Annotated in this window: 44 protein-coding genes and 1 other RNA gene (2 of these 45 running past the window's edge); 16 read left to right on the top strand and 29 right to left on the bottom strand. The window is 58.4% G+C overall.

What is annotated here, in order from left to right; translation table 11 throughout:
* Together hrpA and R0125_RS06855 are read right to left on the bottom strand one after the other, a co-directional pair.
* Nucleotides 1-299, bottom strand: partial view of an ATP-dependent RNA helicase HrpA gene (gene hrpA, locus R0125_RS06860; RefSeq protein WP_317237637.1) — the beginning only. The gene continues 3628 nt to the left of window position 1, outside the view; 299 of the gene's 3927 nt are visible here — the first part of the coding sequence; the start codon lies at nucleotides 297-299; its stop codon lies beyond the left edge, outside the window.
* 142 nt (nucleotides 300-441) lie between these two features.
* Nucleotides 442-2118 carry a long-chain fatty acid--CoA ligase gene (locus R0125_RS06855; RefSeq protein ID WP_317237636.1) on the bottom strand — a complete coding sequence of 559 codons (1677 nt, stop codon included), beginning with the start codon at nucleotides 2116-2118 and terminating at the stop codon, nucleotides 442-444.
* A 189-nt stretch (nucleotides 2119-2307) separates the two neighbouring features.
* Between R0125_RS06855 and R0125_RS06850 the strand changes: the two genes are divergently transcribed.
* A complete protein-coding gene (locus R0125_RS06850) occupies nucleotides 2308-2793 on the top strand; it encodes a MaoC/PaaZ C-terminal domain-containing protein (protein WP_317237634.1) in 486 nt (161 codons plus the stop codon).
* Here the strand turns inward: R0125_RS06850 and R0125_RS06845 are convergent, their stop codons facing one another.
* The 21 genes from R0125_RS06845 to R0125_RS06745 form a co-directional block, all read right to left on the bottom strand.
* On the bottom strand, nucleotides 2794-3726 hold the full coding sequence (locus R0125_RS06845) for an AgmX/PglI C-terminal domain-containing protein (RefSeq protein WP_317237633.1): 933 nt from the start codon (nucleotides 3724-3726) through the stop codon (nucleotides 2794-2796).
* Nucleotides 3719-4213: a biopolymer transporter ExbD gene (locus tag R0125_RS06840; protein WP_317237632.1), complete on the bottom strand. Its 495-nt coding sequence runs from the start codon at nucleotides 4211-4213 to the stop codon at nucleotides 3719-3721. Before R0125_RS06840 ends, R0125_RS06845 begins: the two co-directional genes overlap by 8 nt.
* A complete protein-coding gene (locus R0125_RS06835; RefSeq protein ID WP_317237631.1) occupies nucleotides 4210-4749 on the bottom strand; it encodes an ExbD/TolR family protein in 540 nt (179 codons plus the stop codon). The genes R0125_RS06840 and R0125_RS06835 overlap by 4 nt, the downstream gene beginning before the upstream one ends.
* 15 nt (nucleotides 4750-4764) lie before the next feature.
* Nucleotides 4765-5412 carry a MotA/TolQ/ExbB proton channel family protein gene (locus tag R0125_RS06830; protein WP_317237630.1) on the bottom strand — a complete coding sequence of 216 codons (648 nt, stop codon included), beginning with the start codon at nucleotides 5410-5412 and terminating at the stop codon, nucleotides 4765-4767.
* A gap of 16 nt (nucleotides 5413-5428) precedes the next feature.
* On the bottom strand, nucleotides 5429-5704 hold the full coding sequence (locus R0125_RS06825) for a hypothetical protein (protein WP_282448240.1): 276 nt from the start codon (nucleotides 5702-5704) through the stop codon (nucleotides 5429-5431).
* Nucleotides 5705-5779: 75 nt separating this feature from the next.
* The gene (locus tag R0125_RS06820; protein ID WP_248181081.1) at nucleotides 5780-6163 is read right to left on the bottom strand and encodes a hypothetical protein; all 384 of its coding nucleotides are present in this window, start codon (nucleotides 6161-6163) and stop codon (nucleotides 5780-5782) included.
* Nucleotides 6153-8957, bottom strand: a complete 2805-nt coding sequence (locus tag R0125_RS06815; protein WP_317237629.1) for a tetratricopeptide repeat protein — start codon at nucleotides 8955-8957, stop codon at nucleotides 6153-6155. The genes R0125_RS06820 and R0125_RS06815 overlap by 11 nt, the downstream gene beginning before the upstream one ends.
* Nucleotides 8954-10609, bottom strand: a complete 1656-nt coding sequence (locus tag R0125_RS06810) for a hypothetical protein (RefSeq protein WP_317237627.1) — start codon at nucleotides 10607-10609, stop codon at nucleotides 8954-8956. The genes R0125_RS06815 and R0125_RS06810 overlap by 4 nt, the downstream gene beginning before the upstream one ends.
* Nucleotides 10610-10633: 24 nt before the next feature.
* Entirely contained in the window at nucleotides 10634-11194 is a 561-nt protein-coding gene (locus tag R0125_RS06805; protein WP_317237626.1) for an AraC family transcriptional regulator, read from the bottom strand.
* Nucleotides 11195-11499: 305 nt separating this feature from the next.
* Complete coding sequence (locus tag R0125_RS06800; protein WP_248181077.1) at nucleotides 11500-12678, bottom strand: vWA domain-containing protein; 1179 nt, start codon at nucleotides 12676-12678, stop codon at nucleotides 11500-11502.
* Between the two features lie 22 nt (nucleotides 12679-12700).
* Nucleotides 12701-13543 (bottom strand): AAA family ATPase, encoded by an 843-nt coding sequence (locus R0125_RS06795; RefSeq protein ID WP_248181076.1) that lies wholly within the window; start codon nucleotides 13541-13543, stop codon nucleotides 12701-12703.
* 78 nt (nucleotides 13544-13621) lie between these two features.
* Nucleotides 13622-15634, bottom strand: coding sequence for a VWA domain-containing protein (locus tag R0125_RS06790; protein ID WP_317237625.1), 2013 nt, complete (start codon nucleotides 15632-15634; stop codon nucleotides 13622-13624).
* 35 nt (nucleotides 15635-15669) lie between these two features.
* Entirely contained in the window at nucleotides 15670-16014 is a 345-nt protein-coding gene (locus R0125_RS06785; RefSeq protein WP_248181074.1) for a hypothetical protein, read from the bottom strand.
* Nucleotides 16014-16460, bottom strand: coding sequence for a YcgN family cysteine cluster protein (locus R0125_RS06780; protein WP_248181073.1), 447 nt, complete (start codon nucleotides 16458-16460; stop codon nucleotides 16014-16016). Before R0125_RS06780 ends, R0125_RS06785 begins: the two co-directional genes overlap by 1 nt.
* A complete protein-coding gene (locus R0125_RS06775; RefSeq protein ID WP_248181072.1) occupies nucleotides 16457-16750 on the bottom strand; it encodes a YcgL domain-containing protein in 294 nt (97 codons plus the stop codon). The genes R0125_RS06780 and R0125_RS06775 overlap by 4 nt, the downstream gene beginning before the upstream one ends.
* A complete protein-coding gene (locus R0125_RS06770) occupies nucleotides 16747-17898 on the bottom strand; it encodes a ribonuclease D (protein WP_317237624.1) in 1152 nt (383 codons plus the stop codon). Before R0125_RS06770 ends, R0125_RS06775 begins: the two co-directional genes overlap by 4 nt.
* Nucleotides 17899-17918: 20 nt before the next feature.
* Nucleotides 17919-18521 carry a recombination mediator RecR gene (gene recR / locus R0125_RS06765; protein ID WP_317237623.1) on the bottom strand — a complete coding sequence of 201 codons (603 nt, stop codon included), beginning with the start codon at nucleotides 18519-18521 and terminating at the stop codon, nucleotides 17919-17921.
* Nucleotides 18522-18568: 47 nt separating this feature from the next.
* Nucleotides 18569-18892 carry a YbaB/EbfC family nucleoid-associated protein gene (locus tag R0125_RS06760; protein WP_248181069.1) on the bottom strand — a complete coding sequence of 108 codons (324 nt, stop codon included), beginning with the start codon at nucleotides 18890-18892 and terminating at the stop codon, nucleotides 18569-18571.
* 13 nt (nucleotides 18893-18905) lie between these two features.
* Nucleotides 18906-20864 (bottom strand): DNA polymerase III subunit gamma/tau, encoded by a 1959-nt coding sequence (gene dnaX, locus R0125_RS06755; RefSeq protein WP_317237622.1) that lies wholly within the window; start codon nucleotides 20862-20864, stop codon nucleotides 18906-18908.
* Between the two features lie 141 nt (nucleotides 20865-21005).
* Nucleotides 21006-21102, bottom strand: an RNA gene (ffs, locus tag R0125_RS06750) — signal recognition particle sRNA small type.
* A 102-nt stretch (nucleotides 21103-21204) separates the two neighbouring features.
* Complete coding sequence (locus R0125_RS06745) at nucleotides 21205-21960, bottom strand: 2OG-Fe(II) oxygenase (protein WP_248181067.1); 756 nt, start codon at nucleotides 21958-21960, stop codon at nucleotides 21205-21207.
* A gap of 209 nt (nucleotides 21961-22169) precedes the next feature.
* Between R0125_RS06745 and R0125_RS06740 the strand changes: the two genes are divergently transcribed.
* The 7 genes from R0125_RS06740 (at nucleotide 22170) to xrtA (ending at nucleotide 32761) form a co-directional block, all read left to right on the top strand.
* Nucleotides 22170-23000 carry a D-hexose-6-phosphate mutarotase gene (locus tag R0125_RS06740; RefSeq protein ID WP_248181295.1) on the top strand — a complete coding sequence of 277 codons (831 nt, stop codon included), beginning with the start codon at nucleotides 22170-22172 and terminating at the stop codon, nucleotides 22998-23000.
* Between the two features lie 17 nt (nucleotides 23001-23017).
* Nucleotides 23018-23833, top strand: a complete 816-nt coding sequence (locus R0125_RS06735; protein WP_317237621.1) for a lysophospholipid acyltransferase family protein — start codon at nucleotides 23018-23020, stop codon at nucleotides 23831-23833.
* The gene (locus tag R0125_RS06730) at nucleotides 23833-24780 is read left to right on the top strand and encodes an SDR family oxidoreductase (RefSeq protein WP_248181065.1); all 948 of its coding nucleotides are present in this window, start codon (nucleotides 23833-23835) and stop codon (nucleotides 24778-24780) included. Before R0125_RS06735 ends, R0125_RS06730 begins: the two co-directional genes overlap by 1 nt.
* 66 nt (nucleotides 24781-24846) lie before the next feature.
* Nucleotides 24847-26979, top strand: a complete 2133-nt coding sequence (prsK, locus tag R0125_RS06725) for an XrtA/PEP-CTERM system histidine kinase PrsK (protein WP_317237620.1) — start codon at nucleotides 24847-24849, stop codon at nucleotides 26977-26979.
* A 128-nt stretch (nucleotides 26980-27107) separates the two neighbouring features.
* Entirely contained in the window at nucleotides 27108-28481 is a 1374-nt protein-coding gene (prsR, locus tag R0125_RS06720) for a PEP-CTERM-box response regulator transcription factor (protein ID WP_317237619.1), read from the top strand.
* Between the two features lie 55 nt (nucleotides 28482-28536).
* Nucleotides 28537-31236: a tetratricopeptide repeat protein gene (locus R0125_RS06715; protein WP_317237618.1), complete on the top strand. Its 2700-nt coding sequence runs from the start codon at nucleotides 28537-28539 to the stop codon at nucleotides 31234-31236.
* A 10-nt stretch (nucleotides 31237-31246) separates the two neighbouring features.
* A complete protein-coding gene (gene xrtA, locus R0125_RS06710; RefSeq protein WP_317237617.1) occupies nucleotides 31247-32761 on the top strand; it encodes an exosortase A in 1515 nt (504 codons plus the stop codon).
* Here xrtA and R0125_RS06705 read toward each other — a convergent pair.
* From R0125_RS06705 to R0125_RS06690, 4 genes are all read right to left on the bottom strand, one after another.
* Nucleotides 32758-33678 (bottom strand): formyl transferase, encoded by a 921-nt coding sequence (locus R0125_RS06705; protein WP_317237616.1) that lies wholly within the window; start codon nucleotides 33676-33678, stop codon nucleotides 32758-32760. The genes xrtA and R0125_RS06705 overlap by 4 nt on opposite strands.
* A 23-nt stretch (nucleotides 33679-33701) precedes the next feature.
* Nucleotides 33702-34895 carry a GNAT family N-acetyltransferase gene (locus R0125_RS06700; protein WP_317237615.1) on the bottom strand — a complete coding sequence of 398 codons (1194 nt, stop codon included), beginning with the start codon at nucleotides 34893-34895 and terminating at the stop codon, nucleotides 33702-33704.
* Nucleotides 34896-34903: 8 nt separating this feature from the next.
* Nucleotides 34904-35758 (bottom strand): cupin-like domain-containing protein, encoded by an 855-nt coding sequence (locus R0125_RS06695; RefSeq protein WP_317237614.1) that lies wholly within the window; start codon nucleotides 35756-35758, stop codon nucleotides 34904-34906.
* 202 nt (nucleotides 35759-35960) lie between these two features.
* Nucleotides 35961-36413, bottom strand: coding sequence for a hypothetical protein (locus R0125_RS06690; protein ID WP_317237613.1), 453 nt, complete (start codon nucleotides 36411-36413; stop codon nucleotides 35961-35963).
* A 196-nt stretch (nucleotides 36414-36609) separates the two neighbouring features.
* Here R0125_RS06690 and R0125_RS06685 point away from each other — a divergent pair, with 196 nt between their 5' ends.
* From R0125_RS06685 to R0125_RS06655, 7 genes are all read left to right on the top strand, one after another.
* Complete coding sequence (locus R0125_RS06685) at nucleotides 36610-37302, top strand: 4'-phosphopantetheinyl transferase (protein WP_317237612.1); 693 nt, start codon at nucleotides 36610-36612, stop codon at nucleotides 37300-37302.
* Nucleotides 37303-37370: 68 nt separating this feature from the next.
* Entirely contained in the window at nucleotides 37371-44000 is a 6630-nt protein-coding gene (locus R0125_RS06680) for a polyketide synthase (protein ID WP_317237611.1), read from the top strand.
* Between the two features lie 6 nt (nucleotides 44001-44006).
* Entirely contained in the window at nucleotides 44007-50465 is a 6459-nt protein-coding gene (locus R0125_RS06675) for a non-ribosomal peptide synthetase (protein ID WP_317237610.1), read from the top strand.
* Nucleotides 50466-50515: 50 nt separating this feature from the next.
* Nucleotides 50516-51337, top strand: coding sequence for an alpha/beta fold hydrolase (locus R0125_RS06670; protein ID WP_317237609.1), 822 nt, complete (start codon nucleotides 50516-50518; stop codon nucleotides 51335-51337).
* Nucleotides 51319-52173 carry a serine aminopeptidase domain-containing protein gene (locus tag R0125_RS06665; RefSeq protein ID WP_317237608.1) on the top strand — a complete coding sequence of 285 codons (855 nt, stop codon included), beginning with the start codon at nucleotides 51319-51321 and terminating at the stop codon, nucleotides 52171-52173. Before R0125_RS06670 ends, R0125_RS06665 begins: the two co-directional genes overlap by 19 nt.
* A complete protein-coding gene (locus tag R0125_RS06660; RefSeq protein ID WP_317237607.1) occupies nucleotides 52137-53288 on the top strand; it encodes an acyltransferase in 1152 nt (383 codons plus the stop codon). The genes R0125_RS06665 and R0125_RS06660 overlap by 37 nt, the downstream gene beginning before the upstream one ends.
* 174 nt (nucleotides 53289-53462) lie before the next feature.
* Complete coding sequence (locus R0125_RS06655) at nucleotides 53463-55016, top strand: hypothetical protein (RefSeq protein WP_317237606.1); 1554 nt, start codon at nucleotides 53463-53465, stop codon at nucleotides 55014-55016.
* Nucleotides 55017-55021: 5 nt separating this feature from the next.
* Here R0125_RS06655 and R0125_RS06650 read toward each other — a convergent pair whose 3' ends face one another.
* Nucleotides 55022-56134, bottom strand: a complete 1113-nt coding sequence (locus R0125_RS06650; RefSeq protein WP_317237605.1) for a DegT/DnrJ/EryC1/StrS family aminotransferase — start codon at nucleotides 56132-56134, stop codon at nucleotides 55022-55024.
* A 62-nt stretch (nucleotides 56135-56196) separates the two neighbouring features.
* Nucleotides 56197-57336, bottom strand: coding sequence for a glycosyltransferase family 2 protein (locus R0125_RS06645; RefSeq protein WP_317237604.1), 1140 nt, complete (start codon nucleotides 57334-57336; stop codon nucleotides 56197-56199).
* A 126-nt stretch (nucleotides 57337-57462) separates the two neighbouring features.
* Here R0125_RS06645 and R0125_RS06640 point away from each other — a divergent pair, with 126 nt between their 5' ends.
* Nucleotides 57463-57671 carry the 5' end (the start) of a polysaccharide deacetylase family protein gene (locus tag R0125_RS06640; protein WP_317237603.1) on the top strand. It continues 817 nt past the right edge of the window, so the window shows 209 of its 1026 coding nt (coding positions 1-209); it begins with the start codon at nucleotides 57463-57465; its stop codon lies beyond the right edge, outside the window.

Genomic DNA, 57671 nt, shown 5'->3' with positions numbered 1-57671 from the left:
TGGTGGTTCTCGATGGCGTCACGGATATCATCAACCCGTTCCGAAACCGGAAGGTCCGGCGGGAACGTCGCCGGCTTGTGCAGCGCCTGGCGTTGTTGCACCCGTGCCAGACCGCGATCCAGCCATCCCGCTATCTTCTCGAGGTCCTTCTGATCCGGCCTGCCCTTCTTGCGCGCCAGCAATTTGTGAATGCGGGCCGCTTCCTGCTGGTTGCAGGCATCCAGTTGTTCCTGAATGGCCTTCAATGCCGCGGCATTGTCAGGTGCGGGCGAGGATGCGTTTGTGGGAGTCCGAGTCATGAACGGAAGTTACCAGTGTCGTTTGCAATCAATGGAAAAGCGCCAGTCTAACGGCATTGGCTGGCCTGTTAAACGGGAAAACCCCGCCGTGGCGGGGTTTTCCTTACCGTAAGAGCCTGTCGGAACAGGCCCAGGCGGAATTTTACTTCTTATTCGCTTCGTCGCGCAGTTCACGACGCAGAATCTTGCCCACGTTGGTCTTGGGCAACTCATCGCGGAATTCGAAGTTCTTCGGCACTTTGTAAGCGGTCAGACGCTCACGGCAGAACTCTTTGAGTTCGTTCTCGGACACCCCTTCCGGAGTCGCCACCAGGAACACCTTGACGGCTTCACCGCTTTTCGCGTCTGGGATGCCGACGGCCGCACACTCGACAACCTTCGGATGGCTGCTCACCACGTCCTCGATCTCGTTCGGGAATACGTTAAAGCCGGACACAATGATCATGTCCTTTTTACGATCGACAATGCGGATGTAGCCGTCTTCCTGAATCAGCGCGATATCGCCGGTTTGCAGGAAACCGTCGTCGGTAAAGGACTTCTGGGTATCTTCCGGTCGCTGCCAGTAGCCGCGCATGACCTGGGGGCCTTTGACGCAGAGTTCACCCGGCTCGCCCAGCGGCGTCTCATTGCCGTCGTCATCGATGGTCTTCACCACGGTAGACGGAATCGGGAGACCGATGGTGCCCAGCTGAATGGCACTGTGTGGGTTGAAGGTAACAACCGGAGAGGTTTCGGTCATGCCGTAACCTTCGGTGATGTCGCAGCCGGTTACCCGCTGCCACATCTTGGCGGTGTCGCTGGTCAGCGCCATACCGCCAGAAGACGTCAGTTTGAGCGCGCTGAAATCGAGCGCCTGGAAGTCTTCGTTGTTGCACAGGGCGACAAACAGGGTGTTCAGGCCCAGGAACGCAGTGAATTTGTGGTTCTTGAGCTCCTTAACGAACCCGGGAATATCCCGCGGGTTCGGGATCAGCACGTTGTGCGCGCCGGCTTCCAGCATTATTCCGCAGTTCAGAGTAAAGGAGTAGATGTGATACAGCGGCAGCGGCGCAATGACCACTTCCTGGCCTTCCACTATGATGTCTTCCATCATCGGGCGGGTCTGCAGCAGGTTAGCCACCAGGTTGCCATGGGTCAGCATGGCGCCTTTGGCGACGCCCGTGGTTCCACCGGTGTACTGAAGAACGGCAATGTCGTCCGGTTTGCTTTCAACCGGCGAAAACTTCTCTCGCGCGCCGGCACTCAGCACGGCCGGCAGTTTGTGCGCCTGCGGCAGGTTGAACGGCGGTACCATTTTCTTGACGTGCTTGATCACGGCGTTCAGCAGCGTGCGCTTGATCGGCGAATGCATGTCGGCGATCTCGGTCACGATCACGTGCTCGATACCGGTGTGAGGCAGGACCTTCTCCGCGTTCTCGGCCATGTTGGCCAGAACCACCAGGGCCTTGGCGCCGGAATCGTTGAACTGGTGCTCCATTTCCCGCGTGGTGTAAAGCGGGTTAGTGTTGACCACAATCAGGCCGGCGCGCATGGCACCGAACACAACCACCGGGTATTGGCTGACGTTCGGCATCTGTACCGCGATACGGTCGCCCGGCTTGAGGTCGGTCTTGTTCTGAAGCCAGGCAGCAAAATTGCGGCTCTGGGTGTCGAGGTCACGGTATGTCAGGGTGGCGCCAACGGCGCTGAATGCGGGACGGTCTGCGTATTTCTGAACGGCCTGATCAAACACATCTACCATGCTTTTATATTTGTTCAGGTCGACCTCTCGGGGCACACCAGCGGGGTACTTGTCCTGATAGAACTGCTCGAAATCCATCACCATCTCCTGTAGGGCGCTTGTGTTTATATTGTTCTACCGCTGTCGGGGTGGTTAAAAAATCAACCCGACAAAAGTATCAGCCTAAAAATGAGTGGCAGAGAATAGCAGTTTTGTGACCGATGAGGTAGTTTTCAGAGCACACCTGTTCCGTGCCTTTACAAACCTCACCCAATCGTGGAGAAGCCCATGAGCGACACGCCTGACACCCTGGAAAACATCACCTATAACGAGTTGCATGAGGGCGATTCGGCGACCTTTACCCGCACCCTGACGGAAGATGAGCTCGTGCTGTTCGCGGCTGTTTCCGGAGACGTCAACCCGGTGCATCTGGATGCAGATTTCGCGGCCGGCTCGATGTTCAAGGAGCGTATTGCCCACGGCATGTGGAGCGGTTCGCTGATCTCAGCCGCACTGGCCACCGTCATGCCCGGCCCCGGAACCATCTATCTGGAGCAGAGCCTGGCGTTCAAACGTCCCGTAAAGCTCGACGACACCCTCACCGTCACCCTGACCGTGCAGACGAAAGAGGCAAAAAACCGGGTGGCGTTCCAGTGCGTTGTTCACAATCAGAACAGTGAAGAAGTCGTCAGCGGGCAGGCCCGGGTTATTGCGCCGACCCAAAAGCTGACACTCAACAAGCCCCGCCTGCCAAGAATCACGATCGAATACTGATTATCCCGGCAGGAAATCAATCGGAAACTTGACCCTTCGCACCGCAACGTCCGCGGAGCCGAAGTTGAACAGTCGGACCCGGGTTGCGATCCGGGTTTCCAGTTCCGGGTTGTCCAGATCGGAACTGACCACCTCGCAATGGGACACGGTCCCATCGGGCTCAATGACCAGCTCGAGCAGCACCTTGCCTTCAAGGGTCGGATCCTGCCTCAGTTCACGGCGATACATGGAATACAGTGCGGTTTTCTGGGCGTCGAACACTTTGCGGATATTGCTCATGCCTCGTTCAGCGGCTCCGGGTCCGGTTTCAGCCGCTGCTGCCTTCACCGGTTCACGATGTGGAGTGGCCACCACCTCACGAACCTGATGACCACTGACCTCTGCCACTCGTGCTGGCGCCTGTTCGTCCACAACACCGCCGCTGCCTTTGAGAGCGTCGTCACGGGTGCGGCGGTTGGCCGGCTCGTTCGGGTTTCCTGACGGGACATTAGCGGCAAGGGCCTGGACCGGCTCGGCGTCTGTCCCATGCAGCGCGGCCATCTGCTCTTTCATTGCGAACAGACCCGAACGGGACGCCGTCGCCCTGGCTTGCTCGGTGGTCTGGCGGTCAGGGTCAGGTGGTCGCCGGCTAACGTCCGTTCGTTCTGGTTCTGGTTCTGCTTCGGGCTCGGATCGATCTGCCTGCGGCTCTGGTTGCGGTTCAGGCATTGCCACAGGCTCGGGTGGCTGACGCTGCTCCACCAGTTTTGCCAGCGTTGGCGGCACTTTTTCCGTTTCGCTGCGTTCAGGCGCGGGGACGTCCAGCATGGGAATGACCACCGCAGGCGGCAAAAACACCAGCAGCGTCACCAACAGGATTCGTACAAAACGTCGGTTTTCACCTTTTTCAGGGGTCCAGGGCAAGCCGCGCTGGGCATTGGAAGGGTCAACCATTGCGGACCTCCCCAACCGACTCGACTGCCAGCTTCACCTGACGATACTGCTGGTCGACACAGGTCTGCATGATTTTCCGTAGTAGCCGGTAGTCGGTGTCGCGGCCGGCCATGATGGTCACCTCAAAGCCGTTCTCCGGCGGCTCGCCGCGACGATCCCGCCGCCAGCTCAGCTCATTCGCCAAACCCCCCACCGTCGAATCCCCGGCCTGAATGGTGTCGAGGCGAGCGACTTCCCGGCCCTGCACCAGTATCGACTGCCCACTCACCTGCACCGTGAGGGTGTCCTCTGCGGCCTGCTGCGCTGTCGATTGGGGCAACGGCACGTCCGCCGTGTTCTGCATGACTTTGACGTCGGATGAATTCACCATCAGAAAGAACACCAGAATGGTGAAAATATCCATCAGAGACACCAGATTCAGCCCGCCTGCACGGTGCATGCGAGCGTAATGGCGCTTCATTCGCTGGGAGCGACGGGATGTTTTCATGCCCCCTCCCCGGTGTCAGCCGTCCCGGCACTGGCGGTGCCCGCCAGCTCACGGTCATCCGGCGCATCAGCCAGTGAAACGTCCGGAAAAAGCTCCGCCTCCACCTGACTGGCCGCTACCACCGCAGCATAGGAGCGAACCGTATCCAGGGTGGTCACCAGCGTCTGGTAGTCAATATCTGCACCGACCTCCAGTACCAGATCGGTTTTTTCGGGCACCCTTGCCTTGATCTGCTGCAGAACCGCTCGCAACCCGTCAAAGTCCTGAGTGCTTTCAATCAACGGCAGAGTCCGTATCACACCACGTTCACTGTCAGACACTTCGATGCCGCTCGGGATCACGGTGACCACCAGTCGCAATTCCTCCACCGAGGGTGCCTCGCCGGGGGCCATGCCGGGAAAACTCAGTTCGATGGTGCGGATCTGGCTGAACACCATGCCCAGCAACAGCACCGGCACCAGAACAATCATCAGGTTGAGAAAAGCGGTAATGTCCAGTTCCGGGTTGCTCACCGCCCTGCGATGTCTGCGTCTCATACAGTGTCCTCCGGCTCAGCCCGCAGACTGGCCGGGAAACTGGTCTGAGATGATGTTCAACAGCTTCACCCCGGCCATTTCGAAACTGTCTACGATTTCGTTAGTTCGAGTCTGTAACAGGGCATGAAACATCAACAGGGGTATCGCTGACATCAACCCGAACGCCGTGGTATTCATGGCCACCGAAATACTCTCCGACAACAATGTGGCCTTCTGCGCCGGATCCGCTGCGGCAACGGCGGTAAACGCCGCAATCAGTCCGATAATGGTGCCCAGCAGCCCCATCAGTGTTGCAATATTCGCCAGGGTCGCCAGGTACTGAGTGCGCTTCTCGAGACGCGGCAGCACTTCCATCAGCCCCTCTTCCATGGCGCACTCGATGTCCTCACGGCGGTGGTTATTGAGCAAACGGCCGATTCCGGCACCCATGATCGAGGCAATGGCGCTGTCGGAACCGTTGGCGGCTTTCATCGCACGCTGATAATCCCGCTTGCGCAGCAACGGCAGAATACCCTTCTCGAAAGCGAGGCGGTTACGCCGTCGCACGCTCCCCAGATAGATAAAGCGCTCTAGGGTGATGGCCAGACCTATCATCAGCACAACCGCTATCGGGTACATGAAGGGACCACCTTCCTGAAAAAAACGAATCACAGTTTCCAGCATTCTCAGACTCCCGCAGTTACTGCAAAGACAGGGATGAATCCAGCGATGGATTCAGGGTTTCACGAAACACCCGGTGGCGCTCAAGCGCGACCGGATCCTTGGGTTCCAGCAGGTCCGGCGCGCCCTCATCCAGCCGCGCCCGAGGCCTTCGGGGTAAGGTGGGGGGCTGCCAGGGCAGAATGTACAGAACACCGGGATCGTCGTCGGCAGCATGGTTGGAAATTCCCTCCACCCTGAGCGCCCCGGACACTTCCGTTTGTGGATCGGCCGCAACCGGCACAGTGCTGATCATTGCCAATACAAGGGATACGGTTAACAGCCAACCCACCCTGCCCCATCCTGACCATGGTTTTATCCGTTGAACCATTTACTGCAGCCTCCGTTCCAGATCAGCCATCCAGCCAGCCACCTGTCGGTCGTCGTCACCGGTCAGCTCACGGTAGCGTCGGTAGTGAGCCAGAGCGGTTTCAAGATCCAGCAGGTACAGCTCAGTAATCACCGCAAGGTTGTAGTGCAACTCGGGTGTTGCAGGAGACGCCTCAACACCGGTGCGGAGCAGTCTGGCCGCTTCACGAAACTCGCCTTCGTCCTTCAGAGAAAGGGCTCGATTGTTGAGGGCCACCACTGCCTGCGGGTCCAGAGTGGCGGGTTGGGCCGGCGGCTTTTCAGACATGGGCTGAGGCTGAGAGGCGCATCCCACCAACATCAGCATCCATACCAGCAATCCGCTCAATACGCGTTCAGGCGTCATCGTTCGTCTCTCCAGTCCAGGTCATCCATCGAACGTCGCGGTCGTAGCGGCCCGGGAACAGTTCCGCCAGAGCGTTCAGGCTTTTCTCCACCCATTCGTTGTAGCCATGCTCGGGTAATAACTGGTGGTTTCGCGCATGCAGGTTGATCGCTTTTTCCTCGAAGGGATACGCCTCCTCCTCCAGGAGCATCCGGTAATGGGCCCGCTCAAGATCGTTCAGCTCATCGGGAACGGCCGAGTTCATCAGGTCATGGGCAAGGGTCCGGTAAAGCTCCGCGCGTCGGTAAAGAGTTTCAGATCTGACACCTTGCTGATCGAACTGTTCTGCTTCCGAAAAACGCTGGGTGGCCAGCGCCAGCGCTTGCTGCTTGTGGCTCAGGGATTGTTGAAGGGGATGGTTCAGAGGAATGGCCCCGAATGCCTCCGCAGCCGATATTCCCAATGCCAGGGCCGAGTTGGCAGACCAGCGCAGTGTGTCCTCAGAATGCCACTGGCTGGCCAGTTCTGCGCTCACCATGTCTTGACGGTAGTGCGGGACCGACACTCCGGAATTAATCAGACGTTGACGCATACGTTGCAGACGCAGATGCTCGGGAGCGCCGGAAGGCTCCGATGCGATTGCCAGGTAATCCTGATATATGGCATTACGCCGTCCCGTGGCCTGCCCACGATGAAAATACTCGGCGGCCTGCAGAGTGTTCGGCCAGGGATCGGCGGCCGTCCGGGCCGCTTCCATCAGCTCCAAAGCCGCCCGAACCGGCTGGTCAGAGGATTCGTAAGCCAGCACCAGCTTATCGCTGATGTGGCGGCTCAGTTGATGTTCGGGAAAATCGCCGCGGAACCGGATGAATTCGTTGACGGCACTCTGCCAGCGCTCCGCCAGAAGCAGGCTGTTTGCGGCATCGTAGCGGCCCTTGATTGCAATATCTGAGCCCGGAAACACGGAATCAACGCGCTGGAAGTGGGCCACAGCCAGATCGGTCTCACCGGAACTCTGGGCGGCCTCGCCCTGACGGTATATGGCGGCAGCCAGTTGGCGCTTCACAGCCCGGGTTTCCTCGGAATCGATATCCTTCAGGACACCGGATTGAATCAGGCTGTCAGCCTTGCGCCAGGCATTTTCCGCGGCTCGATGGTCGTCCGAATCTGTGTGAATTTCGCCCAAAACCAGCCAGGCAATGTATTGATCTGCAGGTTGTGATCCGTGCAGCTGATGCACGCGTTCGGCAAATCGCCGGGCTTGAGTCAGCTCTCCTTGTTCAAGCCACCGATTGGCAAGATCGGCATACAAGGCGGGTAGCCTCGCGTCATTTTGAAAGATGGCTTCGAAACGCTCTGCCTCGTCAGAGAGCGCCTCGAGCGTGACCGGGTGGTCAATGCGCTGGACCGCGCCGTCACGCTGGATGACGACCGCCGCCCAGGCGGCATCGGCAGAGTCCTGATAACCGGGCGTGTCATAAGCGGCCTGCCGATAATTGGTCAGCGCCCGAGCAAAGTCACCGGACTGGAGGCGCGCGTCCCCTGCCAGCCTGAAAATGTCTCCCGGCGCTGCGTCATGCATACCGAGGCGCTCGTAATACCCAGCGGCGCGGGCAAACTGCTCCGGATCGGAACTGTTCTGACCCCGGCTGTAGTGATAGTCCGCAAGCTCGCGGCCGAACGTCCGCCACAATGCCTGATCCTTCGCATCCAGCCGCTGGTATGCTTCCGCCTCCTCGAACGCCGCGACGAATGCTGCCTGGCCGCGCCGCGCTTGCCCCTGCTCGCCAGACTGACGCCACACTTCCACCACCTGCGCCATAAACGCCGGCACAGCCATGTGTCCGGGCTGCAATTCCACGAACCGCTGATTCACCGCCACGCTGTCGGCATGCCGGCCCTTGCTTGCGTAATAGTCCGCGAGTCGATCAAACAACAGGTAGTCATAGGGTTTTGAGCCAGCCTCACTGAGCCAGGCTAACAACGCATCTGCCCCGTCGGTCTCAGCGGCCATCAGCGCCAGCATACGGAGCGTATCATCCACCAGCTCCAGATCACTGTCGGAAACGTGCGCGATACTGGCCTGATCCGGCATGCGCTGATCCAGCACTTCAAGAAACGAGGCGGCCGACCGGCCCCAGGCTCCGGCGCCCTGTTTGAACTGACTCCAGCCCTGCATGTAGCGGGCTTTGATTTTCAAACCGCCCCCCTCATCACCGGCGATCAAGCGGCCGTATTCTGCCTCCGCTTCGACGTAGCGGCCGGCCGAAAACGCCGATTCGGCAATGCGGAAGCGTGCTTCCGCCACCAGTGCTGATTCTGGATACAGCCCAACCAGCTGTTTGAGCCGCTGCATGGACTCGCCTCCCTGCCCCACATAGGCATGAGCCTTGGCCATCTGATACAGCAGTTCATCCAGCTTGCCCTGAAAGGCACCCCGCTCAACGATCGCCTCATAACTCCCCAGAGCTTCGCGGTAAAGCCGCTGTTCCTCTTCGACATCAGGCTGCACCACGTGCCCGGTAGCGTGCTGGATATTGGCCAACCGGTTCAGCGCGTCGATTCGCACCTCCGGCTTGTCGGTGGAGTCAAAAAGCCGCTGATAACGGCGAGCTACTTCCTCCGGCGATATCGCCGGCATGGGGCGGGCTTCGAACGTCAGGAATACCGGACGCATATCGCCGATGGTTTCACCGTCACGGCCCAATTCGACACGGAAGGATTCCTGGGCCAGCACCGGCGTTGCCGTCAGCAACAGGACGACGCCAACCCAGTCACGACAGCGACGCGACATGCCGTAAATCAGGTGACTCATTGTCCACCCCGCTCAAGCGCTTCCAGGGCGAGGTATTCGTAAAGGTGGGCAATCTGTTGCTCGGTTTTGTCCAGAGCGAACGCCATCCGCTTGTCCTGATCTGAAACATAGGTCAGCGCTACACGGTCGAGACTGGATTCGGCCCGTTCCTGCAGCTTCGCCACCTGTGAGCTGAGCGATTGAATGTTAGTCAGGGCGGCATCCGCACGGCGCACCAGAGCAGCAATCTGGGCGTCTCTTTTCGCCAACCGCTGCTCCAATGCGTTCAGCGCGTTTTCCACGGCGCTCAGTGTCTCAGCCGTGTTCGATAGCTCATCCGGGACTGACTTGGCACCCTGGCGTTGTGCCAGCGCCTGAACCTGTTCCCTCAGCGTTTCCGCCCTGTCAGCCAGACCTGCCCAGCGCATCCCGGCTGAACCGGGATCTGTAGCCAGCCGTTCGCGCAATGAGGTCTTCCACACGATAAGGTTTTGTTGCTTTTCCGCCAGATAAAGCTTGAGGTCAACCAGTTCAGAGACCCGGCTGACCGCCTCCTGGGCCACCGAACTCTCCATGAATTGCAGCAGATAGGCCATGCGCGGCTGGGTCAGAGTTCGGCTGTCGGCGAGGAACCACTGGGCATCCGATCCCCTGGCGTCTAGGATCAACGCCTTCCAGGCCCCGTCAGCCTCTATTCGAGCGGCCAGCTTTTTCAGAGTGACCCGCTCGCTCTCATAGGAGGCATTGGCAGCAAGATACGCCTCACCCGCCTGTCCCAGGTAACCGGACAGGTCGTACCCCCGGCCCATTCCGAGCCAGGCATCCTCAACACCCGGGTAAGCCAGCGGGTATTTCCTGGCGCGATGCCAGGACTGCATGGCTGCCCGATGGTTATCACGAGCGGCAAGAGCAAGGCCGTGCAGGTACAGAGCCCGTGGCATGTGATAGCTATTGAGGGGAACCTGTTCAAAGAACCCGATGGCCTTTTCATGATCTTCCTGCAGATAGGACAGGTACCCCGCCCTGACCAGTAATTGGCTGCGCAATGAAGCGCTCCGCTCACCCATGGCATCCTGCTCTGACATCGCCAGGGCAACTCGCAACGCGACCAGCGGACGAGCCGCGTTGAGATCCCTGATGCTGTAAACGCCCGCCAGATTCATATAGCCCAGTGCAGCCCAATACCCCGGCTCCATCTTAGCAAGCAACTGTCCTGCGGCGTCCGGATCATCTGCTCCGAGCTTCAAAGCCGCCAGCTCATACAGGGCTTGTTGTCGCGTTTCCCCGAAACCCAGCCTAGCGGCCGTGTCGAAATAGCGGGATGCGCCGGCGGCATCACCCTCACTGTTAGCGATTCGCCCCAATATCAACGCAGCGTCACCACGATGGGTCTGACCTTGCAGCTGGCGTTCAAGCAGGTCGCGGGCCCTGACCACTTGCCCGGTTCCCATAAGCGCCCGGGCCCTCTGCCAGGCCACACTCTCGCCTTGTGAGCCCTCCGTCCGCGCAAGCGCCAACCGGGGCTTACCGGCAGCAAGGTCGAATTGCGCCAGCGCAGCCATACGCGCGACTTCTGTGGCATTGCCCGCAAACGCAACATTTTGCCCACAGACCGTCAGGACGCCCACGGCAACCAGAGCGAACCGGACGTTACGAACGAAAGAGCGACTCATCCTGACGTCAGCATCCATGCCAAACTACTTCCATTCCGAGAACAGGAACCGGGGTTCGTAATCCGGAGCCCGTGCGTCCAGCGACAACTGGATACGTGATTCCCCGGGACGCTTTTGAAAGCGGTGTTCGGCTTCTCGACGAATGTAACGGTCATTGCCCGTTCGTGCTGTCAGCACCGCCCTGAGCTCATGTTCCCCGTGAGGCACATTGCCCAGATACAGCTGCTGCACCCCACCCTGTTGCAACGACTGGCGTTCCCGGTCGGTGTACAGATGCGAAGACACCGGAGTGTCATTGACGAACAGCTCAATAGAATCAAGTTCCAGGACATCTTTGCGGGCAAGTGTCAGGAATACTGCCACTTGGGTATCGGCGGGATGCAAAATGGATTCTTCAAGCGCGTAGAGCTCGCCGGCCAGATCGGCGACCTGGGCTTTCAGGCGATTGATATCAGAGTTGAGATCGTCAGCGGTGGTCAGTGCCGGGGTCATTGCGATCAGCAGAGCGACTGCTGCTGCCAGCGCATTCTGCGCCGCCCGGGCCACTCTCGCGGTAGCTACCCTTGCCTGTTCTGTGGCGACCATACGCTTCCTGCCTTTTGTAATGTTCCGTTACAAACTGACAGGGAGGGTAACATCAGGTAATCGGCAAGAACGGTATCCAGATCACCAATTGGACAACTCGACGTGTCGACTTTTTTGACGGGTGTTGCACAAATGATACACCCGGACAGGCTGATGCGACCCGGACAGTCCACTTGCGCACTGTTTTCAAAGAAGAAATTTCAGGTGGCCCCGTAATTGCTCAGGCTCAGGGGACGGGGGAGCCTTGACCGCCACCCCGTTTGAAATGCCGAGCTTTGCCGATGCACTCAACCGCATCGGCTTTTTTATTTGCTCAGTTGCTTCATCGCCGACTCGAGACCATCCATCGTCAGTGGGTACATGTGATCTTCCACCAGCTGACGGGTCATGCCCAGAGAGCCACCGCTTCCCCAGTAACTTTCCGGTAGCGGATTCAACCAGACCACCTTGCGGAAATGATCGGTTATCCGCTGAAACCACGTGGCCCCGGCTTCCTCGTTCCAGTGCTCAATGGAACCGCCAGGGTGGGAAATTTCATAGGGTGCCATGGTGGCATCACCCACGAAAATGACTTTGTAGTCCGGTGTGTACTTGTTGAGGATATCCCAGGTGTTGGTGGTCTCGTTCATGCGGCGAATGTTGTTCTTCCACACACTCTCATACACAAAGTTATGAAAGTAGAAGTACTCCATGTGCTTGAACTCCATACGGGCAGCCGAGAACAACTCCTCACACACCCGCACGTGGGGGTCCATGGAACCACCAACGTCGAAAAAAATCAGCACTTTGACCGCATTGTGACGCTCGGGGACCATTTTCAGGTCGAGGTAACCGGCGTTACGGGCGGTGGACCGTATGGTGTCGTCCATGTCCAGCTGATCGGCGGCACCCTGGCGGGCAAACTTACGCAACCGACGCATGGCCACTTTGATGTTGCGGATACCAAGGGTAATGCTGTCATCAAGGTCCTTGTATTCCCGCTTTTCCCATACTTTGACAGCGCGGCCCTGACGGCCGTTTTTCTGGCCGATCCGGAAACCCTCGGGATTGTAGCCGTTGGCCCCGAAAGGCGACGTGCCCCCGGTGCCCACCCACTTGTTACCACCGGCATGCCGCTCCTGCTGCTCTTCCATGCGCTTTTTGAAGGTTTCGATCAATTCTTCAAGGCCGCCCAGGGAATCGATCTTGGCCTTGTCTTCCTCGCTGAGATGCTTCTCGAACTCGGCACGGAGCCAATCGTCCGGAATCAGCATTTCCATCAGGTCTTCAAGGTTTTCAATACCTTCGAAATAGGCCTTGAACGCTCGATCAAACTTGTCGAAGTGGCGCTCATCTTTCACCAGGCACAACCTTGACAGGTAATAGAACTCTTCCATATCGGCAAAGGCCAGGCGATGCTGCAGGGCCTCCAGCAGGTCGAGAAATTCGCGCAGGCTGGCAGGCACTTTCGCCCGCCGTACTTCGAGAAAAAAATCGATCAACATAAAGTATAGCTCTTGCTGAATGTCAGCTGCGACGACGCGCCATAAATGCTAGTTTCTGCAACAGGTGAACGTCCTGTTCGTTTTTCACCAACGCCCCGTAGAGCGGTGGCAGAGCCGAGCTGGTGTCTTTTTCCTGAAGCATTTTGGCAGACAGTTCATCGGCCATCAGCAGCTTGAGCCAATCGATCAGTTCCGAGGTGGACGGTTTCTTTTTCAGCCCGGGTACCTTGCGCACATCGAAAAAGACTTCGAGAGCATCACGTACAATGGCCTGCTGCAGGCCGGGGAAATGCACATCGACGATATCTTTCATCGTATCGTGATCGGGAAAACTGATGTAGTGGAAGAAACAGCGACGCAGAAAGGCATCCGGCAGTTCCTTCTCGTTGTTACTGGTAATGACGATGATGGGACGTTGCTTGGCCTTCACGAACTGCTGGGTTTCATAGACAAAAAACTCCATGCGATCCAGCTCGAGCAGCAAATCGTTTGGAAACTCAATGTCTGCCTTGTCGATCTCGTCGATCAGCAGTACCACCTGTTCGTCGGCTTCAAAGGCTTCCCAGAGCTTGCCTTTGACAATGTAGTTGCTGATGTCCTTGACCTTTTCATCACCAAGCTGAGAGTCGCGAAGGCGTGATACCGCATCGTACTCGTAAAGCCCCTGCTGAGCCTTGGTCGTGGACTTGATGTGCCAGGGGATCAGCCGCATTCCCAGGGAAGACGCCATTTCCTCTGCCAGCAGGGTTTTGCCGGTGCCGGGCTCACCTTTAATGAGCAGCGGGCGTTGCAGCGAGATGGCCGCATTCACCGCCATTTGCAAGTCATCAGTGGCTACGTATTTTTCGGTACCGGTAAACTTCATGCTGTTGGTTCCTGTTCGGTTATCAAATCATCCGGGCGAGGAGTATAAAGGCCTGAGCCACCACCTTAACACCCCGGACTATTTTTTCGGTTCTGTTTCATCGGGCTCATCGTTATCGAGCCGGCCCTTCTTTTGGTCATCGAAATCCGGGAGATCGTCAAACTCTGACAGATCGAAGTCTTCGAGGCCGAACTCATCCACAGGCTCGTCTTCGCCTTCTGCCAAAACCGGCAGTTCCTCCTCAGGCTCGTTCAACGGCTCGGCAACGGGAATGCCATCATCGCTGTCATCGGTTGCCCCGGCATCAGTGGCTTCAGCCGCTGTCGCTGGTTCCGGTCCGGGCTCCGGTTCCTGCTTCGATTCTTGCACTGGCTCGGATTCTGGCTCCAGCTCGGGAACTTCGTCGGATATCCCCTCAGGCTCGACAACCGGCACCGTCTCTTCGTGACTGTCGATGTTATCAACAGCGCCACTGTCCGGGTCCCCGGACGGCTCCGACGCTGTTTTACGGCGATAAAGCAGAAACAGGCCACCTCCCGCCACCACAACCGCACCCAAAGCCGCGGCCACCAACAGCCACGCCGGGGAGCCCGGCTCCTCGCTTTCAGCAGGTGCAGGCCGGGGCGGCGCTTCCTCGATGTTGGTCGGTTCTTCCACTTTGCTGATATCGATAGGCCCACCGCCCGCAGGCTCGGCTTCGGACTCGGCTTTTTGCCCTGAAGCCGGTTCACCTGCGAGTTCACGGTTCTCGGTCGCTGGAGCATCCTCGCCGGCGGCCAGCAGGCTATCGTCAGGCGGGGATAGAACCGCTTCCTCCGGCATCTCGAAACGACTGAAACCGTTGAATTTCCGGGAGAAGGTCTGGCCATCAGCGATCACCTCGATGGTGTACCGGCCGGCCGCAGGGAGCGCGCTGATGGTATCGCCGTATAGCCCGTTGGCCGGCGGTTGACCGGAAGACAAAACCTTGGTGCCGCTTCGGTTGTCTTCCGACGTCACCGTCACCCTAACCTCCAGCACCCCAAGAAAGTCCGGATCGGTCAGCTTTTTCTCGTCCTCGAAAAAGGCAATCTGCAGAGCCAGAGGCTGCGCTTCGCTGAACGATGACGGCACCGGCGACACGACCATGCGCAGGTCACTGACAACGGTGACACGACTGCCCTCGCCCAGCTCACCGTTTATCCGCCATTTGCCCGGTCGCGGTTCAGTGACGGTGATCAGGTCGTAACCGGGCTCGCGCGCCCACCGCATGCCTTCTCCCGTGTCACCAACCACCGCCCCACTGCCCTCGGGGTCGGTCAGTTCCAGCTTCCGCGTTGCACTGGTTTCATCTTCTCCCCAGAAAATCAGCGCGGTGAATTCCTGCACCCCGCTGTCTACGACAAAGCCGTCTCCCTCAATGGGCAACTGTTCCTGTGGAACCGCCGCATTGAGGGCGTCCAAAAAGGCCAGGTTCAGCGCGTTCGCCGAGGGCGCCACGTTATAGCTCCCACCGGTGCGATCGGCCAGAGTTTCGAGAAACTCGCGGTCAGCCTCGTCGGACAGCGCCACAGTATGGAACGTTGCCCCCTTGCGAACCAGCCGGTCAAGGACCGGACCAAGAATACGCTCGCGCTCTTGCCGGTTAGCGTCGGCGCTCGCCGATACGTCCACTTTGCCGTCGGTCAGCAGAATGAAGTCGGTGCCGCTAAGGTCGCCCTTCGTGAAGTAGTCATCGCTGGCCACTTTGATGGCTTCGCCCAGATTGGTTCGCAGGGCCACGGAGTTGATGCCTGCAGACCGGTTGATGGCGAGCTCGCGCCAGGCGTCGTCAACAGAGTCGTAGGGCACCAGCATGTTGACGTACTGCCCGAAGGTCCACACACCGGCGCTTGCGCGTTCCGGAAGCAAACGCGCCAGAAGCCGGACGGCAGGTTGGCGAAGGTTATCGGGGTCGTTGTCTTTCATGGAGCCGGATATATCGACGATGATGCGCACGTCAGCACTGTCGGCCAGCTCAGGCGCAGGCGGTGCCTGGGCGACAACCGAGGCGGGCAGGAATAGGCCAGCCAGGAATGAGGCCAGAAAAATCTTGCTCAGTATCCGTCGCATCTCGGCTCCGTTTTCTTGTTCTTACAGTTGTCAGCCTAGCGTTTCACCAGGCGGTAGCGAACCAGATCCAGCACCCACACCAACAACATGGCCAACGCCGCTACCCCCAGGTTGAAAATCGCCCTGCCGGACGCTTCCGCATCACCGAGAATGAGCTCATACCCACCGTAGAGCCAGGCGGGCACCCACCAACTGCTGACTTCCGCAGACTCCACGGGGGTCAGTAACAGCACGATAAGCGCGGACTGCAACAAGGTTCGGAGCCCATAAAGCGGCAAAATCCTGAATAAACGGGACATGGTGTAGAAAAAAACCACAAATGACACGGCATAGATGACCCAGAAAATGCCGTAAGCGAGTTGAGCGTCAGTATCAATCATTACAGAACCCAGTGAATTATATGTTCTTCCCAGTCTTCTTCAGCGACGCCGGCTTCGGACGCAACCCGGTGCTGAACCGAAACGCCTGCCTCATGCACGCTATCCGGATCGCCTGAGCGAAGCGGATGCCAGTCAGGCAAGGGTCGACCATCCGCCAGCGTCCGATAGGCGCAGGTGAATGGCAACCAGTGATAGTCTGCCAACGAGTCCGGCGTCAGCACGGTGCAGGCCGGCACTTTGTCTAGCCGCTCAGGATAGACGGTACAACGACAGCTGTCCGTATCCATGTAACGACAAACCAGATCGGTGTAATACACCTCTCCGGTGTCTTCATCCTCCAGTTTGGCGAGGCAGCATTTGCCGCAGCCGTCACACAGGGATTCCCACTCCGCAGACGTCATTTCGTCGAGACGTTTGCGCTGCCAGAACGGGATCTGCGCGATCATGACTGGCGTTGCTCCGGCTTTCTCCGGAAGTCCACCACGTAGGAATCCTGCTCTTCCGGCATCTGCAGAAAAAAATCCTTGTCTGCGATGGCATCCAGAACCTGCCTTCCGCTGGTGCGGGCAAGTTTCCGCTCCGGCGTAAGAATCAGATCCATGGCATGAACCGGCGTCCCGAAGATACCGCGCAGGCTTTCGGGAAGCTCCTCCCAGATTTGCCCGCGACGGACATAAAGATAGGTGTCCGCTTTTTTACTGCTGCGGAACACCGACACAAACTGTTTGTCACTCATGATTTCAATAAATCCTCAAGCTGCTCACGAACCGGCGCGATAATCTGACTGCGCCACCCGCTGTTGAAAAGACCAGCAGCAAGATCCCGGCGATGAACCACCGCCTCAAGCCGTTTCCGGGGTGCCAGCAATTCCACGGGCACATCTGCCCTCTCGGCGGCAGCGACAAGTACCCGTTTGACCTGCTTGTAGAATGCCTGCTCGTCGCGAGTCAGCGGGGCCTGTATTGGCTCGAAATCTGCCGTGGGCGCATCAAGGCCCTCATCCAGCAGCTCCAGTATCTTATCACCATAACGACGGATGACCGGCTGCGGTAGCCCCTGGATATTGGATAACACCTTGAGCGAACCGGGCATGCGCTCGGCGATTGCGATCAACAGTGGATCCCCTACCACCCGATTACGCGGGCGGTCGCGACGACGGGATTCCTGCTCCCGCCAGAGGACCAGCCTTTTGAGCGCAGTCTGCTGCTGCAGAGGCAGCGCCCAGCCGCCACGGAGTTTCAAATAATGATTCTCGGGATCGTCCTGGCTGGCGAGCTCCGACGCAAACCGGTCGGACTCCTCTGCCAGAGCTGCCTCAAAACCACGAACCGACAGATTGGACATCACCCAATCGTACACAGGCGCCAGAAACCGGATATCGTCCAGCGCGTAACGCTGCTGCGCTTCGCTGAGCGGCCGCGAAACCCAGTCCGAGCGGGTAGCGGACTTGTCGAGGGTAGCACCGAACAACGTTTCCACCAGGCGAGCATAACCCACCGAGAATCCCGCTCCGGCAAGCGCCGCGCCAATCTGAAGATCGATAACGCCGGCGGGCTCCAGTTGAAGCCAATGGCGAAACAGCTCCAGATCTTCACTCATGGCATAAAGCAGTTTTGGCTGACGGTTGTCCGCGAGAACCCGGCGAAATTCAACGGATTGCTCTGCGACCGCTGGGTCCACCAGACGATACTGTTCGCCCAGCCCCAACTGCACAAGGCCAGGAATCGGAAAGAACGTGCTTACCCGCTCAAATTCCGTATCCAGCGCCAGTGGCTCGTTCTTAACCGCCAGCAACCATTGGTCGAGTGATTCGGGCTCGGTGATCCATTCAATAGTTGTTGGCGCCGGGGGCGCGGTTGCGACCGGAGTGGTTGGTGGGGCCATAGGAAATGCTCGATCCGTCGTTATTCAGAGAGGGGTTTGCGGCCCCGGAATGCGTGGGTCAACGTGAAGCCGTCCACGTAGCCAAGTTCGCCACCCACAGGAATGCCGTGAGCCAGACGGGTAATCAGTACGCCCCGGCCATCGAGACGGTCTGCGATGTAATGGGCGGTGGCTTCGCCCTCCACCGTGGGATTGGTGGCGAGAATCAGCTCGGTCACATTTTCCTGCGCGATGCGATTCAGCAGGCGCTCGATACCAATCTCTTCCGGGCCCACGCCGTCGATGGGCGAAAGGTGCCCCATCAGCACGAAATAGCTGCCGCGATAGTCACCCGCCTGCTCGATCGCTAGCAGATCCGACGGACTCTCGACCACACAGAGCGTACCGTTGTGCCGCTCCGGATTCTCACAGATGCCGCACCGTGACGAATCGGCGAAGTTCTGGCAGCTGTCGCAGCGGCGCACGTCAGCCATGGCGGTACCCAATGCTTCAGACAGACGAACACCGCCCGAACGACCGCGCTCCAACAAATGAAACGCCATACGCTGCGCGGTTTTCTGGCCTACTCCGGGAAGACACCGAAGGGACTCCACCAGTTCATCTACCAGCGGGCTGAACGCCATGAAAATTCCTCTTACTTCACATTAAAAGATACGCTTAGGCCATTGAACTAAAACGGCATCTTGAAGCCCGGCGGCATCCCCATGCCGGACATCATACCGGACATCTTTTCTTTCTGATTGGCCTCGACCCGCCGAACCGCGTCATTGACAGCCGCCGCCAGCAAGTCTTCCAGAATCTCTTTCTCTTCACTCATCAGCGAAGGGTCAATCTCGACCTTGCGGACGTCGTGGCGACCGTTCATGGTGACTTTCACCAGTCCCGCTCCGGACTCGCCTGTGACCTCGGCCTTGGCAATTTCTTCCTGGGCTTTCTGCATGTCTTCCTGCATTTTTTGGGCTTTTTTCATTAAATCGCCCATGCCGTTCATCATAGCGTGTTCTCCTTCAACCTGAATTCTGAGCGGGCCGGATACTCTCTTCAACGACCCGTGCCTCGAAACGTTCAACGATGGACCTGACCAGCGGATCGCTCTGAATCGAACTCACGGCCGCCTTCTGCCGCGCCACCCGCTGGTGTTCTTCCCAGGCTGCCGGAGTATGGCCGCCCGTATTCCCCTGCTCGATACGCACAGTAATGGCGTCGCCAAACCGGTTTCTCAAGGCAGCCAGTATTTTGTCCTCATGCCTTGCGTTCAACAGCCGCGCGTGGCCTTCCTCCATGGTGAGGAGAATCTGATTACCTTCCCGGACCATCGCCGTATGGCTGGCCAGGTTGCCAGGCATGCCCACGATGCCCAGACTGCGGAAATCACGCTGCCAGTTGAAATCGCCGCTGTGCGCGGGCTCTGAAGCAGGTTCGGGCTCTGGCATTGGCATCGCCGCTGTCTCGTCAACTTCCTCCACTGAGGGCTTTTCAAGATCCGCCGTTGAGGGCGCTTCAGGATTTGCAGCGGTTAGCTCTGCATCAGCTTCCGCCAAAGGCGCTTCAGACTCCATCCCGGAAGGTCGCTGCAACGCAGCGGACCCAGGCTCAACCGGCTGCGGCTCGTTATCACTGAGGTAATCGGGCACCGGGCCGGGATCGAAGTCGTCAGTGGCGCCAACATCGTTTACCGAAGCGGGTGGTGACTCGACTGCGGGCTCGCGCCGCGCCTCAGGTGCCTCAGTATTCGGCACCTCCGGCACCTGTTCGGCCGCCTGCTCAGGTCGAACCGCAGGCGCTGATGCCGGGGCGGAGACAGGGTCAGGCTCGTCGCGAGGTTCCTGAGCGTCCGCGCCGGTACGCGAGGAACCGGTTGCCGGCGGCTCCCGGCGGTCCGTTCCCGGACGAAACGCCAGCATGCGCAGCAGAGTCATTTCGAATCCCATGCGGGCGTCGGGCGTGACCGCGAGATCTTTACGGCCCATTAACGCTGCCTGGTAAAACAGTTGCGCATCCTCGGCACTGAGCTTGCGGGCGAGGGCCTGCACCTGAGCGGCGTCGCCCAGGGCATTGTCGGCACTTCCGGGTACCACCTGCTCCATGGTGACCCGATGAAACAGCGACAACAGGTCCGCCAGGATCACACTGTAGTCTGGCGCGAAATCGGAAATACGCTGAATTTCAGCCAGCAGTGAGGGCCCATCATTTTCCACCAAGGCATGGACCAGTCGTTCGATATCACGCTGATCAATGGTACCCAGCATGTTGCTGACATCACTGGCCGCCAGTTTCTGATTGCCAAAGGCAATGGCCTGATCGGTCAGGCTCAGGGCGTCCCGCATGCTGCCATCGGCGGCGCGAGCCAGCAGCCACAACGCGGGGTCTTCGAATGGAATATGCTCTTCACCAAGCACATGTTTAAGATGACCGGCAATGTGCTCAGGCGTCATGCGCTTCAGATTGAATTGCAGGCACCGGGACAGCACCGTTACCGGAAGCTTCTGGGGGTCGGTGGTTGCCAGCAGAAACTTCACATGCTCCGGCGGTTCCTCCAGTGTTTTCAGAAAGGCATTGAAGGACTGGTTTGTCAGCATGTGCACCTCGTCAATGAGATACACCTTGAAGCGGCCACGAGTCGGCGCGTACTGCACGTTGTCTGTCAGTTCGCGCATATCGTCGACACCGGTGCGGGACGCGGCGTCGATCTCGATGAGGTCTACAAACCGGCCATCCTGAATCTCGCGGCAACTGCTGCACTCGCCACAGGGCGTCGGGCTAACACCGGTTTCACAATTCAGACATCGCGCCAGCAGCCGGCCGATGGTGGTTTTACCCACACCTCGGGTCCCCGTGAACAGGTAAGCATGGTGAAGACGCTGGTTTTTCAAAGCGTGGATCAGTGCCTGCAGCACATGCTCCTGGCCGACCATGTCTTCAAATGTGCGGGGGCGCCATTTACGGGCAAGTACCTGGTAGCTCATGTTTCGCCAACTGCTGTGAAAATGACCTTAACCTTAGCACGGTCCCAGCGTGAGAAGAAGACGGACAGCGCCGGGTCGGAACTGGAAAAAGCGATGATTTCAGCCAGATAAAAACGAGAAGAGGAGGAGGTCTGGGGGTGACTCCACCAGCGACACTCCGGCACACAATTCCACCGCTTCGGCTGCTCCCTTCCGGGCCTGACCGGGTTCACGGTTTCATGCTGCGGAGGCACCAATGGAGCCACCATAACGGCGTTCCGGGACAATTCCCCGAAAGCGGCGCGCATAGTAGCAAATGGGGTGCCCCACTACAACGACTTAAAACGGAAAGCAGCGCTTCCTACAACGGAAGAGGCACTTCGTCCTGCCGGAACCAGCAGGCAAGACTGTAGCGGGTGCGGTTGGCCGGTAGCACCTCATGGGGAATATCCTCGCTCATGAACAGCGCGATTCTCCCCATCTCTGGCAGGACCGTTCCACAGACCTTGTTCTGACTGTCGCGGCTGTAGATCTGCAGCGCCCCACCATCGGTGCTGGCCCACTCGTCATTCAGGTAAAGAACCAGACTGACCACCCTCGAAGCACGGCCGGCAAAGCTGTCCACATGCCGGCGGTAAAAATCCCCCGAGTGGTAGGTCGCATAGTGGGATTCAATGCGCTTCAGGCCAAGAAACAGCCGGCGGTTCAGGCCCATGCGCACTTCATCCAGAAAGCGGAGCAGGAGCTGCTGGGGAACCGTGGCGCCCTGCAGCCACGCAATCTTGTCGCGCCGTACCGATCGGTCGCGGATCAGATCGGCGCCGCGGCCGATGCCCGCATCCTTCATTGACTCGGTCACGTCGAGGATGCGCACCTCATCCAGCAGCCCCTGCAACAGACTTCGGCCCAGCTTTTCGCGCACGTCCAGGCTCATCCAGCCGGAGTCCGTCAGGCCTGCGGCCAGGGTGTCGAGCCACGCTTCGCTGACCGGGACATCGATCGCCGGCGCTTCACGCGCCGGGACACAAAGATCCACGTCGCCAGATACCGCTCCGAGTGCCGGTCGGGCTCCTCCGGGAAGACGCCCACGAATGGGTCTGATGACGCTGGATTTCATGCATTGCCTCCTGTGACAGGCCGATATTTTAGGCCGGAATCTCGCGACAGCGTCAGTTTTAATTTACTCTGTGGCTACGCAAATACACGTAATCCCCGGCGCAGGGCCGGCGAATTAAAGAAACTTTCTGCGGTATGAGGCACCTAGTGACGACGAAACCCGGGCATTGGTCGTTTACCCGCTGGAAAACCCACGGGGAACTGGAGGCCATGGAAGTGCACCACCCGCTTTTCCGCGCCCAACTGTTTCTACAGGGTGCTCACCTGACCCACTTTGCCACCCATGACAAGCCCGACTGGCTGTGGCTGAGCGATACAGCCCGCTTCGCAACCGGGCGGGCAATCCGTGGCGGCATTCCTGTCTGCTGGCCGTGGTTTGGCGCACCGGAGCGGAATCCTCCGGAGGTCCGCAAGCGAATCCATACCAATTCCGCCCATGGCTTTGCGCGAACCGCCCTGTGGAAACTCGAAGACGTCCGGGAGTCCGCCCACGAGGTGGAAATCTGCCTGTCTCTCGATGCCAATGATGATTTTGCAGACACGTGGGAGGGGCATGCGTTGCTCCTCGCCACCTTCAGTTTTTCGGTCAAGGGCTGCCAGATTGCGCTGACCACCACCAATCTGGGCGCCGCACCTCTGGCGTTTACCCAGGCTCTGCACACTTACCTGCCAACACCGGATATACACCGAACCCGCATTGAAGGCCTTGCCGGTGCGGATTATGTCGACACGCTGCTTGACTGGAGCTACCACCCCCAGCATGGCGATGTCACGTTTGACGGAGAAACGGACAGGATCTACGAATCCGGGGCGCCAATGGTAGTAGCCTCACCAGCGTCGCGGCGAACACTGAACGCCATCGGCAGCGACTCAACCGTAGTCTGGAACCCCGGCCCCGCCAAAGCCAGAGCGCTCAGCGACTTTCCGGACAGTGGCTGGAAATCCATGCTGTGTGTCGAAACCGCCAATGCGTTAAGTGATTATCGGGTATTGAATGAAGGCCAAAGCCATACCCTTGGCGTGTTGATCGGACGAATTTAAACCATCAGGGAGTCGCCATGAGTCTGGCATCCATTCTGAAATCGAAACTGGTTCCGGCGGAACTGAGCGAACAGATCAACCGGATCCGCAAGCCTATCGGCAGCCTGGGATACGACCCCTGGGGCTACAACAACGAGGCCATCAAATACGGGCTCTCGCTGACCCGCCACGTGTATGAGAAGTACTTCCGGGTGGAGGCCAGCGGCGTTGAACACATCCCCGCCGAGGGACCGGTGCTGATTATCGCCAACCACAGCGGACAGCTTCCGATTGACGGGCTGCTAATCGGGTACGCCCTGGCCTCACGGAAAGAAAAACCACGAATTCCGCGAGCTATGATTGAACGTTTCTTTCCCACGGTCCCCTATCTTGGCAACCTGCTGAACGAAGTCGGCGCCGTGCTGGGCGACCCGACCAATTGCGCCAAAATGCTGGCCAACAACGAAGCGGTTATTGTGTTTCCTGAAGGGGTGCGAGGATCGGGCAAGCTCTACCAGGACCGGTACCAGCTCAAGCGATTCGGCAACGGCTTCATGCACCTGGCCATGAAATACAAGGCGACGATCGTGCCGGTGGGCGTGGTCGGCTGCGAGGAAACCATACCGGCCATTGCCAACATCAAGCCGTTGGCCAAGGCCCTGGGCGTACCCTATGCACCGGTGGCTTTGCCGGTCATCCTGCCGGCCAAGGTGCACCTCAACTTCGGTCCACCGATGTTCTTTGATGACCGGGAAATCCCCGAAGAGCAGGTGACCGACCGGGTAGAACAGGTCAAAGGCGAAATCAGCAAGCTGATTGACAAGGGGCTGAGCGAAAGGAAAAGGCTGTTCTGATGAGCAAGCAACAAAGACCACGCATTCTGGTAACCGGCGTCGCCGGTGCTTTGGCACAACAGGTGATTGATCGCCTGCGGGATCACTGCGATCTGGTCGCGGTGGATTTCCGGGAACAGGTCTATCTGGGCGATGACATCCCGAGCTACTGCATTGACTTCAACAAACGGGTTTTCGAGGATCTTTTCCGGCGATACAAGTTCGACGGCGTGATTCATCTTGGCCGCATCATGTCCAGCCAGCTGACCCGGATGCGCCGCTACAACGCCAATGTGCTGGGCACTCAGAAGCTACTGGACCTGAGCCACAAATACGGTATTCGACGGGTTGTGGTGCTGTCGACCTTTCACGTCTACGGCGCCGTTGCCTACAATCCGGCGCTGATCGACGAAGAGGCGCCCCTCAAGAGTGTCGGGCTGAGCGCCGATCTGGTTGATTCGGTTGAGCTGGAGAACCTGGCCAATATTTACCTCTGGCGCTATCCGGAACTGAATATCACCATTCTGCGGCCCTGCAACATTGTCGGTCCCGGGGTCAGGAACTCTATCAGCACCCTGCTGGCCAGTGAGCGGGCGCCGGTTCTGGCGGGCTTTTCCCCGATGATGCAGTTCATCCACATCGACGACATGGCCGACGCCATTGTACTTGCCTACAACAAAACCCAGCGGGGCGTCTTCAATGTGGCGCCCGAAGACTGGGTGGCCTATCAGCATGCTCTGAAGCTTTGTGGCTGCCAGCGCCTGCCGATTCCGTCGGTGCCTCCGATTGTGCCGAGACTGATATTACGGACACTGAATCTGAGAAGTTTTCCGTCGTATCTGATGCACTTTTTCAAGTATCCTGTCGTCATTGACGGCAGAGCCTTTGGCAAGGAATTCGGATTTACCCCAAGAAGGCCGCTGAAAGAGATCTTCCGCTTTTACCGGGAGAACAAGAAGCCCGTGTGACAGCCCTTGCCTGTCGGCCGGCAGGGCAAGTCAGGGATCGAATGAGGACGACGCAGGACGCGCGGCATGTTGAATGATTTCAGCTTTATCAGTCACTTTGTGGCAGCGCTTGCATTCGCGCTGCTGGGCCTGCTTGTTTCCTCCCGCTACTTGCGCCGGGATGTTGATCGCGTGCTCCTGCTGGCATGCGTTGTCTCGGTTACCTGGGCAGTCGCGCTGGCAGCCCAGAGCCTCTGGGGTCAGCCTTCGTTTTTCGTCCGCTACCTGCTTGAACTCCTGAGAGACGGGGCCTGGATCGCACTCCTGTTTGCCCTTCTCCGCGACTCTTTCCGCTCGACGCCCATCGTGGGTCGGCTGAGGCGCATGCTAGGCGCCGCTACCATCACCTTACTGTTGCTGTTACTGGGGTTTGGGGTACTGGAGTACGCCTTTGACCTCGACCTGCTGAATGGTAAAACCAAAGTAGTGGGTCAGATGGCGCTCTCTCTGATGGGCCTGTCACTGGTGGAACAGATCTGGCGCAACGCCGTTTCATTCGGTCGTTCCAGCATGAAGTACATCTGCATCGGCGTTGCCGCCATGTTCGTGTTCGACTTCTTCATGTACGCCGATGCGCTCCTGTTCGGCCAGGTCTCAGACTCCTTCTGGAACGCCCGAGGCCTGGTCAACGCGGCCCTCGTGCCGCTGTTCGCCATCAACACCATCAATACCCGCAAACAACCGGTCGAATTCCAGCTGTCACGCTCCGCGGTGTTTCACGCCGGCACCTTCATGTTTGCCGGTGCCTACCTGCTTTTCCTCGCCGTCGGCGGCTACTACGTTCGCGCGCTTGGCGGCGCATGGGGTGAAGCCCTGCAGGTGCTATTCCTGACGGTGGCACTGACCTTCCTGGTCACCCTGCTGATGTCGCGCCGGGTACGATCACGCCTGATGGTCTTCATCAGCCAGAACTTTTTCGACTATAAGTACGATTACCGCGAACAGTGGCTGAACATGACCCGGGAACTGGCCAACCTTGGTGATGAACCTCCGCTACCGGAGCGTGTGATACGGATTCTTGCTGGTCTGGTCGAAAGCAATGCAGGTGCCCTGTGGATTCGCGACGAACAGAACGCCTATGTGCTGAAAACCGCAGTTAACCTTGCCGCCCCACGGTTTACCAGCATTGACGCAGACAGCGAGATCGGTCGCTTTTTCAGTGACCGGGAGTGGATTATTGATCTTCATGAGTACCGATCAGATCCCGTGCGCTACAACCTGTTGGAGATCCCCGACTCCATCACCCGGATTGCCGACGGCTGGTTGATCATTCCACTCTACCTTGGAAACGAGCTATACGGCATTGCACTGATCGGTAACCCCTACGCGCCGGTTGAACTTAACTGGGAAAATTTTGACCTGATCAAGGTGGTTGCGCGGCAGACCTGCAACCTGCTCGCCCAGGCGGACGCCCAGAGCCGGCTATCCCGCGCCATGCAGTTTGAAGCGGTCAGTAAGGCATCCGCCTTCATGGTTCATGACCTCAAAACTCTGATCGCCCAACTATCGCTGCTGGTGAAGAACGCCCCCCGACACCGCAACAACCCGGCATTCATCGACGACATGATCCAGACAACCGATCACGCTGTGCGCAAGATGGCCAATCTGGTTAACCACATTCGCAAGCCGTTTGAGGACAACGACAGCACCGATGTGCTGGATTTGCGCGATGTGGTGAAGGATCTTGTAGAGCACTACAACCGTCAGAAGCCGGCCCCACACCTGGTCGGGACACCCTCACCCGCCCTTATAGAAGCGGACTCTGAGCAATTGCGCAGCATTCTCGGTCATCTCATCCAGAACGCCCAGGATGCAACCCCTCCCAGCGGCGAGATCACTCTGACCCTGAAGAAGGCCCGTGACCATGTGGTCTTGTTCATCCAGGACACCGGCACGGGCATGACCCCGAACTTCATCAGCTCCCAATTGTTCAAGCCCTTCGAGAGCACAAAAGGCCTGACCGGAATGGGCATCGGTGCCTACCAGGCCAGAGAGTACGTGCGCAAAGTGGGCGGCAATATTGATGTAACCAGCGAACCGGGTGTTGGCTCGTGTTTCTCAGTGCGCTTTCCACTGGCCGCTATCGGTTCGACCGAAAGGCCCGCCGTACAGGAAAAACCGGTTTGTGAACATCCACAGCCTAAACAAAGTGCCAAATAACCGTCGTTTTCAAAATTCAGATCACACAATCATTGCAAAGCGTCAATCTTCGGTTAAGAATCACTGTAGGGAAGAGTTGAGCCATTAGGCATCAATGCAGTCACAGACAGAAAGGGATTTAAGCTGTTGTGAGCAGACGACTGTTAATCGTAGAGGACGACCCGGGCCTGCAAAGCCAGATGCGATGGTGTTTCAGTGACGATCTTGACGTCACTGTCGCCGCCGACCGCGAGTCTGCGCTGACGACATTGCGACGCACGGAACCGGACGTGGTCACCCTGGATCTCGGATTACCACCGGATGCGGGCGGCGCCTCCGAAGGATTCCGCCTGCTTGAGGAAATACTCCGGCTGTCGCCCCAGACCAAGGTCATCGTGGTGACTGGCCGCGAAGACAAGGACAACGCCGTCAAAGCCATTGGCATGGGGGCTTGCGACTTTTATCAGAAACCCCTGGATGCGGAAATACTCACCTTCGTGGTGCATCGGGCCTTCCGCCTCGCGGAACTCGAGAAAGAAAACCGCGAGCTTTCGCAACATCGCAACGGTACCAACATTAAGGGCATTGTAGCGGCCAGCCCGCAAATGCTCGGTATTTGCCGCACCCTCGAAAAAGTAGCACCGACGGATGTAACCACCCTGATCACCGGGGAGACCGGCACCGGTAAGGAGTTGCTGGCCCGCGCCCTTCATGATCTTAGCCATCGTGCCGCCAAGCCTTTTGCCGCCATTAACTGCGCAGCGATTCCCGAAAACCTCCTGGAGAGCGAACTGTTCGGATTCGAAAAGGGTTCATTCACCGGCGCGACCCAGAGCAAGAAAGGCAAGATCGAACACGCCAACGGCGGCACCCTGTTTCTGGACGAGATCGGTGACATGCCGATGGCGCTTCAGGCCAAATTACTGCGTTTTCTGCAGGAACGCGTGGTCGATCGTGTCGGTTCGGTGAACCCCATTCCGGTGGATGTGCGGGTGGTGTGCGCCACCCATAGGGATGTGCGCCAACTCATCGATAGCACTGAATTTCGGGAGGATCTCTACTACCGGATCAGCGAAATCACACTGGACGTGCCAGCCCTGCGAGATCGCGACGGCGATGCCCTGGTGATCGCCCAGTCGCTGCTGAAAACCCTCGGGAAACAGCTGGACCGCCCCAACCTCTCCTTTACCGAAGATGCCATCTGCGCTATCAGCCAATACCCTTGGCCGGGTAACGTGCGGGAGATGATCAACAAAGTGAAGCGGGCGACGATCATGGCAGACGGTAAGCGAGTCACCGCATCGGATCTGGAGTTGCAACAGGGTGAGGAACTGCATGAAAGCCAGCTGAACCTCCGTCAGGTTCGGGAAACTGCAGAAAGCCAGGCCATCATGCAAGCGCTGCAAAGTTGCAATTTCAATATGGCACGGGCGTCGCGGCTGTTGGGCGTCACCCGCCCCACGCTCTACAACCTGACAGACAAGTATCGAATTGAGACGTCACACGCGGCAAGCGGCGCCTGACGTAGTGAAGGGAAACTCCTCAAAAGCCTGAAGGAAAAGGAATAGGTACAGGGCCATGAAATCAGCTTCAGCAGTACGCGCAACCCTAATTTCTGTTGCAATCGGCCTGGCGGTCGCCGGGTGCGATAGCAGTGATAACGAGATGAGCCAGAAAGACATCCAGTATCTCAGCCATCTGGACCAATCCCGTTTTCTGCAACGCCAGGGGGAACTGAAAGCGAGCACAGTAGAAGCCCGCAGTGCCATTGACCTGCAGCCGGAAAATCCCGAACCCTACTTCCTGATCATCAATAACCTGCTGAAAGCCGGTGACGCCCGAAATGCCGAGCGGCAACTCGACTGGCTGATCGACGCGATACCTGAGACGTCCATGGATGCCACCGTCAGACATCAGGCGGCGCTGATCCGTGCCGAAGCCAGACTCATGCAGGGGCTTACCACCGACGCCCTGGCAACCCTGGATCGCATCGAGACCGAAGACCGTAACCTGCTGATCCGCCGCAGTTTGCTGAAAGCACGTGCCCTGCTCGCAGCAGGCCGTGCCGCTGATGCGGAGCGGGTTTACGAAGAGGCCCGTTCACTGGACGCTAACTCTGCGTTACCTCTCGTTGGACTGTCCCGGGTTGCTCACGCAAGCGGCGACCCCGAGCAGGCGAAAAAGATGATTGAGGAAGCCCAGACGGTCGACCCTCAAAACGCGGAACTCTGGCTGTGGAAAGCCCAGCTCGCTCATGAGGCCGATAACTGGCCGGTGGCGGAAGAAGCGTACATTCGGGCCCTTGAGGACATTGGCCAGTACGACATCATGACCTATCGCAAATACGAGACTATCTCGTCACTGATCCGAGTTCTCAGGGCGCAGGGGAAATCGGCTGAAGCTTTTGTTTACGAGGAAATTCTGGCGAAATCCGGGCCCGGCACGATCAAGAGCAACATCATCGCAGCCCGGGAAGCCTATGATGCGGGTAATGTCGAGACGGCCGCCGGTCACCTTGAGGAAGTGCTCAAGCAAGTACCTAATCATGAACAGAGTTCATTGATGCTCGGCATGATCCGCTTTCGCCAGGGTCGGGTCGAGGAAGCTGAAAAGTTGCTCCGCCCCGTGGCGGAAATGGGCGATTCCGAGGCCGCCAGTAAACTGCTTGCTGCCGCACGGATTCAGATGCAGGATCCGGAAGAAGCCCGCGCAATTCTCGACAAGCTGTCGGACAAGAACACGGACCCGGAAACCCTGGCTCTGGTTGGCATTGCATCTCTTAGCGCCGGCGACCTCGAAACCGGCGAGCCATTGATCGAGAAGGCCCTTGCCCTGGCACCGGACAATCACGCTTTGCGACTGAGGTTCGCCGGCTACCTGGCCCAGCGCGGAGAGCACGAGAAGGCGATTCAACAGGCATCACAGGTTCCCGAAGACGCTGCCCTCAGCGAGCAGGCCCACATGATAACCATCGAAGCCCAGCTGGCGGCGGGAGCCAGCGAGAAGGCCATCTCGACAGCCCAGGCCTGGATCAAGGCAAAACCTGACAGCGCAGCCGCCCTCATTGCACGAGGCAATATCGCAGCTCGAACCGGTAATCCACAACAGGCAAGAAACTTCTTTCTGGGCGCGCGGGAGAGGGCTCCGGAACATCCGGCACCCGAAATCGCGCTGGGCAATCTTGCCAGAACACAACAGAACACAGCGGAGGCGCTTACCCATTTTCGCAGGGCTGTCGAGCTGGCCCCGGACAACCGCCAGGCGCTTCAGGGATTGACGGAAGTTTCCGATGCAGGGGCTGTACGCAAAACCATGCGCGACATTCTGGCTAAGCAACCGGATGCCACTGGCCCGAAACTGGTGCTGCTTGAGGGGGCCCTGTTTGCCGGGAACCAGCAGGAAGCCGATGAGTTGACCGCGGCGCTCCTCGAACGCAGCGAGGAGGACGCGCCTGCGGAGGCCGAACCCCTGGTTGCCACGCTGTACAACACGGTAGCGGCAATGCTCCGCCAGAATGAGAATCGCGGCCGCGCAGCCAGCGTTCTGCAGCGCGCGCAGGTGCTGTTTCCCGGTTATGAAAAGATTGCCCTTCAGGCAGCGGCGGTGGCGTTTGCCGACAACGATACAACGACAGCACGCGAGCTGCTGCAGGATGCGAAAAAACAACATCCTGACTCAGCTGCACCGTATCTGGTCGAGGCGCGGTATTTCGAGCAGCGCGGTGAGCACCGTCAAGCCGCAGAGCTGTATCAGCTGGCAATCGGCAAAGAGTCGAGCGCAGAGATCGCTAACGGTTACGCTCGCAACCTCCAGCGTTCCGGTCAGGATGCTGAGGCTCTGTCGTTCCTTGAATCCGTTATCGACCGTTTTCCGGATAATGCCCAAATGCGATTGGGCCTCGCCGTACTTCAGCAATCCCAGGGTAAAGAAGACAGCGCCAGGTACCACTATGAGCAACTGCTTAACGTGATGCCCGACAACACGGTGGTGCTCAACAATCTGGCCTGGCTCTATCATGAAACCGGTGACGATCGCGCCATCTCGCTGGCTCAGAAAGCCTATCAGCTCAGCCCGGAGAGCGCTGCGGTCGCGGATACCTACGGCTGGATCATGCTGCAATCAGGAAACCATCAGGAAGGTGTGTCGATCCTCGAAAAAGCCCACGAATTACAACCGGATTCCGAGGAAATCGCGCTGCACCTTGTCGAGGCTTATCGAACCGTTGGCAAGGGCTCAGACGCACAACGGCTGCTGGAGAAATTCAGTGATCAGGGCTGATTGAACCGGTATGACGACAGCCGTTACCAGAATCCCATACCCGTATTTCTGGCTTCTCTCCATTCCACTGCTCATTCTTGGGCTGTGGCCAGAGTGGAGAGATTTTGTTCATTTGTGGTTCGGCTCCATCATCTACAACCACGGATTTCTCGTGCTCGGTGGCATTGGGTACCTACTCTATGTCAGGCGCCAACAAGTGGATCAGCTCGCCGTCACCGGGTCGATAGCCGGGCTTACGCTCCTGCTTGGCGCCACCACCCTTCTGCTTTTCGCTCAGGCGGCCGATATCCGCTTTGTTCGCCTTGCACTGGTCCCTTTCGTCATCATTTTCTGGGGTTGGTCAATCTGGGGGCAGGCGTTTTTCAGAATTGCCGGCGGCCCGATTCTACTTCTGTTGTTTGCGGTGCCCTTCTGGGATGACCTGTCGCCGTTGCTTCAGCACATCACGGTCTTCTTCAACGACATTTTTCTTCAGCTTGCGGACATCAAAGCCACTATCAATGAGTTCTTTATCGTTCTGGAGGTAGGCACCTTCCTTGTGGAAGGAGGCTGCAGCGGCGTCCGTTACCTGATGGTGGCCCTCTTCCTCGGCAGCTTCTATGGCCAGCTTTATTACCGCTCGGCTACCCGAACCGCCATGCTAATGGTAATGGCCGGTTTGCTGTCCATGTTGGCGAACTGGATTCGGGTTTTCGGCATCATCGCAGCAGGCCACTACAGCAACATGGAAACCTCGCTGGTGGACGACCATGAGCTCTTTGGCTGGGTCGTTTTTCTTGTCATTACGTTGGTGCCCCTGTTTTTTATCGCCGGCAAACTGGAACTCGAAGCACCGGTGGGTTCAACGGCAAAGGGACCGATAAATATGGACGCCATGACCGGCAACAGAGCGAAACGCCGCCTGGCCTGGCCGGTCGCAGCGTCTGTACTGGTGGTCTTGCCAGCACTGGCCACCCTCGCCGTTGCGGGTCGCACCGAGCGCATGGCGCAGTCCTGGAATCCGTCATTGCCAGCCACGGGTTCCGACTGGCGAGGTCCACTGAAACATGCGGATATCTGGCAGCCTGACTACCAGAACCCGGATATTGATCTCAGTGGCGTCTATGTTTCCGACGACCTTGAACAGGTGCAGTTGCAGATTACGGGGTATCGCCGACAAAGCCAGAACAAGGAACTGATTTTCTACGGAAACGAACTGTTCAGCAAAGAGGACTGGCGACTTGTCTCTTCTGCGAAACGGGACATTCCGACCGCTTCTGCTGTCAGCCCTGAACGGGTCAACGAAACCATCATCAAGCACCGTGCAGATGAAGCCATCGTCATCCTGTGGACCTGGTATGAGATTGGAGGCGCGCTGACCGATTCCAGAATCGAGGCAAAGATTACCGGGGCCTTTAAAAAAATCACCGGTAACAACCGGGGGGCGCTCTGGGCGCTTGCGAGTTACTGCAATAAGGACACCCGTCCGGACTGCCAGAGACAACGGGCAACGTTCATCCGCTTCCTGACAAATGCCGGAAGCTAACCGTTGTTCTTACATGCGGTCCCTGTAACCGGCGCACGGTCTGTAGCGTCATCAACGTTATTGATCAGTTTCGACAGAACTCTGCTGTCACGCTCAGCTTTATTGGCCAGGTAGGCGGGTATTACCCCTCGGCGGACCTGGCCCCAGGTGCGCCGCTTCGCACGCACATGGAACATATCATTCAGATAAAGCTGGCCTCTGGTGGTCAGTTTGACTGGATGACATCTGCCCTGTTCCAGGTCTGAAATGGCGCGAACCATCATCCGTGCGCCGAGGCGAACCACTTTTTCATAGAGGCTGTTCGGCTGGTCGCTCTCCTCGACCAATGGCCGCCCCTGATACACCACGTCGCCATCGTCCACACCCGCCGCCACAAAGTGAACCGTGGCTCCGACACATTCTGGCTCGGCGTTATGGATGGCCCAATCGGTCGTGAAAAGGCCCCTGTAAAACTGGGACAGTCCACCGTGGAGGTTGAGTACGCCGTATTCCGGTATGGCCAGAAGCTCAGACCGCAGTATGGAGGCGCCGCAGACCGCGATGACGTCAGGGCGTTGATCCTGTATCCAGTCGCGATATTCCGGCTCATTGATGGCATTCACCCCTTGCGTGTATAGCACGGGAACGCCCTCCCCGATATTCAATGAACGCCCTTCCTCGCCGAAGTCCAGGCTGTTCTCCGCCCGGTTATAGTCCTGCCGCGGCTCCAACAGGCGCCTGTCCAGAACCTCAACAACCTTGCGCAGAAACACTCGGGGCCGGGACAGGTACTTCAGAGATTTTCTGGCCAGTGTTGAACGATCCCGCTCCGGCGTCTGGTTTTCCACAACGACGCCGACCACATTCAGTGACCTCGCCAACTGATTGGCAAAATAAACGTCCGATTTATCCCGGCTGACGATGATCACGGTGCGCATGTGTAACCTCTGTGTTGATAGGGTCAGGTCGTTCCGGGTTTGTGCCGATGCTTGCCAAGCAGCCGCTTTATGACGGGAATAACCGAGTACTCCAGATAAAAGAGCGCTCTCAGCTTGAGACTGCTGCCAAACACTTCAATCGTGCAAAATTCACGATACTCGTGGGTCCAGTTGCTCAGGTACCAGTAATCGTCCGCACAGGTGTAATACTGACGCGCAGACCGGGAGTCAAAGAGATGCTTGAGGGCGGTGTATTCCAGAATGGAACCCGGTGAGAAGGATTTGAACGCCTGGTGATAGTCCGCACGAATGGGGTAGACCACTCCGTCATCAGAGAGATGCAGTTCGTAGGCAACCGGCGTATCACCTCGCCTCATGATCCATGCCGTCAGGCAGCCACTCGCACCAAACGCGTTAATGAGGTTGAAGAAAAACTGACGGCTCCTGAGGTTGGAATCGAGATCGTTGCCAATGGCTGATTTCCAGCTGTTGGCAGAAATTGAAATCAACTCGTCGACGATTGGCTGATCATCACGGCGAATCGCTTCCACATCAATCACGAAGTCACCCGCACGGTTGTACCGGTTGAGCTTGTGATTCAGGCTCTTTTTGAGCTTTCGGGGGCGCGCGGCAAAAAAGGTTTTCCAGTCGCCCTTGACCGGGATAACAGGCGTCAGAAGACCGGGCTTCTCACCGACATATTCGTGCCCTACCCCGCTCTGATCCAGTAAAAAAGATCGCAAGTGATCAAGCTTCGGTATTTTGAAGAACAGACCGACTTCATCGGGCTCAACCCGCGTGAGAAGCTCCAGAGCGGCGCGTTTTTGCACCTCGGTAAGCTCCGGATGAACGATCACCATGGAATAAGGACTATGGCCATTGGCGGCAAGCTTTAAAATGGACACCGGCACCCCACGGTAGCGCTCTCGCTCTCTCAGGAAAGGCCCTACGCCGACCAACCGGCCATCCAGGTACACGCAGCGGAATTCCATGTGGTCTTCGTTGGCAAAGGCTGTGAGCCACGAGCATAGCCACCCGTGGGAGAGCGGGAGCGGAATCGGGTCAAGCGTGCCGATCAATGCATCCCATGCCACCCGGACGCTGGAGAACTCATCCAGATTTTTGATGACTCTGAGTTCCACTGTACTCGAGGTTCCCGGGTTCAATCTGACCGTGGCTTCAAATCCGGCTGGCAGGAACTGGCCGAGCGTTTCCATACCGGGACCTACGCGGGTGATAATTTGTGCTTCACTTTGCGGATCCGGTCCAGCATGTCAATCGCCCGACGCTTGATCCAGAAATTGAGCAAAGGCTGCTGCATCCAGTCGGATAACCGGTTCTGCAACCAGAAATAGTTCACCGACACATTTCGCCCCTCGGCTTCGATAAAGTGCCAGGTGCCGGCGGGGATAAACAACGCCTGGCCCTCTTCAAGCCACCCCACCACACCCTGGGCACTGCGCAACTTCGGATGCTGGCTGAAGTCCGGGTTCTGGCAATCCACGCGGCTGTCGACCACGCGGTTTTCAAGTAATGCCCGCAAACTGAACGGACTGTAGGGGTACATGCACCCACTTTGATCCGGAGAAAACAGAATGAACCGCTTACGCCCTTCCAGCATCATCAGTAGGCTGTGTGTTTCATCGTAATGCAGCAGGGACTTGTTCTTGCCCGGCCCAATGTAAAGATTGGAGACACGGAATCCCGACTCGGGCACAAAAGCAGGCAGGCTGACCGAAATGGACGGCGGCAGATCGTCCGACACGCCACGGCCCTTGAGCGGCTCAAGGGCATAACCGTCATGGGTGGTTTCCATCACCTGATTGAAATCCATCATGGGAATGCGCTCGAAACCCAGGTAATGAAAAACCCCGTCAGCGGATTTGCGCTGGATACGGATGGATTTCAGGGCGTTTCTGAAAAAGTCGTAGTTCCAGTTCCGGGTGAAGGGCAGAGCCTCCCTCACACCGCTGAGCAGGACCGGCTGACGACGGTGCAGGTAGCGGGCAAGACCTTCTTTATCAGTGGGAAAGGGAACCGTTTCGATAGTTTCCGGGCCGGAAAGATCAAATAAACTCATCGTGAATTCCTTTTTCAACGATCTGTTGCATCCGACAGTTCTTCTTACCCTGCCGAATCTGCCCGGGCAAAAGCGCACTCCTGCTTTTACAAAAAGGGGCAGATTCACGTTAACAATATGTCATGACCGGGAAAGCTGCAAGCACCACCGGCGCCCGTAGAAAAAGAGTTTCAGGACTGTGACAGAGCTGATGTCAGGCGCATTATACAAGGTGCTCGAGACGATCAAATTCCCGTTGTGCCGCCACCAATCGTCCATCACGGAGTGCGAAGTTGAACAGAGGCCGTTTAGCCAAACGGGCGCTGACATAGCTGAACATCGGTCGGAAACCTGCCCGCGCCAACACCCGGCGGGAGGCACCGTTGCCGGTATCGACCGCGACCAACGCCAGCGTTGCCGACGGGTAGGCCCCATGGTTGATGCCTTGTAGCAGGGCAAAAAAGTACCCCTTGCCGCGGAATGCCGTGCGGGTGGCGCAATCCCAGACGTAAAACCCACGCTCCGGCACGACCAGATTCAGATCATGCAGCACCCCCACCCGGGCACCCGCCTCCGCAACCCAGCCGTAACAGACCGGCTGCCCCTCAATGAAGAGTTCATAGAGAACATTACCGGCGCCGGTACGGCGCAGGAACTCAGCCTCTGACCAGGGCAAACCTTCCCGGTACTTCCGGGTGCTTTTGATCTCAGATGCCGTATCAGACTCGGGGCAAGACTCAGCTGTCGCTACGCCCACCGGCCGGGAGAGCATAATACCGACTTTGATCTCGCATAAGCCCCTTACACGACGCTTGATTACACCTGACCATCGCCGTAGAGTTTTCAAGGTTTCCATACCTCCTGGGAAAATGATGACGCCACCAGCAACGCCCAGCGCCCGCTTTTACGTTAGAACGATTGAACAGCGTTTGCGAGCGTTTACCGGCGACCCGGTCTGTTTCGCAGCCGGTCCCCTCGACCAACTGGACTCGGATTATCCGGCCGAGCGACAACTTGTGGCCCGGGCCGGAGACAAACGGCAGCGAGAGTTCTTTTCCGGCCGCCACGTCGCTCGGCAAGCAATGCACCGGGCCGGTGTGGCTCCGGCGGCGGTGCTGCGCGGCCCCCTCGGGAACCCGGTTTGGCCGGCACCGGTGATCGGCTCCATTTCCCACGACCACACCCTGGCTGCCGCAGCCGTATGCACGGGCAGCGGCATTCAGGGGTTGGGGCTCGACCTCATCGAGCATCCGGAGGAGGTCACGGATGACCTGGCCAAACTGATCATGAACCCCGGCGAACTTGAGTTGCTGAGCGAACTCTTTCCCGATCTTCCTGCCCTGGGCGTTGGCTTCAGCGTCAAAGAATCGGTGGTCAAAGCCGTTTCTGTTCACCTGAACCGATACATGGATCTGACCGAAATCCAACTGGTGCCGGATAAACAGGCATTATCCGCGCAACTTGACGGATTCCCCTCACCCCTTCCCTGCCTGGTATCAGCCACCGGAATCGGGCTGCTGACGGCCTGTTTACACCGTTCCGAAAGCGTCTGGAAAACCTGTTAACCAGATGTCACATCTACCTAGCACAACTCAAGGCCCTATGCTAATTTACATAATGTAACAACTGCGACATGTATGAATCTCTAACTAAGGAAGGCAAAGAGATGAATGCAAGAACGTCTTCCCATGCAGTGCCCAGTTTTCTAGCCAGGTTCCAGCAAACCGTAATTTCCTTTCCAGACGCGACCGCCCTTTATGCGATGGTCAGTTCAGGAGGCGGCACTGAGTCCGGAAGGACGCTGAGTTATAAAACGCTGGATGGCAATGCAAGGGTTATACAGTGCCGCCTGGCTCAGCTGGACATTGAGGCTGGCGCGCCCATTGCGATTCACACTCGGGATCGGGTGCTGGCCATCACTGCCATGCTTGCCATTCTCAGGCATGGCTGCCCTTATCTGCCGCTGGACCCGCTCTATCCCCGGGACCGGCTGGATTATATGGTCAGCCACGCGGGCACAGTGCTGACCCTCACCGACAACGATGAGTTCCGTTCCCCGGTCGGGCAGCACCTCGATCTGCGGGATCTGTCCTTCGACGAACCTGTTGCACCGCCTCCAGTCCGCGAGATAACACCGCAAAGCAGTGCTTACATTATTTACACCTCTGGCTCCACCGGTAAGCCCAAGGGTGTGTTGATGAACCACGGCACCCTGGACAATCTGATCCACTGGCAGAATCGTCGATATCCTGCGGACACCCGCTACCGGACCCTGCAATTTTCGGCGCTGGGCTTCGATGTTTCCTTTCAGGAGATCTTTTCCACCCTGACCCAGGGCGGAACCCTGTATCTGATTGACAACGAGATCAAACAGGATTTTCGGCAGCTGCTGCAGTACATCGATCAACATCAGATCGAGCGCATTTTTCTGCCCTATATCGCGCTGCTGCAATTGGTCATGTGGGCAAACCGGCTGCGGCAATACCCTCCGTCATTACGTGAAATCATAACGGCGGGCGAGCAGTTGGTGGTCAGCAAGGAACTGCGAACCGCGTTCAATGCGCTTAAACCGGCTACGCTCTGCAACCAGTATGGCCCCTGCGAAACCCATGTGGTGAGCGAGCATATCTTACGCTGGCCTCCCGAAGGCTGGCCCTCGTTGCCACCTATCGGCAAAGCCATTGACCAGGCCAGGCTGTTGATCCTGAACGAGGCGCAGCAGCCAGTGGCCGCGGGCGACGTTGGTGAACTCTACATTGCTGGACCCGTGCTGGCTCACGGATACATCAATAGTCCGGAACAGACCGCCCAGCGCTTTGTTACCCTGCCCGAGATGCCCGGCGGGCAGCCGACCAGAGCCTACCGCACCGGCGATCTCGTGAGCTGCGATGGGGAAGGCGAACTGCTCTACCACGGGCGCATCGACAATCAGGTCAAGATCAACGGCTACCGGGTGGAACTCAGTGAGGTTGAGGCTCACCTCCTGGACACCGGCCTGGTGGATGAGGCGGCGGTTGCCGTCCAGGACCTCCGGGGACAAAAAAAGCTGGTGGCGTTCGTGACCGGCAAAGCCGGGCTCGACGATAACCACGCTGCCCTTCGTGCAGGACTGGCCAGGTTAGTACCCGACTACATGGTGCCCTCCCGGTTTCACACCGTCAGCGCACTCACCAAGACACCGTCTGGCAAAATCGATCGGAAGTCCATGATTGAGGGCCTCGACAGCACGCCTGTGCCGAAGTCTCCCGACAAAACAAGGTCTACAGAGGCCCTGCTGGCAATCATCCGAACGGAAATGGCCCAACCCGATCTGGCGCCGGAGGACAATCTCCAGGATCGGGGGATGGACTCCCTGACTGCGAACCGGGTCGCCGCTGCATGCTTTGACCAGCTCGGCGTCAGCGTGCCTGTGTACACCCTGTTTCAGTACCGCACGCTGGGCCAGTTTGTCGACTATGCGCTCTCCCGCGCGGCGGTCGTCGTGCCGGCGCAACGCTCCGGGATCGAACCCGGCAACGGCAGCGCCAGCCGCGATGTGGCGATCATTGGCCTGGCGGTGCGCGTGCCCGGTGCAAGCTCTATTGAATCGTTCTGGCAGAATTTGGTGGAGGGTCGCGAGAGCATCACCTTTTTTTCGCCAACTGACCAAAAAGACGGCGAAGTCAATGCCCGGGGCGTTCTGGACGACCCTCTCGGCTTTGATGATCGTTTCTTCGGTATCAGCCCCATTGAGGCCGAGTTCGTTGACCCCCAGCAACGGCTGTTACTGGAGCTCGCATGGCACGCGCTGGAGAACGCCGGCTACGATCCGGAGGTGTTTGCCGGCCGCATCGGCGTCTATTGCGGCGTGGGTAATAACAGCTATTACCTGAACAATGTCCTCAGAAACGAGGAGAAACTGGACGATTACGGCCCGTTGCAGGCCATGGTCGCCAATGAAAAAGACTATGCCGCCACGCGGCTCGCCCACAAACTGAATCTGGTGGGCCCGGCACTGAGCATACACACAGCCTGCTCCACCTCATTGGTGGCGGTTGCCGAAGCCGTCGAAGCCATTCGCCACGGCCGCTGTGACATGGCAATCGCCGGCGGCGCCTCGATCACGTTCCCCCAGCAACAACCCCATACCCACCAGGAAGGAAGTATTTATACCCGGGACGGACACACTCGTCCGTTCGACCAGAACAGCTCTGGCACCGTGTTCAGCGATGGTGGCGGTCTGTTGGTATTGAAACGTCTGGAGGATGCACAGCGAGACGGTGACCACATCTATGCGGCCATCAGCGGTGTCGCGGTCAACAACGATGGCGCGGAGAAAGGCAGCTTCTCCGCCCCCAGCGTGCAGGGCCAGAAATCGGTGATCCTCGGCGCCCTGCGGGACGCGCAACTCGACGTGAACCGCATTGGCTACGTGGAGGCTCACGGCACGGCAACGCCCATTGGCGACCCCATTGAAGTCGCGGCCCTGAGCGCCGCTTTTGCCGAATACACACCGGCCAAACAGTTCTGCAAGCTCGGTTCGGTAAAAAGCAACTTCGGCCATTTGACCGCCGGGGCCGGCGTTATTGGCCTGATCAAATGCGCCCTTGCGGTGGAGCGGGGCATCGTTCCCCAGTCCATCAACTTCGAATCGGCAAACCCGGAACTGAGCTTGCCCAACACCCCGTTCACCATCGCGGATTGCACCAGTGAGTGGTCTGCACCGGTGTCCCAACGCATTGCCGGCGTCAGCTCTTTTGGTATCGGAGGCACCAACGCCCACGCCGTTCTTCGGGGTGTGGCGCCGGTGGAGCGTCCGCAGGCCGAGCCAACACCGGCATGGGTTCCGCTCTGTTTCAGCGCCCGGTCCCCCGAAGCCCTTGCCGCGGTGATGAGCGCCTATGAGCCGGCGCTGGCATCCGCCAGCCCGATTTTTTCAGATCGCGCGGCGCTGGCCGCCGCATTGATTCAACATCGTCGCGCTTTTTCCTATCGCTATGCCCTGCCACAGACAGCCACCGTGGAAGACCTCATAGTGGCAACAGATGAGGCCTCAGATGCCGAACCGATGCTGAAGTCGCCTTCCGTCGTCTTTGCGTTCCCCGGCCAGGGTTGCCAGGTGCCCGGTATGGGAAAATCACTTTATCGGGACCTCCCGGGCTTCCGTCAGGCTATGGATGCCTGCGCGACGATCCTGCAAACACAGCATGGACTGGATATCAAGAGCCTGATGTTCGAATCGGCCGATCCATTGAAAGACACGAGCAAAACCCAGATCAGCCTGTTTTGTCTGGGCTATGCACTGGCCTCCGCGCTGACCGGGTTGGGCATTCGCCCGGCGGCCGCCATTGGTCACAGCATCGGTGAACTGGCCGCGGCGACTCTTGCCGGGGTGTTTGATCTGTCAACGGCCCTTCGCGTGGTCATGACCCGCGGCCAGGTCATGCAGGCGCAGCCCTCAGGCGCCATGCTGGCTGTCCGTGCCAGCGCCGAAACCGTGGCCCCGCTGTTGACTGGCGGCGTGGTAATTGCAGCAGAAAATACCGGAGATTCCTGCACGCTGGCCGGCGACCACGGCGCCATCACGGCGCTGGGCAAAACCCTTGAGCAAAACAGCATCAACTTCAAGGCACTCAACACATCCCACGCCTTTCATTCACCGGCCATGGATGACGCCTGCCGCCAGTTTGCGGAGGCCCTCAGTGATGTCACGCTTCACTCGCCCCATATGCCGTTTATCTCCTGTATCACCGGCGACTGGATCACCGAGCAGCAAGCCACCGATATCCATTACTGGGCCAGCCAGATCCGCCAGCCTGTGCAATTTCGTGCCGGAGTGCAAACTCTCGGGACGCTGAACAACCTGGTGCTACTGGAGTGCGGGCCACAGGCCACGGTCACCGGCATGGTGATGCAGACGCTGGAGAACAAGTCCGATCTGGCGCTGATTCCCCTGCTCACGCAGGCGGGGCAATCCGATGTTGAGGTTGCCTCCTTCAGTCGTGGTCTGGGGCAGGCGTGGAGCAAAGGCGTGACGGTCAACTGGCCCTGCGGTCAGCAGAACCCTGTGCTGAACGCCCGCTTACCGGGCTATCCGTTCCAGCACCGGACCCATGGTATCGAACCCAGCGTTCAAGCTGCGACTGCACAGCCAAAGACCGAATCGATCATACCCAATCCGTCGCTTATGCAGCCTGCAGAAGCCTTACAGACACCATTGGCAGGGCCAGCCATGAAAGACGCTGTTATGGAACAATTGCGCACACTATTTACCGACATCTCCGGCATAGACCTCAGCCAGGCGGAGAACAACGCAACCTTCTTCGAACTGGGTCTGGATTCGTTGCTGTTGACCCAGTCCACACTGAAGCTGAAGAAAAAGTTCAGGGTAAGCATTACGTTCCGCCAGCTTCTCAATGATTGTGGCAACCTGGAAAAACTGGCTGATTACCTGATCAAAGAGGGCGTGACTCTGGAAGGCACTGCACCTTCTCAACCTCCCGCGGCGTCCGTTGGCGAACCGGTGAGTGCTCAGGCTCCGGCTCCGACTCTTGCTACAGCTTTCACGGCGCAATCCGCTGGCGAAATTCAGACTCTGCTGCAGCAACAGATGCAGCTGATGCAAGGGCAGCTGGCGTTACTGTCGTCGCTTACGGGCCAGGCTCAACGGGCCGAGCCGACACACAGCAACGACCAGCGCGCCCCTGCTGCCCCGGTTCCGCCTGGCAAAGATAGCACCATACCCATCAAACCCTTCGGGGCTGGCACCCGCATCAACGTCAAACGCAGCAATGACATGACCGCCAGCCAAAAGGCGAATTTCACAACGCTGGCGGAGCGCTATAACCGCCGGTTCGCCAAGTCGAGGCAGTTCGCTCAGGACAACCGCAAGCACCTGGCGGACCCCCGTGTTGTGTCCGGATTCCGCAACGTGATCAAAGAAGTGATTTACCCCATTGTGGTCGAACGCTCGGAGGGTCCCTATCTCTGGGATATCGACGGTGGCAAACTGATTGACGTCACCTGCGGCTTCGGCAGTAACTTTTTCGGCAATTCGGCGCCCTTTATCCGGGACGCGATTGCCCGGCAACTGGCCACCGGCTATGAAATCGGGCCGCAACATCCGTTGGTGGCTGAGGCCTCTCGACTGTTCTGCACCATCACAGGCAATGAACGGGTTGCCTTCTGCAACACCGGTTCGGAAGCGGTCGTCGGCGCCATGCGCCTGGCAAGGACCGTGACGGCCAAAGAGAAAGTCGTCATCTTCGAAAACGACTATCATGGCATTCATGACGACGTGATCGTCACTCGCGGCGCTAATGGCTACGCCGTGCCCGTCGCCGCAGGCATACCGGAGTCTGCGGCGGCTAACATGATCGTGCTGGATTATGGCAGCGATGCCTCACTGGACTATATCCGGGACCACGCTGACGACATCGCGGCCGTGCTGGTGGAGCCCGTCCAGAGCCGCAATCCGGACCTTCAGCCCAAAGCCTTCCTGCACAAAGCCCGTGCGCTGTGCACCGACAAGCAGATTGCCCTGATCTTCGACGAGGTCATTACCGGCTTCCGCATTCATCCCCGGGGTGCTCAGGGCTATTACGGCGTTAATGCCGATATTTGCACCTACGGCAAGATTGTCGGCGGTGGCATGCCCATCGGGGTGATATCCGGCAAGGCCCGGTTCATGGATGCCTTGGACGGCGGCCAATGGCAGTTCGGTGACGACTCCTCCCCGGAAGTGGGCGTGACCTATTTCGCCGGGACCTTTGTGCGTCATCCGTTAACCATGGCGGCGGCTGTGGCCGTGCTGAAGCGCCTGGAAGCCGAGCCGGACCTGCAAAATGACCTCAATCGCCGGGCCGATGGGATGGTCAGAGACATCAATCAATATGCCCAACTGGTCGGTGCACCGCTGAAGATCGAGCATTGCGGGTCCATGTGCAAACTCAAGATTCCGCAAGACATTGCGTTCGAGGAACTGATCTACATCCTCCTGCGTGAGAAAGGCATCCACATCTGGGATGCCCGCCCGATGTTCATCACCACGGCTCACAGCGATGAAGATCTCGCCGCCATTACCACAGCGTTCAAGGAAGCCATGGATGCCATGATTGCCATGGAGTTCTTCCCGGTAACCCGGTTGCCAGCGGACGACGTTCCCGATGCCAGCCCGCAGCCACCAGTGGCAGGCGCAAGGCTCGGGCGTGACGAAGCCGGAAAAGCCGCCTGGTACATTCCCTCGAAAACCCATAAAAACCAGTTCGAAAAGTGGGCAGGTTGAGCGCTTATGAACACAGCTGTTTTGACTCACGTCAGCCGTCACGACCCTTTCAGGTTTGGTGAACTTGAGGGAACCATTGAGAGCACTGAATCCCAGCGGGAGGTCTGGCTTGCGGCCCAGTTTGGCGACGACGCCAGTGCCTCATTCAACGAATCGGTCTTCCTGAGACTTGAAGGGCGCATTAACGAGCCGGCCCTGATCGCGGCCCTGAACGGCCTGTGGCAGAGGCATCAGGCCATCCGTGGCTGTTTCAGTGAGGATGGCGAAGACATGGTGATCTATCGGGACCGGCCCACACCGGTTCAAGAGCACGATCTCCTTGGTCTTTCTCCGGCCACCAAACAGCAGGCGCTCGAGCGGTTGGCTCGTGAGGCGGTCACCGAGCCATTTGATCTGTTTGACGGCCCCCTGGCGCGATTCGACGTCATCCGGTTCGATGAGGCCGACACCCGCATTCTGCTCACGCTGCATCACTCGGTGTGCGATGGTTGGTCGCTGTATGTCCTGGCCAGTGAACTGGGGAATCTTTACTCGCGGGAGTGCGACTCTTCTCAGGCCATAGAACCTGAACCGGCACCACTGTTCAGTGACTACGCCCAGTGGGAACGGAGTGACGAGACACGCATTTTGCGCGAGCAAAGCATCGCCTACTGGACACGACGATTCGCTGGCGGCATTCCCAGCCTTGAGCTGCCCTGCGACCGATCCCGGGGTATGAGCCGCAGCTTTGCCGCCTATCGGCTCGACAAGCCGATGCCGATGGATCTGCTGAGCGAATTGAAACAACTGGCAGCCCGGCACAGCAGTACGATCACCACCACCCTGCTGGCCACGTTTGCCGCCTACCTGAACCGGATCTCCGGCAGTGAAGACATTGTGCTGGGCATTCCGTTTGCCGGGCAAATGGCGAAAGAGGAGCACAGCCTGGTCGGGCATTGCGTCAATATTATCCCTCTGTACCTGACCGTGTCGGCCGACGATTCCTTCAGCTCGCTGCTGCACAAGGCCCAGCAATGCATGCTTGAAGCCTTTGAACACCAGTATCTGACCTACGGCACCCTGTTGCAGACTCTGGGCGTGGCCAGAGATCCCTCAAGGCCACCGCTGGTATCGGTGCTTTTTAACGTGGATCAGGCCAACGAATCGGATTTCCGTTTTGCCGGTCTCAATACCCGCTTCGAATCCAACCCGCGCGCTTTTGAAAACTTTGACCTGAACCTGAACATTACCCTTTCCGACCGTTCAGCGGTGATGGAGTGCACCCATAACCTGCAGCTCTGGAACACCGACACCATGGACCACCGCATGGACGCGCTGCTGCTGCTGATGCGGGGCGTGCTTGAGCGGCCGGATGTGGAGCTGCGGCAGATCGATCTGTTGAGCGAGGGGGAGCGGGCCCTCTACGAGGAGGCATGGCGTGAGGGCGAAAGAGAGTATGATCTCGCCCACCAGAGCCTCCATGGCCTGATCGAGGCGGCCGTTGATCGCTTTACAGACCGTACCGCCCTGGTGTTTGAAGGCGCCGCAATCACCTTTGGTGAGCTGGATCAGCGAGCCAACCAGCTTGCCCACTGGCTTATGAATCAGGGCGTGGGCCCGGAGACCATTGTGCCCATCCTGATGGACCGATCGCCGGCCATGCTGGTCGCCATCAATGCCATACTCAAGGCCGGCGGAGCGTACCTGCCTCTGGACCCGGAGCATCCAAAGGACCGACTGGCGTTCATTATCGATGAAGTACAGGCCGGTTTCGTGCTGTCGATGGATGCCCTGACCTACCGCGCTCCGGACACTGTTCCGGTGATTGCGGTAGACAGTGATCAACTGGACCTGAGTACCATGAGCAGCGCCCGCCCACAGCGGCAGAGCAGGCCGGACCAACTGGCCTACGTGATCTATACCTCAGGGTCTACCGGCAAACCGAAAGGCGTGATGCTGGAGCATCAGTCCATCTGCAATCACATGCGGTGGATGCAGGACACGTTTGAACTTGGGGCGGCCGACGCAGTCATGCTCAAAACCCCCTACACCTTCGACGTGTCGCTGTGCGAACTGTTCCTGCCGTTGATGACCGGTACGCCACTGGTGATCGCAAAACCCGGTGGTCACAAAGACCCGGAGTACCTTGTGGAACTCATCAATCACCACGGAATTACCCATATTCACTTTGTGCCCTCGTTGGCCTTTCTGTTCCTCGATGTTTGCGATCATGCCCGCTGCCCCAGCCTGCGGCGATTCCTGCTGACAGGTGAAGCGGTGAGCACAGAGCTGGAATCCCGGTTCCTGAATAACTTTCCGGACGCAGAATGCTGGAATCTTTACGGCCCGACGGAAGCGGCCGTGCACGCCAGCAGCTGGCTATGTGACCAGCAGAGCCGGGAGCACACGGTGCTCATAGGCAAAGCGCTCCCCAACACCCGCCTTTATGTGGTCGACGAGCACATGAACCTCATGGGGTCGGGCCTGGTTGGTGAGTTGTTGATCGGCGGCGTACAGGTGGCCCGTGGCTACATCAACCGGCCAGAGCTGACGGCGGAACGGTTTATCAACGATCCTTTCTCGGACGAGCCGTTCAAAGCCTATCGAACCGGTGATCTGGTCAAGCTGCGCCCGGACGGCGCGCTGGAGTACATTGGCCGTAACGATTTCCAGGTCAAACTGAGAGGCTTGCGGATCGAACTGGGTGAAATCGAGTCCGTTATCCTGCGCCATCCCGGCATCACCCAGTGTGCCGTGCTGTGCCGGGAAGATCGCCGGAATGACCAGCGGCTGGTGGCCTACATCGTGGCGAAACCACAACTGGCGAACTGGCTGGCCGACCTCAAAACACACATGGGGCAGTTGTTACCTGACTACATGATGCCGCAGCATTTCATCCAGCTGCCGGCCTTGCCGCTGACTTCCAGCGGCAAGGTTGATCGGAAAGCCTTGCCGGCCCCGGAACTTCCGACAGCGGAAAACAGCGACTATGTTGCCCCCCAAACCCGGCTGGAAACGTCGTTGAGCGAACTGTGGGCGGGCATTCTCGGCGTTCATGCGGTGAGTGTCACAGCGAATTTTTTCGACCTGGGTGGGCATTCTCTGCTGGGCACCCAGATGCTGGCTCAGGTGAAAAGCCTGCACGGGATTTCCCTGGGGCTCGGCAAGCTGTTTGAGGCTCCGACCGTTCGCGCCCTGACCCGGCTGATTGAACAGGCACAGTCAAGCGACCAGCCGGTGCGCCGCCTGGAGCCTGTGCCGGCTGACACCGTGGTGTATGCCACGCCACAGCAGCAAGTCTGGTATCTGTACGAGAAGATCGTTCCGGAATCCTTTGCGTTCAATCTACCGGCGATTTTCCGTTTCCGCGGCGAACTGGATATTAAGGCATTGGAGCGCGCCCTCAACTCCATCATGGAACGGCACGACGTACTCAGAGCCAATTTCCTTAACACGGACGGTCAGGTACAGATTGTGACAACACCGGACCGCAGGATCGACCTGCCGCTGAGCTCGCTCGCGGATGTCGGCATTGATCGGGTGGAGGATCTGGAGAACGCGCTCGGGAGTCAGGTAGGAGTCGGCTTTGATGTGGAATCCGAAGCCCTGTTCAAGGCGCAGTTGATCAAGGCCGGCGACGCCGATCACATCCTGTTCCTGATGGTGCATCACCTGGTGTTCGACGGCTGGTCGTTTGACCTGCTGCTCCGGGAAATGTGTGCGCTGTATAACGCCTACGCCAAAGGGCTTGGCAACCCCCTTGCGCCGCTGCCCATCCAGTTCCGTGACTTTGCGCACTGGCAGCATCAATGGCTGGAGAAAGAACACGACAACACGCTGCTTGAGCAGCACCTTGCCTTCTGGAAGGAAAACCTGGGCGGTGACCTTCCGGTTCTGGGACTGCCACTGGACTTCGAGCGCCCCTACGTGCAACCACACCGGTGCAGGGGTATCAAATTCTCCATTGATCAGTCCGCCGTCGAGTCTCTCGAACGCATCGCCATTCGCCATCAGACCACCCTCTTCATGGTGCTGATGGCGCTGTACGTTCTCATGCTGCATCGTTTTAGCCGACAATCGGACCTGATCGTCAGCCTGCCCGTCTACGCCCGCAATCAGGAGGAGCTCAGCGGCATTATGGGGCCGCTGATCAACGCGCTCGCCTGTCGCTTCACTCTTGATGGCGTTCAAACGTTCGACGATCTTGCCCATTACGTCAAACAGACTTTGCTTACCGCAATGGACCATCAGGACGTGCCGTTCGAGTCCATCGTGCGGGCCATCAATCCGCCGCGGGATTCATCCCGCAATCCGGTGGCGCAGACGCTGTTCAATTACCAGGACGTGCGGAACCGTCAGGACCAGATGGACGGCATTGATCGCTCGCAGATCAACCTGGACCGTGTGGGCGTGGAGACCGATCTGGATGTCTGGTTCAAGCGCCACCTTGACGGCATTGAAGCCGGGTTCGAGTATCCCGTGGAATTGTTCAGGCACGAGACCGTTGAGGCGTTTGTGGACAGTTTTATTGAGAGCATCCGGACCGTTGCCGAGGTACCCGAGGCCCCCACCCTACTCGAGCTTAGCCAGGCCAGCAGGCAAGAACAGGAACAGTTCGCCGGCTGGAATCAGACCGAACTCGCCTGCCCATTTGAACAGGGATTCCTGACCACGTTCCAGCGCCAGGTGACCGAGAATGCCGCCAAACCTGCGTGTACCGATGGAACGAACACGCTCTCCTACGCTGAACTGGACCAGCGCGCCAATCAGTTGGCCCGATATCTCATGGCAGCCGGCATCCAGAAGGGAGACACCGTCGCACTGTTGCTTGAGCGGAATCCTGCCTTGCCCGCCACGGTGATCGCGCTCTGGAAACTGGGTGCCGCGTATGTGCCCCTGGATGCCTCCTACCCCGCAGAGCGGATCCGTTCGATTCTTGACGTCGCCCAGGCGCACACCGTGATCACCCACAGCGGACGGTCGGCCCAGGATTGGCCCGATGGGGTCGCCGTCATCACGCCGGATCAGGAAACCGCTGAGGTGAACCGCCAGGACGCCGGCCCCGTGAGTTCCGATCTGACCGCAGACCAGCTCGCCTACGTCATTTTTACTTCCGGTTCTACCGGTGTACCGAAAGGCGTTGAGATCAGCCATGGCGCACTTCACAACTTCCTGCAGGCCGTTTCCCGTGAGCCAGGGCTGAACAACGACGACACGCTGCTGGCCATTACCACCCTGGCGTTCGATATTTCGCTGCTGGAACTGTTCCTGCCGCTGAGTGTCGGCGCAAGCCTGGTGATCGCATCACAAAACCAGTGTGGCGACCCTCATCAGCTTATCCGGTTGCTGGAGCAGCATCGCATTACCGCTCTGCAAGCCACACCCGCGACCTGGCGCTTGCTGGTGAACGCCGGTCTGGATCCAAGGACACCCCTGAAGGGTCTGGTCGGCGGAGAAAAGCTTCCGGGAGACCTGGCCGCCACGCTGCTCGACCGGGGCGTGGAGCTGTGGAACATGTATGGCCCGACGGAGGCCACGGTCTGGACCAGTTGTTACCGGGTAACACCCGGCCCTGACGACGCATTGCCGCGAATACTCATTGGCCGGCCGCTGGCCAATACCCAGCTCCATGTTCTGGACCCGCAAGGTAACCCGCTGCCGCTGGGGGTGTACGGCGAACTCTGCATCAGCGGCGACGGTCTCGCGGCTGGATACCGCAATAACCCTGTTCAAACCCGGGAAAGCTTCGTTCATCAAGACAGTGCCCGACGTCTTTATCGCACCGGTGATTTCGCCCGCTGGACACTGGACGGCTACATAGAATTTGGTGACCGAATCGACAATCAGGTGAAGGTTCGGGGCTATCGGATTGAACTTGAAGAAATCGAGATTCAGTTGCGCAGCCATCCGGCCATCGGCGACGCGGCCATGGTGGTTCAGGATCTGGGGGCGGATGATCACCGACTCACCGCCCACATCGTCTACCGGGGCCAGGAACGCCCCACCAGCAGTGAGCTTCGTAAACATCTGCGCAGGTTTCTGCCGGATTACATGATGCCGCAGCAGTTCACCACCCACGATCAGTTGCCCTTGCTGCCCTCGGGCAAAGTCAACCGTAAGCAGCTGGCACAGATGAGCAGCAGCCCGGCACCGATACAGGTGCCGAACCGCCAACCCACAGACACCGAGGCGTGCCTGATCACCATCTGGAAACACCGCCTCAAGCGGGAGACGGTGGCGCTGGAGGATCAGTTTCTGGACGTGGGCGGGCATTCCCTGCTGGCTCTACAGGTGATCATAGACGTGGAGCAGGCAATGGGCATACGCATGATGCCCCAGGACCTCTGGGTCAACACCCTTGAGCAACTGGCCAATCTTGTGGATCAGAAAATCGCGGTTCAGGCTCCTGGCGCCGTTGCCGGGCAGGAGCCCGGGAAACCGAAATCTCGTAAAACCATGCTCAAACGGCTTTTCGGTTCCCGATAATACCGGGGCCTGAAAACACGACGTCAACCGGGGAATCATGCCAGGAGCGGATGTTGGAAGCGTTCTATTTCGGACCCTCTGAAAGTTACCTGTTCGGGGTATTCCACCCCCGGATGGGGGTCGATCGTAACGAGGCGGTAGTCCTTTGCAATCCGTTCGGACAGGAATACATGAGGGCCCACAAGTCGGTACGCCGACTGGCGATCAATCTGGCAGCGCTGGGGTATTCCGTGCTGCGCTTTGACTACCGCGGCACCGGCGATTCGGCCGGAGACCTTCAGGGGGTGACCGCAGACCACTGGCTCGAAGACATTGGCCACGCGGTTCAGGAAGTCATGGATATGGCCGCCGTTGGCCGGGTCGCTCTGGTGGGACTGCGCCTGGGCGCCCTTTTTGCGGCCCGGGCTGCTGCGGATTTCTCTGGTGTGTCCCGAGTGGTGCTCTGGGACCCGGTGACCAGCGGTGCGCGCTATGTGGAAGACATCCGCATCGCGATTGCCGACGCCCAGGCAGAAGGCAGCCGGTCGCGACTGATCACCCCCGACGGGGCCCTACATTTTAACGGATTTTCCATGCCCGCCGGTTTTCAGAAAACCCTGGCAACCATGAATCTGGATGACACCCTGCCGTCACTGGGCATTCCAGTGGCCCAGATCGTCTCCCATGAGGCTGAGGAATTTGCCGCATTGGAGCGGCATCTTGAAGGACGCGCGAACTTTTATGCCGAGCTTGCGCCCGCCCCCCATAACTGGAACTACGTGGATCACGTTGGCGGCATTTTATGGCCAAAGCCGGTGATCGATGCCATTGAACAGTATTTCGATCAGGCGCAGGTCCTGGGACAGGGGGCATTATGCGCGAACAGGTTGTGATGGTCGGCGACGACCTGCCCCTGATAGGCGTACTCTGCGAGCCTGAAACCGGACAGAACGCCGCATCCGACGTGGCGGTCATTCTAATGAACTCCGGTGTTATTCACCGTGTTGGTTCCTGCCGGTTGTCGGTGACACTCGCGCGCAGCCTCGCCGAGCACGCCGGGATTGCTACCTTCCGCTTTGACTTCTCCGGCATTGGTGACAGCGACGCCCGCCGAGGCACCCTCACCGCCGCCCAGGCCGCCGTTGATGAAGTGCAGGAAGTGATGGACTACCTGTCCCGGTGGAAGCAGTACGACCGGTTCATCCTTTACGGCCTGTGCTCCGGCGCCTTTGCCTCCTACCGCACCGCACTCAGTGACAGCCGGGTCATGGCAACCATCCAACTGGACGGCTATTGCTACATGACCTGGAAAAGCTACGTCATCAACTATGCCCCCAAGCTGTTGTCTCTCTCGAGATGGGCCCAGTTTATTCTGAGGAAACTGGGAGTTCGCAAGCAGAAAAAAGGCGCAGAGGTGTCGGGTATTGAAGAGCGATACTTCGAGGTGCCCGGGTTCGCCGGTTATCCCCCGAGAGAGGAGGTCCGAGAGGGCCTACAACAACTCAATGAGCGTGGCTTGCACATGCTGTACGTGTTTTTCGGCAACGAGTACTACGTGTATCAGCGCCAGTTCGTGGATTGCTTCAAGCCGGTTGCCTTTGGCGACAACCTGACCATCATCCACCGCCCTCACGCGACTCACATCCTCTCCGAGCCGGAAGACCGGGCCTCGGTGGTTGAATCCATTACCCGATGGACCCGACAGTTAATCCATCAGCCCGGGGTATGATCCCCCCGCCGAGGGAAGAACTGACCGCACTTACGTCGCTGCGAGGCATGGCCGCGGTGTTGGTCATGTTTCATCATTTCATGAATGTACTGCTCAAGGACTCCATGGCCATTGAGCCTACGAAGCTCATCTATAAATCCTACCTGTGGGTAGATCTGTTCTTTATCCTGAGCGGGTTTGTACTGGCTTACGTGTATCACACCCATTTTCTAGAGGGCGTTCGGGGCAGAAGTTACTGGCGTTTCATGCAGGCACGTTTTGCACGGATCTATCCGCTGCACTTTTTCATGCTCTCGGTTTTTCTCGGTTACGAAGGCCTGCAGTGGCTGCTCAGCCATCAGCATGTTGCCGGCATGATGCACCTGTCGGAACCGTTCACGGCAGGCCAGAGCACCTCCAGCCTGCTCACGAATCTGTTTCTGGTCCAGACCCTGCATTGGCGCGCCTACTGGAATGAGCCCGCGTGGTCTATCAGCGCCGAGTGGCTGATCTACTTTACACTGCCGTTTGTGATGTTCGCGCTGCTCCGCCTGCGCGCCCAGTGGTTCGGTGTGGTGGCGTTCACGGCGCTGATACCGCTTGTACTGATCGAAAGCCACTTCGGTGATCTCGGCCTGTATTTTGCCGGCTGGCCGATGCTTTTCCGGTGTCTGTGTGAAGCCATTCTCGGCATGCTGGCTTTCCGCTGTTACCAACAGGGACTGCTTCGGAACCTTGCCTCCGGCCGCCTCGTTCTGCCAGTGCTGCTGCTGAACCTCCTGATTCTCGCGCTGCCGGGTCCCGGAGTGCCCTCGGTTATGGGATTTGTCTGGCTGGTGCTCTGTGCCGCGCGGCTGTCACCGCATCAACCCCATCTGCTCAACAGCCCGCTTCCGGTTTACCTGGGCAAAATCTCTTACTCGGTCTATCTGGTGCACTGGCTGTTCCTCGATCTCGTGCGGGACGGGTTCCTGTTCTTCACCGGATTACCGGTGCATCAGGCACTCACGGCGGGCGCCCAGATTGGCCTTCTGGTGATTCTCAGTGTTCTGGTGATCGGTGTGTCCGAGTTGAGCTATCGCTGGATAGAGGCCCCGATGCGGTCCCGTTTAAAGCCAGGTTCCAGACGACAATAAACGCCAAATTCCACGAGCCACTCCCATCATCTGCAGTTTTTCCACCTAAAAAACCGTTACATATAATTACAAAAACTAACCCGTCGCCTTTGCTTCCTGTGGGTATATGCCATGCTTAAAGAAAGTGGGCTTACCTCATTTCCGCACCACACCATAACTGCAGGGGACGCTGTCATGGTCAGATCCAAAACGGTAGTACTTCTGTCACTAGCCAGCACATTCATCGCAGGTTGTGCCACACGACCCACACCCGATGTGGGCACACTTCCGCCGCCCGCCGCCGGAAGCCCCTCGGAGCATATAATCGATCGTGAGAACATCGGCTTTTACAGCGACGGCAACTGGAGCATCTCAACCTCGCTACCGGGCTTCCAAGGACAGGACTATCTTATTTCAGCCCCCGGGACCGGCCAGAATGTGGCCACCTGGAATCTCAATATCATCCGCACCTTTGATATCTACGCCAAGTGGACATCCACACCCCGCCGGGGATCCAACGTCAAATTCGTGGTGCACCATCTCGATAACCAGAACAACCTGGTCACCGAGACCGTTACCGTGGATCAGCGCGAAAATCCCGGAGAGTGGTTCAAGCTCGGTACGTATCGGATGTCCACCCTCACCGGCCGAGTCACTGTGAGTGATGATGCGGATGGCTGGGTGGTCGCGGATGCCGTCCTGTTCAAGGAAGTGGGCGTGACGCCAGAAGAGGAGCCCGCACCGCCTACCGGCGATTCCGACGGAGACGGCATTCCTGATGAGTGGGAGGTCCGATATGGACTTGACCCGAATGATCCCTCCGACGCGACGCTGGATGCTGATGGTGACGGCCTGAGCAATCTTGACGAGTTCCTGGCGCTAACGGACCCCTCCGTCGACGACTCCGACGGAGATGGCATACCCGATGGCTATGAAGTCGAGAATGGTCTGGACCCATCCATTGATGATGCCATGCAGGATGCCGACGGTGACGGCCTCGCCAATTACAATGAGTTCCTCGCGGGGACCTCGGCAAGCGACGCCGACAGCAGGCTTGCAAGCAATGCGGTATTACTGACCTGGCAGGCACCGACCGAACGGACCGATGGCAGCCCACTGACCGAGGATGAGATCGCGCGGTACGAGTTGCTCTATCAGCGTACCAGCAGTTTAGGCGCGGGCGAGCGCATCATTGATAATGAATCGTCTGCGTTCACCTCTTACGGGGGCGGCAGGACGTCTTCGGGATACGGCGGTTTCATTGGCGACAATTACTTCATCATGAATCCGGGCTCAGGAGAGGTGTCTGCCGAATGGCAGGTTTATGAACTGGTCCCGGGCACTCAGTATGAATTATCCGGGCACTGGGTCTCAAGCGGTCTGCGCGCATCCAACGCGACTTACAGTTATACCTTCATGGATGCAAAAGGCGCCCAGACCACTCAAACAGCCGTCGTTGATCAACGAAGTGATGGTGGATCATGGCAGAGTCTGGGCACATTCGAGACGTCTGGCACTACCCTCTCCGTCAGCATCAATAATGACGCTGATGGTTATGTAATTGCCGACGCCATCAAGCTGGATTCCGCAGGCGGGGACGAAACGACTATCGTGATCGAGAAAGCCGCTTACAACAGCTATATCGTGGAGAATCTTGGTGCTGGCGAGTGGCAGTTCCAGCTCCGGGCTATTGATTCTGAGGGCGTTGAAGGTGAATTCTCGGAAATCGCAAGGCGAACCATCGAATAGCAGTTTCAAGCCACGGGATGATCACTGCCCTGATCGCGGATGATCTGAGCGATCAGGGCTACGTCTGCTGAGGTGACGTCTTCGTGGCAGGGCAAGGTCACGAGCCGCGCCGCAAAATCATCTGCGTGGGGACACTCCACACCGGCAAACACGCTCTCAAGTCCCTCAATGTGCGGAAGTGAGCGGTGGTAAAAAGTGCTGGCTCCGATGCCACGGCGATTCAGAGCGCGGGCAACCCGGTTTCGCACCCCTTCTGTCGGGGCCAGTAGCCCGTATCGCAATATCGGCATGCCTTCCCCACCCGCTCGACGACCAAGCAGTGACCACCTCATCGTTTCCGCAAAAGCCAGTTGCTGACTGTACAGTTCCTGGGTCGAAGAGCGGCGGCAGAACGCACGAATTCCAGCGCCTAACAGCGGCCTTGGCAGATCCAGCCTTGAAACCGAGTCAAGGGGTTTGAAGTGCGTCTCGCCGATGTTCAGAAAGGGAATCTTTTCAAGAATGTAGAAAGGCACTCGCATCATCAGAAGATTGAAAATCATCCTTTGCAGACGCCATAACACGCCAGTATCCATCCGACTGCTCGGGCAGGCACCCACAACATCAAGGGGCTGCCCGGCCAGATCGCTTTTCACCAGCAACGCCCCCCCTCCCATGAGGTTAATCGGCTTGCCGCGACCAAAACTCAGCACCGCGCAATCTGCAAAAGGTTGTGTAGCGCAGACCGGCGGGAAACACTGGGCCGAATCCTCGATCAACAGCAGGTCGTTGTCATGGCAAATCAATGAGAGCGCACTCAATCGCTCGGAGATGCCGAGAAAACCGACGCCAACGGCCGCGACCGTGTTGGCGTTGACCTGCTGTCGAAATTGATCACGGTCCATCCACGGAAGACCGGGTTCCAGGTCTACCAAGACCGGTGTGCCACCCTGGGCGATGACAGCGGCGACAAGATCCGGACACCCGTAGGCCGGCATCAGTATTTCGGGCTGATCGATGTGAGGCTTGCGGGACCGGGCGATTGCTACGGCGGCAGACAGCGCGGCGGTTCCGGATGCCATAAAGACGGTCTGATAACCGGGTTCCCAGGCATAGGGGGGTGCAGCGGAATCATCCATCGCCGGCACCCGGCTGCCAACAGGTCTGATCTTACCCAGCAAAGGCACACTCCTGGTTCATATCAGCGTTTGGATGGCGTCCAGACGGTCATGCGCCGACCGGACAGAAAGCTCACCGTCGCCTGGGCGGTTGCCATATTCACCTGTACGAAGAAGTACGGGATTTTCACGGGGACCGACTCCCGCAAGGAGGGCATCCAATGGCCGGCCAGCACAAGACCGTAAAAAGCCAGTTGGGCGACCAGCGTCAGTGTGTAAACTGCGCCCTGGCCAGCGAGGGCGAACGACACCAGCAACAGCAACAGTTGAAACCAGGGAGCCAGCCAGCGCATGAGCTTGTGCCCGAACACCTGGAATGAAAACAGGCCGTATCGGAGAGGGTTCAGCACTTCCGGGTGCCTCGCCAGAGCAGTCAAACCCCGGATAATGGTTCGCACCTTGCGCTGGTACTCTCTGGTAGAGTCCGCCACATCCTGATAGAAGCCGAGGACATCAGGCGCGGTGACCGCCACCAACCCGTTGCGAACCGTATTCAGGGCGGTGTTGAAATCGCTGGGCGCATAGATGTCCCAGTGGTCTTCACAGACCGCCCTGCGCGCCGCAAAGAATGACCCACTCAAACCCACAAGGCCTGCCCGGGCAGACTCCAGGCCACGAAGCCACATCTCGTACCGCACGTAGGCCCCCTCCCCCACCACACCGCCATCGCGGCTCAGAAAGCGGTCCTCACTGGACACCGATCCGACAGACGGGTCCGCGAAATACCGGACAAGTTTACGGATAGCATCCTCGGGGATGGCGGTGGCGACATCGGAAAACACAAGAATATCACCGGATGCCTTGCGGATGGCCTGCAGTTGCGCGTGCTCTTTGCCTTTGCGCTCGGTGGCCCGGGCGAGCAATACAGCACGCTGTTGATACTCCTCAACAATGGCGTCTGTCGCATCCGTTGAGCAATCCGAAGCGACAAGAATTTCAATATGCGGATAATCCAGCTTCAGACAGTTCTCGATTTTCTCGCGGATGCGGGATTCTTCGTTGTGAGCTGTTACAATCAATGACACTCTGGGAACGTATTCCGCGGTTTGAGAGGGCGCAGGAGCAGGACGCTTCCTCGCCGGTAGCAACAGCAACAACAACGGGTAGATGAAATAACTGAACACTGACCCGACCAGGGCCACCCAGAACAGCAACACCAGCATAGCTCTTCATCCTTGTGAACTGACACTAATGACAATTCTGCCTGCTACTGGCAAAATTGATGAGGAGTTAAACTATACATGGACCGTTAAGCCAAAACCATTGGCAGCGCCCACGGAGGCAAGGACTTGGCCCCAATCCGAAGTACCCTCAAATTCTTTGCGTTGTCGCTGTTCGCACTGGCCGGCTGGATAAAAATCCGGCTCACGGTTCGACCGACACTGATCATCCTGACGTACCACCGGGTCCTACCGGCTGACCATCCCGACCGGTCCTGCGAGCAACCCGGAATGGTCATCGCGCCGGAACTGCTCCGGAATCATATCCGTTATATGAA

It is taken from the genome of Marinobacter sp. M-5, from assembly GCF_032911545.1.
Lineage (GTDB): Bacteria > Pseudomonadota > Gammaproteobacteria > Pseudomonadales > Oleiphilaceae > Marinobacter > Marinobacter goseongensis.
Note: the sequence above shows the minus strand (reverse complement) of the source record. Positions and strands in the feature narration are given on the sequence as shown.

What these genes read in the sequence shown, in the direction of transcription:
- R0125_RS06800 (WP_248181077.1), bottom strand. Translation starts at nt 12,678, where the DNA reads ATGTTGATCGATTTTTTTCTCGAAGTACGGCGGGCGAAAGTGCCTGCC.
- R0125_RS06730 (WP_248181065.1), top strand. Translation starts at nt 23,833, where the DNA reads ATGAGCAAGCAACAAAGACCACGCATTCTGGTAACCGGCGTCGCCGGT.
- R0125_RS06735 (WP_317237621.1), top strand. Translation starts at nt 23,018, where the DNA reads ATGAGTCTGGCATCCATTCTGAAATCGAAACTGGTTCCGGCGGAACTG.
- R0125_RS06815 (WP_317237629.1), bottom strand. Translation starts at nt 8,957, where the DNA reads ATGAGTCACCTGATTTACGGCATGTCGCGTCGCTGTCGTGACTGGGTT.
- dnaX (WP_317237622.1), bottom strand. Translation starts at nt 20,864, where the DNA reads ATGAGCTACCAGGTACTTGCCCGTAAATGGCGCCCCCGCACATTTGAA.
- R0125_RS06825 (WP_282448240.1), bottom strand. Translation starts at nt 5,704, where the DNA reads ATGATCAGCACTGTGCCGGTTGCGGCCGATCCACAAACGGAAGTGTCC.
- R0125_RS06740 (WP_248181295.1), top strand. Translation starts at nt 22,170, where the DNA reads ATGGAAGTGCACCACCCGCTTTTCCGCGCCCAACTGTTTCTACAGGGT.
- prsK (WP_317237620.1), top strand. Translation starts at nt 24,847, where the DNA reads ATGTTGAATGATTTCAGCTTTATCAGTCACTTTGTGGCAGCGCTTGCA.
- R0125_RS06790 (WP_317237625.1), bottom strand. Translation starts at nt 15,634, where the DNA reads ATGCGACGGATACTGAGCAAGATTTTTCTGGCCTCATTCCTGGCTGGC.
- R0125_RS06760 (WP_248181069.1), bottom strand. Translation starts at nt 18,892, where the DNA reads ATGATGAACGGCATGGGCGATTTAATGAAAAAAGCCCAAAAAATGCAG.
- R0125_RS06820 (WP_248181081.1), bottom strand. Translation starts at nt 6,163, where the DNA reads ATGACGCCTGAACGCGTATTGAGCGGATTGCTGGTATGGATGCTGATG.
- R0125_RS06670 (WP_317237609.1), top strand. Translation starts at nt 50,516, where the DNA reads ATGTTGGAAGCGTTCTATTTCGGACCCTCTGAAAGTTACCTGTTCGGG.
- R0125_RS06705 (WP_317237616.1), bottom strand. Translation starts at nt 33,678, where the DNA reads ATGCGCACCGTGATCATCGTCAGCCGGGATAAATCGGACGTTTATTTT.
- R0125_RS06835 (WP_317237631.1), bottom strand. Translation starts at nt 4,749, where the DNA reads ATGAGACGCAGACATCGCAGGGCGGTGAGCAACCCGGAACTGGACATT.
- R0125_RS06680 (WP_317237611.1), top strand. Translation starts at nt 37,371, where the DNA reads ATGTATGAATCTCTAACTAAGGAAGGCAAAGAGATGAATGCAAGAACG.
- R0125_RS06695 (WP_317237614.1), bottom strand. Translation starts at nt 35,758, where the DNA reads ATGAGTTTATTTGATCTTTCCGGCCCGGAAACTATCGAAACGGTTCCC.
- R0125_RS06655 (WP_317237606.1), top strand. Translation starts at nt 53,463, where the DNA reads ATGGTCAGATCCAAAACGGTAGTACTTCTGTCACTAGCCAGCACATTC.
- R0125_RS06700 (WP_317237615.1), bottom strand. Translation starts at nt 34,895, where the DNA reads ATGGAAACGCTCGGCCAGTTCCTGCCAGCCGGATTTGAAGCCACGGTC.
- R0125_RS06855 (WP_317237636.1), bottom strand. Translation starts at nt 2,118, where the DNA reads ATGGATTTCGAGCAGTTCTATCAGGACAAGTACCCCGCTGGTGTGCCC.
- R0125_RS06850 (WP_317237634.1), top strand. Translation starts at nt 2,308, where the DNA reads ATGAGCGACACGCCTGACACCCTGGAAAACATCACCTATAACGAGTTG.
- R0125_RS06780 (WP_248181073.1), bottom strand. Translation starts at nt 16,460, where the DNA reads ATGATCGCGCAGATCCCGTTCTGGCAGCGCAAACGTCTCGACGAAATG.
- R0125_RS06775 (WP_248181072.1), bottom strand. Translation starts at nt 16,750, where the DNA reads ATGAGTGACAAACAGTTTGTGTCGGTGTTCCGCAGCAGTAAAAAAGCG.
- R0125_RS06675 (WP_317237610.1), top strand. Translation starts at nt 44,007, where the DNA reads ATGAACACAGCTGTTTTGACTCACGTCAGCCGTCACGACCCTTTCAGG.
- R0125_RS06770 (WP_317237624.1), bottom strand. Translation starts at nt 17,898, where the DNA reads ATGGCCCCACCAACCACTCCGGTCGCAACCGCGCCCCCGGCGCCAACA.
- R0125_RS06810 (WP_317237627.1), bottom strand. Translation starts at nt 10,609, where the DNA reads ATGAGTCGCTCTTTCGTTCGTAACGTCCGGTTCGCTCTGGTTGCCGTG.
- R0125_RS06805 (WP_317237626.1), bottom strand. Translation starts at nt 11,194, where the DNA reads ATGGTCGCCACAGAACAGGCAAGGGTAGCTACCGCGAGAGTGGCCCGG.
- R0125_RS06685 (WP_317237612.1), top strand. Translation starts at nt 36,610, where the DNA reads ATGACGCCACCAGCAACGCCCAGCGCCCGCTTTTACGTTAGAACGATT.
- R0125_RS06830 (WP_317237630.1), bottom strand. Translation starts at nt 5,412, where the DNA reads ATGCTGGAAACTGTGATTCGTTTTTTTCAGGAAGGTGGTCCCTTCATG.
- R0125_RS06660 (WP_317237607.1), top strand. Translation starts at nt 52,137, where the DNA reads ATGGACCCGACAGTTAATCCATCAGCCCGGGGTATGATCCCCCCGCCG.
- R0125_RS06650 (WP_317237605.1), bottom strand. Translation starts at nt 56,134, where the DNA reads ATGGATGATTCCGCTGCACCCCCCTATGCCTGGGAACCCGGTTATCAG.
- xrtA (WP_317237617.1), top strand. Translation starts at nt 31,247, where the DNA reads ATGACGACAGCCGTTACCAGAATCCCATACCCGTATTTCTGGCTTCTC.
- R0125_RS06795 (WP_248181076.1), bottom strand. Translation starts at nt 13,543, where the DNA reads ATGAAGTTTACCGGTACCGAAAAATACGTAGCCACTGATGACTTGCAA.
- R0125_RS06645 (WP_317237604.1), bottom strand. Translation starts at nt 57,336, where the DNA reads ATGCTGGTGTTGCTGTTCTGGGTGGCCCTGGTCGGGTCAGTGTTCAGT.
- R0125_RS06665 (WP_317237608.1), top strand. Translation starts at nt 51,319, where the DNA reads ATGCGCGAACAGGTTGTGATGGTCGGCGACGACCTGCCCCTGATAGGC.
- R0125_RS06840 (WP_317237632.1), bottom strand. Translation starts at nt 4,213, where the DNA reads ATGAAAACATCCCGTCGCTCCCAGCGAATGAAGCGCCATTACGCTCGC.
- R0125_RS06745 (WP_248181067.1), bottom strand. Translation starts at nt 21,960, where the DNA reads ATGAAATCCAGCGTCATCAGACCCATTCGTGGGCGTCTTCCCGGAGGA.
- R0125_RS06845 (WP_317237633.1), bottom strand. Translation starts at nt 3,726, where the DNA reads ATGGTTGACCCTTCCAATGCCCAGCGCGGCTTGCCCTGGACCCCTGAA.
- R0125_RS06715 (WP_317237618.1), top strand. Translation starts at nt 28,537, where the DNA reads ATGAAATCAGCTTCAGCAGTACGCGCAACCCTAATTTCTGTTGCAATC.
- R0125_RS06785 (WP_248181074.1), bottom strand. Translation starts at nt 16,014, where the DNA reads ATGATTGATACTGACGCTCAACTCGCTTACGGCATTTTCTGGGTCATC.
- recR (WP_317237623.1), bottom strand. Translation starts at nt 18,521, where the DNA reads ATGGCGTTCAGCCCGCTGGTAGATGAACTGGTGGAGTCCCTTCGGTGT.